This window comes from Sporolactobacillus laevolacticus DSM 442 (assembly GCF_000497245.1).
Lineage (GTDB): Bacteria > Bacillota > Bacilli > Bacillales > Sporolactobacillaceae > Sporolactobacillus > Sporolactobacillus laevolacticus.
The window spans coordinates 1-57,671 of record NZ_AWTC01000010.1 but is presented as its reverse complement, the minus strand read 5'-3'; the positions used below and the strand labels follow the sequence as shown (position 1 = coordinate 57,671).

The 57,671-nt window shown below is 43.1% G+C and carries 59 protein-coding genes, 1 other RNA gene, 1 pseudogene and 3 riboswitches (1 of these 64 running past the window's edge); of the genes and pseudogenes, 54 read left to right on the top strand and 7 right to left on the bottom strand.

Annotated features, from left to right (window positions below; all coding sequences use genetic code 11):
- From P343_RS29790 to P343_RS29685, 23 genes are all read left to right on the top strand, one after another.
- A protein-coding gene (locus tag P343_RS29790) for a urocanate hydratase (protein ID WP_201767680.1) crosses the window boundary here: on the top strand, positions 1 to 803 show its final stretch. Its footprint begins 874 nt before the window's first position; only the last 803 of its 1,677 coding nucleotides appear in the window; the start codon falls outside the window, past its left edge; its stop codon occupies positions 801 to 803.
- Entirely contained in the window at positions 796 to 1,914 is a 1,119-nt protein-coding gene (locus P343_RS29785; RefSeq protein ID WP_023510508.1) for a DUF917 domain-containing protein, read from the top strand. Before P343_RS29790 ends, P343_RS29785 begins: the two co-directional genes overlap by 8 nt.
- Before the next feature lie 244 nt (positions 1,915 to 2,158).
- The gene (locus tag P343_RS29780; protein ID WP_023510507.1) at positions 2,159 to 2,905 is read left to right on the top strand and encodes an IclR family transcriptional regulator; all 747 of its coding nucleotides are present in this window, start codon (positions 2,159 to 2,161) and stop codon (positions 2,903 to 2,905) included.
- Positions 2,906 to 3,148: 243 nt separating this feature from the next.
- A complete protein-coding gene (locus P343_RS29775) occupies positions 3,149 to 3,781 on the top strand; it encodes an ABC transporter permease (RefSeq protein ID WP_023510506.1) in 633 nt (210 codons plus the stop codon).
- A 31-nt stretch (positions 3,782 to 3,812) separates the two neighbouring features.
- Positions 3,813 to 4,751, top strand: coding sequence for a glycine betaine ABC transporter substrate-binding protein (locus tag P343_RS29770; RefSeq protein ID WP_023510505.1), 939 nt, complete (start codon positions 3,813 to 3,815; stop codon positions 4,749 to 4,751).
- Positions 4,752 to 4,852: 101 nt separating this feature from the next.
- On the top strand, positions 4,853 to 5,875 hold the full coding sequence (locus tag P343_RS29765) for an ABC transporter ATP-binding protein (RefSeq protein ID WP_023510504.1): 1,023 nt from the start codon (positions 4,853 to 4,855) through the stop codon (positions 5,873 to 5,875).
- Positions 5,868 to 6,539, top strand: a complete 672-nt coding sequence (locus P343_RS29760; protein WP_023510503.1) for an ABC transporter permease — start codon at positions 5,868 to 5,870, stop codon at positions 6,537 to 6,539. The genes P343_RS29765 and P343_RS29760 overlap by 8 nt, the downstream gene beginning before the upstream one ends.
- Before the next feature lie 48 nt (positions 6,540 to 6,587).
- Complete coding sequence (locus P343_RS29755; RefSeq protein ID WP_023510502.1) at positions 6,588 to 7,943, top strand: family 4 glycosyl hydrolase; 1,356 nt, start codon at positions 6,588 to 6,590, stop codon at positions 7,941 to 7,943.
- Positions 7,940 to 8,884: a nucleoside hydrolase gene (locus P343_RS29750; protein ID WP_023510501.1), complete on the top strand. Its 945-nt coding sequence runs from the start codon at positions 7,940 to 7,942 to the stop codon at positions 8,882 to 8,884. The genes P343_RS29755 and P343_RS29750 overlap by 4 nt, the downstream gene beginning before the upstream one ends.
- 61 nt (positions 8,885 to 8,945) lie before the next feature.
- Positions 8,946 to 9,551 carry a hypothetical protein gene (locus P343_RS36425; protein ID WP_023510500.1) on the top strand — a complete coding sequence of 202 codons (606 nt, stop codon included), beginning with the start codon at positions 8,946 to 8,948 and terminating at the stop codon, positions 9,549 to 9,551.
- Positions 9,552 to 9,941: 390 nt separating this feature from the next.
- A complete protein-coding gene (gene treP / locus P343_RS29740; RefSeq protein WP_023510499.1) occupies positions 9,942 to 11,366 on the top strand; it encodes a PTS system trehalose-specific EIIBC component in 1,425 nt (474 codons plus the stop codon).
- A 47-nt stretch (positions 11,367 to 11,413) separates the two neighbouring features.
- Positions 11,414 to 13,105 carry an alpha,alpha-phosphotrehalase gene (gene treC / locus P343_RS29735; protein ID WP_023510498.1) on the top strand — a complete coding sequence of 564 codons (1,692 nt, stop codon included), beginning with the start codon at positions 11,414 to 11,416 and terminating at the stop codon, positions 13,103 to 13,105.
- A gap of 225 nt (positions 13,106 to 13,330) precedes the next feature.
- Positions 13,331 to 14,050 carry a trehalose operon repressor gene (gene treR / locus P343_RS29730; protein WP_023510497.1) on the top strand — a complete coding sequence of 240 codons (720 nt, stop codon included), beginning with the start codon at positions 13,331 to 13,333 and terminating at the stop codon, positions 14,048 to 14,050.
- Positions 14,051 to 14,067: 17 nt separating this feature from the next.
- Complete coding sequence (locus P343_RS29725) at positions 14,068 to 14,940, top strand: Cof-type HAD-IIB family hydrolase (protein WP_023510496.1); 873 nt, start codon at positions 14,068 to 14,070, stop codon at positions 14,938 to 14,940.
- Positions 14,937 to 15,119 carry a hypothetical protein gene (locus P343_RS29720; RefSeq protein WP_023510495.1) on the top strand — a complete coding sequence of 61 codons (183 nt, stop codon included), beginning with the start codon at positions 14,937 to 14,939 and terminating at the stop codon, positions 15,117 to 15,119. Before P343_RS29725 ends, P343_RS29720 begins: the two co-directional genes overlap by 4 nt.
- A gap of 90 nt (positions 15,120 to 15,209) precedes the next feature.
- Positions 15,210 to 15,677 carry an SsrA-binding protein SmpB gene (gene smpB, locus P343_RS29715; protein ID WP_023510494.1) on the top strand — a complete coding sequence of 156 codons (468 nt, stop codon included), beginning with the start codon at positions 15,210 to 15,212 and terminating at the stop codon, positions 15,675 to 15,677.
- Between the two features lie 96 nt (positions 15,678 to 15,773).
- Positions 15,774 to 16,131, top strand: a transfer-messenger RNA (tmRNA) gene (gene ssrA / locus P343_RS36760).
- A gap of 510 nt (positions 16,132 to 16,641) precedes the next feature.
- The gene (locus P343_RS29710; RefSeq protein ID WP_023510493.1) at positions 16,642 to 16,821 is read left to right on the top strand and encodes an SHOCT domain-containing protein; all 180 of its coding nucleotides are present in this window, start codon (positions 16,642 to 16,644) and stop codon (positions 16,819 to 16,821) included.
- Between the two features lie 38 nt (positions 16,822 to 16,859).
- The gene (locus P343_RS29705; RefSeq protein WP_023510492.1) at positions 16,860 to 17,114 is read left to right on the top strand and encodes an SHOCT domain-containing protein; all 255 of its coding nucleotides are present in this window, start codon (positions 16,860 to 16,862) and stop codon (positions 17,112 to 17,114) included.
- A gap of 65 nt (positions 17,115 to 17,179) precedes the next feature.
- Positions 17,180 to 17,866, top strand: a complete 687-nt coding sequence (locus tag P343_RS29700) for a response regulator transcription factor (RefSeq protein ID WP_023510491.1) — start codon at positions 17,180 to 17,182, stop codon at positions 17,864 to 17,866.
- Positions 17,863 to 19,224: a sensor histidine kinase gene (locus P343_RS29695; protein ID WP_023510490.1), complete on the top strand. Its 1,362-nt coding sequence runs from the start codon at positions 17,863 to 17,865 to the stop codon at positions 19,222 to 19,224. Before P343_RS29700 ends, P343_RS29695 begins: the two co-directional genes overlap by 4 nt.
- Positions 19,225 to 19,289: 65 nt before the next feature.
- Positions 19,290 to 20,027, top strand: a complete 738-nt coding sequence (locus P343_RS36755; RefSeq protein ID WP_023510489.1) for a plastocyanin/azurin family copper-binding protein — start codon at positions 19,290 to 19,292, stop codon at positions 20,025 to 20,027.
- Positions 20,028 to 20,812: 785 nt separating this feature from the next.
- The gene (locus P343_RS29685) at positions 20,813 to 21,142 is read left to right on the top strand and encodes a hypothetical protein (RefSeq protein ID WP_023510488.1); all 330 of its coding nucleotides are present in this window, start codon (positions 20,813 to 20,815) and stop codon (positions 21,140 to 21,142) included.
- Between the two features lie 369 nt (positions 21,143 to 21,511).
- Here the strand turns inward: P343_RS29685 and P343_RS37785 are convergent, their stop codons facing one another.
- Positions 21,512 to 21,622, bottom strand: coding sequence for a MerR family DNA-binding transcriptional regulator (locus tag P343_RS37785; protein WP_084297786.1), 111 nt, complete (start codon positions 21,620 to 21,622; stop codon positions 21,512 to 21,514).
- A 348-nt stretch (positions 21,623 to 21,970) separates the two neighbouring features.
- On the opposite strand from P343_RS37785, the gene P343_RS29680 reads away from it, so the two are divergent.
- The 6 genes from P343_RS29680 (at position 21,971) to P343_RS29655 (ending at position 27,051) form a co-directional block, all read left to right on the top strand.
- Positions 21,971 to 22,954 (top strand): aldo/keto reductase, encoded by a 984-nt coding sequence (locus tag P343_RS29680; protein ID WP_023510487.1) that lies wholly within the window; start codon positions 21,971 to 21,973, stop codon positions 22,952 to 22,954.
- 152 nt (positions 22,955 to 23,106) lie between these two features.
- Entirely contained in the window at positions 23,107 to 23,850 is a 744-nt protein-coding gene (locus P343_RS29675) for an SDR family oxidoreductase (protein WP_023510486.1), read from the top strand.
- A 70-nt stretch (positions 23,851 to 23,920) separates the two neighbouring features.
- Complete coding sequence (locus P343_RS29670; RefSeq protein WP_023510485.1) at positions 23,921 to 24,247, top strand: carboxymuconolactone decarboxylase family protein; 327 nt, start codon at positions 23,921 to 23,923, stop codon at positions 24,245 to 24,247.
- Between the two features lie 256 nt (positions 24,248 to 24,503).
- The gene (locus P343_RS36420) at positions 24,504 to 25,115 is read left to right on the top strand and encodes a TetR/AcrR family transcriptional regulator (protein WP_023510484.1); all 612 of its coding nucleotides are present in this window, start codon (positions 24,504 to 24,506) and stop codon (positions 25,113 to 25,115) included.
- A gap of 60 nt (positions 25,116 to 25,175) precedes the next feature.
- Entirely contained in the window at positions 25,176 to 26,663 is a 1,488-nt protein-coding gene (locus P343_RS29660) for a DHA2 family efflux MFS transporter permease subunit (RefSeq protein WP_023510483.1), read from the top strand.
- Between the two features lie 22 nt (positions 26,664 to 26,685).
- Positions 26,686 to 27,051, top strand: a complete 366-nt coding sequence (locus tag P343_RS29655) for a hypothetical protein (protein WP_023510482.1) — start codon at positions 26,686 to 26,688, stop codon at positions 27,049 to 27,051.
- Between the two features lie 133 nt (positions 27,052 to 27,184).
- Here the strand turns inward: P343_RS29655 and P343_RS29650 are convergent, their stop codons facing one another.
- Both P343_RS29650 and P343_RS29645 read right to left on the bottom strand, forming a co-directional pair.
- A complete protein-coding gene (locus tag P343_RS29650) occupies positions 27,185 to 27,553 on the bottom strand; it encodes a glycosyltransferase family protein (RefSeq protein WP_023510481.1) in 369 nt (122 codons plus the stop codon).
- A gap of 79 nt (positions 27,554 to 27,632) precedes the next feature.
- The gene (locus tag P343_RS29645) at positions 27,633 to 28,985 is read right to left on the bottom strand and encodes a YeiH family protein (RefSeq protein WP_023510480.1); all 1,353 of its coding nucleotides are present in this window, start codon (positions 28,983 to 28,985) and stop codon (positions 27,633 to 27,635) included.
- A gap of 237 nt (positions 28,986 to 29,222) precedes the next feature.
- A riboswitch (SAM riboswitch) is annotated at positions 29,223 to 29,331 on the bottom strand.
- Positions 29,332 to 29,491: 160 nt separating this feature from the next.
- Positions 29,492 to 29,609, top strand: a riboswitch (SAM riboswitch).
- 93 nt (positions 29,610 to 29,702) lie between these two features.
- Here P343_RS29645 and P343_RS29640 point away from each other — a divergent pair.
- The 14 genes from P343_RS29640 (at position 29,703) to hemL (ending at position 43,557) form a co-directional block, all read left to right on the top strand.
- Positions 29,703 to 31,322 carry a nitrite/sulfite reductase gene (locus tag P343_RS29640; RefSeq protein ID WP_023510479.1) on the top strand — a complete coding sequence of 540 codons (1,620 nt, stop codon included), beginning with the start codon at positions 29,703 to 29,705 and terminating at the stop codon, positions 31,320 to 31,322.
- Positions 31,323 to 31,342: 20 nt separating this feature from the next.
- The gene (locus P343_RS29635) at positions 31,343 to 31,561 is read left to right on the top strand and encodes a DUF3906 family protein (protein WP_023510478.1); all 219 of its coding nucleotides are present in this window, start codon (positions 31,343 to 31,345) and stop codon (positions 31,559 to 31,561) included.
- Between the two features lie 11 nt (positions 31,562 to 31,572).
- Complete coding sequence (gene cobA, locus P343_RS29630) at positions 31,573 to 32,346, top strand: uroporphyrinogen-III C-methyltransferase (RefSeq protein WP_023510477.1); 774 nt, start codon at positions 31,573 to 31,575, stop codon at positions 32,344 to 32,346.
- A complete protein-coding gene (locus P343_RS29625) occupies positions 32,346 to 33,095 on the top strand; it encodes a sirohydrochlorin chelatase (protein ID WP_023510476.1) in 750 nt (249 codons plus the stop codon). Before cobA ends, P343_RS29625 begins: the two co-directional genes overlap by 1 nt.
- On the top strand, positions 33,070 to 33,690 hold the full coding sequence (locus tag P343_RS29620) for a precorrin-2 dehydrogenase/sirohydrochlorin ferrochelatase family protein (protein ID WP_023510475.1): 621 nt from the start codon (positions 33,070 to 33,072) through the stop codon (positions 33,688 to 33,690). Before P343_RS29625 ends, P343_RS29620 begins: the two co-directional genes overlap by 26 nt.
- A 301-nt stretch (positions 33,691 to 33,991) precedes the next feature.
- Positions 33,992 to 34,136: riboswitch (FMN riboswitch) on the top strand.
- A gap of 192 nt (positions 34,137 to 34,328) precedes the next feature.
- Positions 34,329 to 35,441 (top strand): bifunctional diaminohydroxyphosphoribosylaminopyrimidine deaminase/5-amino-6-(5-phosphoribosylamino)uracil reductase RibD, encoded by a 1,113-nt coding sequence (gene ribD, locus P343_RS29615; protein WP_023510474.1) that lies wholly within the window; start codon positions 34,329 to 34,331, stop codon positions 35,439 to 35,441.
- Positions 35,423 to 36,079 (top strand): riboflavin synthase, encoded by a 657-nt coding sequence (ribE, locus tag P343_RS29610; protein ID WP_023510473.1) that lies wholly within the window; start codon positions 35,423 to 35,425, stop codon positions 36,077 to 36,079. Before ribD ends, ribE begins: the two co-directional genes overlap by 19 nt.
- Positions 36,080 to 36,096: 17 nt before the next feature.
- The gene (locus P343_RS29605; RefSeq protein ID WP_023510472.1) at positions 36,097 to 37,290 is read left to right on the top strand and encodes a bifunctional 3,4-dihydroxy-2-butanone-4-phosphate synthase/GTP cyclohydrolase II; all 1,194 of its coding nucleotides are present in this window, start codon (positions 36,097 to 36,099) and stop codon (positions 37,288 to 37,290) included.
- Positions 37,291 to 37,397: 107 nt separating this feature from the next.
- Positions 37,398 to 37,868 carry a 6,7-dimethyl-8-ribityllumazine synthase gene (gene ribH / locus P343_RS29600; RefSeq protein WP_023510471.1) on the top strand — a complete coding sequence of 157 codons (471 nt, stop codon included), beginning with the start codon at positions 37,398 to 37,400 and terminating at the stop codon, positions 37,866 to 37,868.
- 256 nt (positions 37,869 to 38,124) lie between these two features.
- Entirely contained in the window at positions 38,125 to 39,492 is a 1,368-nt protein-coding gene (gene hemA / locus P343_RS29595) for a glutamyl-tRNA reductase (protein WP_023510470.1), read from the top strand.
- Between the two features lie 55 nt (positions 39,493 to 39,547).
- Positions 39,548 to 40,483: a hydroxymethylbilane synthase gene (hemC, locus tag P343_RS29590; protein ID WP_031264010.1), complete on the top strand. Its 936-nt coding sequence runs from the start codon at positions 39,548 to 39,550 to the stop codon at positions 40,481 to 40,483.
- Complete coding sequence (locus P343_RS29585; RefSeq protein WP_023510468.1) at positions 40,473 to 41,291, top strand: uroporphyrinogen-III synthase; 819 nt, start codon at positions 40,473 to 40,475, stop codon at positions 41,289 to 41,291. Before hemC ends, P343_RS29585 begins: the two co-directional genes overlap by 11 nt.
- The gene (hemB, locus tag P343_RS29580) at positions 41,275 to 42,264 is read left to right on the top strand and encodes a porphobilinogen synthase (protein WP_023510467.1); all 990 of its coding nucleotides are present in this window, start codon (positions 41,275 to 41,277) and stop codon (positions 42,262 to 42,264) included. The genes P343_RS29585 and hemB overlap by 17 nt, the downstream gene beginning before the upstream one ends.
- Entirely contained in the window at positions 42,265 to 43,557 is a 1,293-nt protein-coding gene (gene hemL / locus P343_RS29575; RefSeq protein ID WP_023510466.1) for a glutamate-1-semialdehyde 2,1-aminomutase, read from the top strand.
- 218 nt (positions 43,558 to 43,775) lie between these two features.
- Here the strand turns inward: hemL and hemE are convergent, their stop codons facing one another.
- Together hemE and P343_RS29565 are read right to left on the bottom strand one after the other, a co-directional pair.
- Positions 43,776 to 44,798 carry a uroporphyrinogen decarboxylase gene (gene hemE / locus P343_RS29570; protein WP_023510465.1) on the bottom strand — a complete coding sequence of 341 codons (1,023 nt, stop codon included), beginning with the start codon at positions 44,796 to 44,798 and terminating at the stop codon, positions 43,776 to 43,778.
- 194 nt (positions 44,799 to 44,992) lie between these two features.
- On the bottom strand, positions 44,993 to 46,606 hold the full coding sequence (locus tag P343_RS29565) for a multicopper oxidase family protein (RefSeq protein ID WP_023510464.1): 1,614 nt from the start codon (positions 46,604 to 46,606) through the stop codon (positions 44,993 to 44,995).
- Between the two features lie 225 nt (positions 46,607 to 46,831).
- On the opposite strand from P343_RS29565, the gene P343_RS29560 reads away from it, so the two are divergent.
- The 5 genes from P343_RS29560 (at position 46,832) to P343_RS36415 (ending at position 51,207) form a co-directional block, all read left to right on the top strand.
- Positions 46,832 to 47,536, top strand: coding sequence for a response regulator transcription factor (locus P343_RS29560; protein WP_023510463.1), 705 nt, complete (start codon positions 46,832 to 46,834; stop codon positions 47,534 to 47,536).
- Entirely contained in the window at positions 47,533 to 48,948 is a 1,416-nt protein-coding gene (locus P343_RS29555; protein WP_023510462.1) for a sensor histidine kinase, read from the top strand. The genes P343_RS29560 and P343_RS29555 overlap by 4 nt, the downstream gene beginning before the upstream one ends.
- Positions 48,949 to 49,261: 313 nt before the next feature.
- Positions 49,262 to 49,450: a hypothetical protein gene (locus P343_RS29545; RefSeq protein WP_023510460.1), complete on the top strand. Its 189-nt coding sequence runs from the start codon at positions 49,262 to 49,264 to the stop codon at positions 49,448 to 49,450.
- Positions 49,451 to 49,474: 24 nt separating this feature from the next.
- Positions 49,475 to 49,756: a hypothetical protein gene (locus P343_RS29540; RefSeq protein ID WP_023510459.1), complete on the top strand. Its 282-nt coding sequence runs from the start codon at positions 49,475 to 49,477 to the stop codon at positions 49,754 to 49,756.
- Positions 49,757 to 50,040: 284 nt separating this feature from the next.
- The gene (locus P343_RS36415; RefSeq protein WP_023510458.1) at positions 50,041 to 51,207 is read left to right on the top strand and encodes a murein hydrolase activator EnvC family protein; all 1,167 of its coding nucleotides are present in this window, start codon (positions 50,041 to 50,043) and stop codon (positions 51,205 to 51,207) included.
- 130 nt (positions 51,208 to 51,337) lie between these two features.
- Here P343_RS36415 and P343_RS29530 read toward each other — a convergent pair whose 3' ends face one another.
- On the bottom strand, positions 51,338 to 52,018 hold the full coding sequence (locus tag P343_RS29530) for an NADPH-dependent F420 reductase (protein WP_269077909.1): 681 nt from the start codon (positions 52,016 to 52,018) through the stop codon (positions 51,338 to 51,340).
- A gap of 140 nt (positions 52,019 to 52,158) precedes the next feature.
- Between P343_RS29530 and P343_RS29525 the strand changes: the two genes are divergently transcribed.
- The 4 genes from P343_RS29525 to P343_RS29510 all read left to right on the top strand — a co-directional run bounded on the left by P343_RS29525 (position 52,159) and on the right by P343_RS29510 (position 54,953).
- Complete coding sequence (locus P343_RS29525) at positions 52,159 to 52,956, top strand: TrmB family transcriptional regulator (RefSeq protein ID WP_023510456.1); 798 nt, start codon at positions 52,159 to 52,161, stop codon at positions 52,954 to 52,956.
- Between the two features lie 46 nt (positions 52,957 to 53,002).
- Positions 53,003 to 53,830, top strand: coding sequence for a pyrroline-5-carboxylate reductase family protein (locus P343_RS29520; RefSeq protein ID WP_023510455.1), 828 nt, complete (start codon positions 53,003 to 53,005; stop codon positions 53,828 to 53,830).
- A 77-nt stretch (positions 53,831 to 53,907) separates the two neighbouring features.
- Entirely contained in the window at positions 53,908 to 54,222 is a 315-nt protein-coding gene (gene ppnP / locus P343_RS29515; protein ID WP_023510454.1) for a pyrimidine/purine nucleoside phosphorylase, read from the top strand.
- 134 nt (positions 54,223 to 54,356) lie between these two features.
- Positions 54,357 to 54,953, top strand: coding sequence for a DJ-1/PfpI family protein (locus P343_RS29510; RefSeq protein ID WP_023510453.1), 597 nt, complete (start codon positions 54,357 to 54,359; stop codon positions 54,951 to 54,953).
- 155 nt (positions 54,954 to 55,108) lie between these two features.
- Here the strand turns inward: P343_RS29510 and P343_RS29505 are convergent, their stop codons facing one another.
- Positions 55,109 to 55,810 carry an aspartate/glutamate racemase family protein gene (locus P343_RS29505; RefSeq protein WP_023510452.1) on the bottom strand — a complete coding sequence of 234 codons (702 nt, stop codon included), beginning with the start codon at positions 55,808 to 55,810 and terminating at the stop codon, positions 55,109 to 55,111.
- Between the two features lie 110 nt (positions 55,811 to 55,920).
- Between P343_RS29505 and pdxR the strand changes: the two genes are divergently transcribed.
- Positions 55,921 to 57,327: a MocR-like pyridoxine biosynthesis transcription factor PdxR gene (gene pdxR, locus P343_RS29500; RefSeq protein WP_023510451.1), complete on the top strand. Its 1,407-nt coding sequence runs from the start codon at positions 55,921 to 55,923 to the stop codon at positions 57,325 to 57,327.
- 123 nt (positions 57,328 to 57,450) lie between these two features.
- Positions 57,451 to 57,585: pseudogene (locus P343_RS37880) on the top strand (VOC family protein); the annotation flags it as partial.
- Positions 57,586 to 57,671 lie beyond the last annotated feature (86 nt).

Below are 57,671 nucleotides of genomic sequence, written 5' to 3'. Positions count from 1 at the left end.
CAGGGCAATCAATCGCTGCTGAAGTGAGCGCGATGCTTCAATTTAAAAGAAAAGGTTCCATTGTCTTTGACAATGGAAACAACATTCGTACCCAGGCTTTCAAATATGGTGTTAATGATGCCTTTGACATTGATATTTTTACTGAAGCTTTCCTGCGGCCATTGTTTTCACGAGCGATCGGACCTTTTCGCTGGATTGCATTATCGGGAGAAGCAGAAGACATTAATCTGATTGACAAATATATTTTGAAAGAGTTTGCGGAAAATGAAATTGTGGTCAATTGGATTCGGCTTGCTCATAAGTACGTCCCGTTTCAAGGCCTGCCGGCAAGAATCGGCTGGCTCGGTCATGGGGAACGAACACGTTTGGCATTGGCTGTGAATCAGATGGTCGCGGATGGTTTATTAAAGGGACCGATTGCTTTCACTCGTGACCATTTGGATGCTGGCGCGATGACCCATCCTAATATTATGACGGAACGCATGAAAGATGGCAGCGACGCCGTGACAGACTGGCCGTTATTAAATGCAATGACGAATTGCTCATCAATGGCTGATTTAGTCGCCATTCATTCTGGCGGCGGTGGATACACGGGTTACATGCAAAGCGCCGGAGTCACGCTGGTAGCCGATGGAACCGAAGCAGCCGGTAAAAGGCTTAAATGTACTTTGGACAATGACACGACGCTCGGTGTACTTCGTTATGCAGATGCAGGCTACGAGGAAGCATTGGACGAGGTTCATCAGAAAGGGATTCATCGTATTGAAACCAATAATTATCAGGGGGTAGAGAAACATGCGTGAATTAACAAGAAGAGATGTCCTTGCAGCATGCAAAGGAGGCGCTGTATTTGCGAGCGGCGGAGGAGGATTTTATGAACATGGCATTGAAATGGGCAATGCCGCGCTAACATTAGATCGAGTGAAGCTTGTTTCGGTTGATGAGCTGCCCGATGATGCAATTATTCTAACATGTACAGCAATCGGCGCACCTGCTGGAACAACAGACTGGCAAATGCTTGGGAAGGATTACATTAAGGCGGTTCAGCTCGTCATCGAAAAATATGATGGAAAAATTGTCGGCGTGATGACACCGCAGAACGGAAAGTCGAGTTCGACAAATGGATGGCTGCCTTCAGCGGCGCTTGGTTTGGTCGTTGTGGATGCGACTGGAGATATCCGCGCACATCCTACAGGAAAAATGGGTGCGCTTGGAGTTGCAAATGACATCAACTATCACACCATTCAAGCAGTAGCCGGCGGGAAACCGGAAAAGGGCAACTATATGGAATTAGTTGTTGAAGGTACATCCGCAAAAACGTCAAAAATATTGAGAATTGCTTCTGATCTCTCCGGTGGATTTATCGCAGCAGCACGCCATCCGCTGACTGCTGGTTATATTAAGAAGAATGCCGCTATTGGGGGCATCACTTTAGCAATTGAACTGGGGAATGCGATTATTAATGCCGAACCTGAAGGGCCGGAAGCAGTATTTAAGGCTATTGCAAGACAAACAAAAGGCGAATTTATTGGTAGGGGAAAAGTCAATAGAAAAAACGTCAAATATACGGATGAAGCCTTTGATATCGGCACTATCGAAGTCGCAGCAGAGAACGAAAAACTGATTCTTCACGTCATGAATGAATTTATGGCGATCGAGAATGGACATGGGGAGCGTTTGTCTACTTTTCCGGATGTGATCGCAGCTTTTTCTACACAAACGGGCAAACCGTTAAGTACAAACGAAATTGAGGAGGGCGCAGATGTCGCTGTCTTCAAGATTGATAAGTCGAATGTTCCACTCAGCTCAAGTGTAAAAGACCCAACAGTTTATCCGGAAGTGGAAGAAGCATTAGGCATCCAGTTGTACGATGTCGCATTTGGTAAGGCAAAGCAAACAGCAAATCCTAGCTAAAGATGATCAGCAATATTCATTAGTAGGTTATTTAGAAGAATGCTATGTTGGTATTTGCTAAATAAGGAACATTAGTTCTATAATCAATATGTATAGAACTAATGTTCGGGGGCGAGGAAACATATCAATTTTTCGCCAGGCAATGTACATGATTCAACAACTAAGTGCGTTGTCTATGAATCCAATTAATGAATTCAGCATAATGAAAAGTATGCTAAGTACATTTATGAAATGAGGAGTATCAATGAAAGGCACGCAATCTCTAGAGCGAGCATTGGACATTCTATTTGCGCTTGGAGATGATGGCGAAACGCAAACGATCGCAGAAATCGCTCAAAGAATATCAATTCCGGAAAGCAGTGTTTATCGATTGATTCAGACATTAGAAAGAAATGGCCTTGTCGAAAGAAAAGGGCAGGGACAAATTGGGCTCGGTTTAAGGATTCTTGAATTGGCAAAGAGTTTGAACAGTCAATTCAGAAATCGATTGAAATCTAGTGCCGCGCCATTAATGGAACAGCTTAGTGAAGAAACAAAAGAAACAGTTGTTTTGTTTGTACGGACAGGAACAAATGTGATCTGTGTAAAAAGTGTCGCGGGTCAACATCTCGTTCGATTTGTGGTAGAGGACGGTAAGACGTTCCCCATTCAAAACGGAGCATCCGGGAAAGCGATTCTGGCGTTTGAGACGAGTAAAATTATTAACCAGGTTATTCATACCATTGAAACGGACTTAGTCGATGATTTTCTAGAGGAGTTACAGGTGATTCGCGAAAAAGGGTTCAGCGAAACGTCTAGTGAGGTCGATCCGGGAATTATCGGTATCGCCGCGCCTATATTCGATCAGGCGAACCATGTCATTGCGAGTGTTACCGTTGCCGGACCGGGAGATCGGATAAAGGATGAAAAGTTATCAGCAATAGTTCCGCATGTCATCAAGACGGCAAAGAGGATTTCTTCAAGTCTATCCTTTTCTACAACATTAAGTTAAGGACAGCCCAGGCTTCATTATTCTAATCATGAATGAGTTAAAGGATAAGAGATTTTTAATTTACAAAAATTAAAGCGAGCATCTAGAAATACACTTAATTTTTGAAGGAGGAGATACATAAAATGAACTTCTGGACCTGTTTGCGAACTTATGAATTTAATTTTTGGGGATTCAGACGATGTTTCATCTTACTCAGAGAATAGCGATCGTCAAAAAATTTAGTACAAAAGGGGGTGATTTTCATTGATACATCTTATGCTTGATTATTTGTCAAAGAACTTCAACGTGTATCTGAATGCGTTGTTGACGCATATTGGGATCAGCCTGATCGTTATGCTGATCGGTATTGTGATCGCTATTCCTTTTGGTGTGGTTTGTGCAAAGTATGTGAAACTATCTGAATCCATTCTTGGTCTTTTTAACTTGCTGCGTCTTATTCCAAGTCTTGCTGTTCTGATCGTATTAATGCCTGTTCTTGGTACCGGTCTTGTTCCAGCAGTGATCGCTTTAACTTTTCTTGCGTTTCCGGCTATTCTTATCAATACGTGTATCGGTTTTACAGGGATCAATCCTTCCGTGATCGAGGCTGCGAAAGGAATGGGAATGAGTAAGCAGAGAATTTTATTTACCATTGAATTTCCACTTGCGTTTCCAATGATCATCACAGGGATCCGGACAGCTGCGGTTGAAGTGATTGCAAGCGCAACATTGGCTGCTTATATTGGTTCCGGTGGCCTTGGCGATTTAATCATTATCGGACTGAGTTTGCCCAGCACCGCGATTTTACTTGTCGGAGGGCTGTCCGTCGCCATTCTTTCGATAATTACAGATGTGATCTTATCAATCACTCAAAAGAGATTAACGAAATTTATATGACAAAACATAGTGAAAAAAAGGGAGAGTAATTATGTCAAAGAATATCTTTAAATCATTGTTGAGTTTTTCATTGCTAATCGTTGTCGTATTCGCTTCACTCGCAGTGGCGTCAGGCTGCTCCAAGCAAGGTCAAGGTTCGTCACCTAAAGTCGTGGTTGGTTCCAAAGATTTCACAGAGTCTCTTGTTTTGGCTGAAATATACGCAAAAGCCCTCGAAGATAATGGTTACTCAGTAGACAGAAAGTTTAATATCGGCGGACAAGGTCCTCATGCCGCACTTGTTAAAGGCGATATTGATTTTTATCCCGAATATACCGGAACCGGATTGACCGTCATCTTAAAGGAGCCGGCGCTGTTTGATGCCAAGCAGGTCTATGACAAGGTCTCCTCGGAATACCAGAAAAAATTTCATCTGACTTGGCTGAAACAAGCGAATATCAACGATTCGCAAGGTCTCGTTATTACAAAGAAAGCCTCGGATAAGTACGGAATCAAGACCATTTCCCAGCTTCAGGCAAACGCAAGCAAGATTAGGTATGCATCCAACGGATCGTTTGATCAGCGTGAAGATGGGCTCGTCGGGCTGAACAAGAAATATGGCAAGTTTAATTTTAAATCCGAAAAGGTTTATAATGACGGAATCAAATATCAGGTCCTGAAAAATAATCAGGCAGACCTTGCAGTCGCTTATACAACAGAAGGCTCACTCGTTGATCCGCAATTTGTCGTGCTTAAGGATGATAAGAATTTTTGGCCTCCTTATTACGTAGCACCGGTAATTAAAGACAGCGTCCTGAAAAAAAATCCAAAGATCGGTAAGATCCTTAATGCAGTATCAGCAAAACTTGACAACCCAACAATCATTAAGCTGAATGCCTCGGTAGATATCGATAAAAAGGAATATAAGGATGTTGCTGATAATTTCTATAAAACAATTAAGAAATCTGTAAACAAAGCAGCGGGAAAATAATTAACAAAATTAACTTATTAAGCGGAAACCTCTGTCCATCGGCATGAGGTTTTCCTGTATTTTTTACCGACCGATATCAGTTCATGAAAGGAGTTCAAATCGTGACCAATATAGCTCTTGAACTAGTAAATATTACAAAGAAATTTGCGCATGCTGAAACGAATTCTGTTACTGGTGTCAGCCTTACCATTAACGAAGGAGACTTTGTGACCATATTAGGAACATCTGGATCTGGGAAAACAACGCTGTTAAAAATGGTGAATCGGATCTACGAAAGTACTTCAGGCGACATTTTCTTTTATGGTGAAAATATTAAAAAATTGAAGGTTGAAGATTACCGCAGGAAGATCGGCTATGTCATTCAGCAAATTGGTCTGTTTCCGCATATGACTGTCGAGCAAAATATCGCGACTGTTCCGAAGATTCTTCATTGGAATAAAGAGAAAATAAATGCCCGAGTAGATGAACTGCTTAAGCTTGTCGGTCTGGGGGATGAACACTATAAAAAGAGATATCCCAAGCAATTATCAGGCGGTCAGCAGCAGAGAATCGGTTTGGCTCGCGCGATGGCGGCTGATCCGCAGCTGATGCTCATGGACGAGCCATTCGGGGCGATTGATGCGATCACCAGACAGAACCTCCAAGATGAGTTGATTAATATCCAGAAAAAACTTAATAAAACCATTCTGTTCGTCACTCATGATATAAATGAAGCTTTTAAACTTGGCGACAAGATCATCATTATGGATAAGGGCGAAGTCCAGCAATTTGACACGCCTTATAATATTTTGTTCCATCCTGCCAATGATTTTGTCAAGCAATTAATCGAAACAGAGAACATTATTAATCGACTTAAAGTGCTTAGAGTCGAAAATTTTGTTCAACCACTGACTCAACCTACCAAACTTGCAGATGGAGTCATCCATAATGATAAATTTCTCGATGACGTTCTGGCAAAATTCTTTGAAACCGGAAAGAAGCGGCTTGTTGTCATCGATGATCAAGAGGAACCGATTGGCGAAATTTCTTGGGATCAGTTCATTCAACTGAAAAAAATACAAGATAATGTTGTTCGGCTTGATGTTCAAAAGAAGAACATCAGGAGAGTGAATGATCATGACTAATTCAATTGCCGATTTTTTTAACTATTTTGGGGAATATCATGATGATTTGTTGATCATGGTTGCCCAACATCTTCAGATTGTGCTCACAGTTTTGGCCATCTCAATCATCATTGCCGTGCCGCTCAGTCTTGTTCTGTACCAATCGCAACTCCTTTCATCGATTGTGCTGGCTATTTTGGGTGCTTTGTACGCGATTCCCAGTCTTGCTTTTTTCGCAATTCTCATTCCCATTTGCGGATTAGGCATGCCTACTGCAGTGACCGTACTTGTTGTCTATGTGCAATTCATTTTGGTTCGTAATACGCTCGCCGGTTTTAAATCGGTGGATGCCTCAATTCTTGAGGCTGGCCGAGGAATGGGATTAAGTAAGTTGCAGCTTTTTGTTAAAGTGCAATTACCTCTCGCGCTTCCTTCACTACTTGGTGGGCTTCGCCTGGCTGTGATCGCAACAATTGGCATGACCACCATTGCCGCTTCTATAGGTGCGGGCGGCCTAGGTACGCTTTTGTTTGATGGCCTTCGCATGGATTATGCAGTCAAAATTGTATGGGGGACTGTACTCGCGTTCCTATTATCATGGGCGGCAAACAGGATTCTGCTCATTTTTGAACGACGATCGCTCAAAAAATCACGTGGTGAATTAAAAACGGCCATTAGAAATTAAGATGTTAGAACATAAAAAAGACTAGGTTGATGTTCCGAGGTGAGCGAAATGGTTAATAGCACGAATCAACTAAAATTTGTGTTTATTGGCGCGGGAAGTTCTTTCTTTACAATGAGACTTGTTGGCGACATTCTTGGTGAACAGAGTATCGAGGGCGGACAGCTCGTGCTTGTTGATTTGAATGACAGCTTGCTGGAAGAGACGAAAAATGCTGTCACTAAATTGGTTCGATTTGCAAAGGGAAATTTTGAAGTATCTTTGCAAAAGGATTATAAAGAAGCTTTGGACGGGGCGAATTTTGTTTTTCTAACCTTTGCGACAGGCGGATATGAGCGATGGAAGAAGGATATTGAAGTCTGCACAAAACATGGTGTGCTACAATCTGTCGGAGATACCATTGGTCCAGGAGGAATCATTCGCACGCTGCGTACGATTCCTGTTGTCCTAGATATTGCCGCTGAAATGGAGAAAAGATGTCCAGACGCCTGGATTATCAATTATTCAAATCCGGAAGGCGCCGTTTGTCTCGCCATTCAAAAATATACGAAGATCAAATCGTTCGGGCTTTGCCATGGGACTCCCGACACGGCAAGCTGGATCGCCAAAGAGGTATTTCACGTTGATTCGGAAAAACTGGAGTATCGGGCGGCGGGCATCAATCACCTGACATGGTTTACTGACCTTACCATTGATGGCACCAATGTCTATCCGCAATTATTAGAAAAACTGATTCAATCCGGAATGGACAAAGAAGAGCCGATTTCTACTCAACTGTTTCGCACCTACGGGCTCTATCCGGCTCCCGGTGACCGCCATGTTGGTGAATTTTTTCCCTTCTTCCTTAAAGAAAGAGTGCTAAATGATCAAGATTATGAATGGAAGAACAATGATTTCACCGTAGTTGATGGTTGGCGAAGCAACTTGCGTCAATTGTTTGATGAGGTTCGCTTGAAGAATTCAGGTTACGAGAAATTTCTAGAGGGATCAGGCGAGACGGCAACACATTTTATCAGATCACTAGTGACCGGTGAAACCGCGACGGAAATGGTCAATACGATTAACAAAGGATACATTGAGAATATTTCAGATGGAGTCATTGTTGAATTACCGACGTTCATTGACAGGTTCGGTCTGCATCCGCAAAAAATAGGAAGATTACCGGACGGCATCGCCTATAAGTGTGACACCTTAGGACGTGAATACCTGCTTGCAGTAGAGGCTGCGGTGACTAATGATTATTCCAAAGCACTTCAGGCCATGTATCTTGATCCGCTTGTTTCCAATTGCGACTATCCTGAGCTCTTGTTATTGGATTTAATCAAAGAAAATAGGGATGTTCTGCATCAAGCGTGGAGCAGCTGCACATCTGATTTGGAAAGCTTAGGAGGCAGGGCGTATCTGTGAAAAAAATTCCGCTTATTATGGATGTTGACACTGGGACTGATGATGCGATTGCGATTATTTGTGCTTTGATGAGCGTGGATATCTTGAATATTAAGGCGTTCACAACAGTCGCTGGAAATGTCGGTGTTGATCTCACGAGCAGAAACACACTTAATCTCGTTCGTGCGCTTGGTTTTGATATTCCTGTCGCGGTAGGCGCGAGGAAACCGTTGAAAAAAGCATTACATACTGCGATCAGCCATGGATCAACAGGCCTTGGTGATGTACATCTCCCAAGATCAAAGAATCTATTTTATCCGAAAGATGCCGTAGATACGATTTATCAATACGCAAGTTCTCTGAACGGAGAGCTTGAGCTTTTAGCAGTCGGACCACTTACCAATCTTGCCGAAGCTATCCTGCGGCATCCGGATTTAATAAAACTGATCAAAAGAATAACCATCATGGGTGGGGCACTCAGGGGCGGCAATATGACGCAAACCTCCGAATTCAATTGTTATGTCGATCCAGATGCAAGCAAAATCGTGTTTGAGTCAGGGATTCCTCTTGTGATGATTGGACTTGATGTAACCTTGAAGCCACAGCTCCCGCTCTTCGTATATGAACAGGTGAAAGCGTGCGAGAACAAGTTTGCGCGCATCGCAACGCAAATTTTCGATTTTATGCTGCGCCGAAACGAGCAATATTGCTTCGATCCGCCGAATCTCCATGACGCAATTGCCTTGGCGAGCATACTTCTTCCGAATTTGATCACTTTTAAGAACTATCATATTGAAATTGAAACAGAAGGTACAATTACGAGGGGAATGACCGTCGCTGACTTTAATCATGTTCTGGGGGAAGAACCCAATGTTCAAGCTGCGGTGGATATTGATTGCGACGTGTTTTGGGAGTGGCTAATAAACAAATTTCGAGATGCTGATCAATCTTCAGCTCGCTGATCCACCGAATTCAATTGGGAAGAACATGAAGTAACTTGGTGTGGAAGGGGGATATCTCCAAATGAAAAATGTGCTTTTCAATATTCGAAAACCTAACTCAAGCAATAGAAACAAGAAATATCTCTGTTTGTTAAAATGCATTGTTCTTGGAATTTTAATGGGAACAGCTGCAAAATACTTTGATAATACGCCTATTATTGGAGAGGTGGGAACAAATTTTGGAATATGGATTTTTCTGGCTGCTCTCATCGCATGCTATAGCTTAGGTCCAATATTAGCAGGTATAAACGTATTTTTCTTTTTCTTGTCAATGTTATTCGCTTATTATACGTACACATATTTTTTATATCATTTTTTACCAATATCATATATTCAAATATGGATTTGCCTAACTGTAATAGGATTTTTTTCAGCAATAATTACTTGGTATGGTAAGGGACTAGGTTGGTTTCCTGCATTTATTTCTTCCATACCAATTTTGTTTATAATCACTGAAGGTATACCTTTTATTTATACTGGAAATTTTGCGCTATTATTTGATTTTATATTTGCCATAGTTTTATACATTTGTTTCACCGGTTCTTGGACACAAGCATTGAGACTGTTCTGTTGTAACCTAATCGAGGTACTCATTCTTGTTTTCTGTAAAATTATAAATATATTTTAGTGAGCAGGAAGTAACCTTTTATCCATTGAGTGAAAATTATAAAAATAAGAACATAGCTGGTAAAAATTTTCTCATGAAAGATCCACAAACATGATACGTTCTGCACAATTTAAAAGAAATACGTTTCGTTTCAAAATACGGACAAACATTCATCTATACAAATCATCAAAAACATTATATTTGACTATACAAATTTAAATGAAAGCGCTATAATAAAAACATGAAATTCAAGGTTCAGTTCAGTCGAAGATTCTTGATTGGTGCAACGGCCGTGCACTAGTGAGGCGATTCGGATTGTGCCTATTTATTATTTAATGTAACCGTTTACGAATAGAAAGAAATAAAGATCACGCACTTATAGGATAAATTGAAAAAATGGGAGTGACTTGAATGGCAGCGATTAGTGAAGAATCTGTAAAACAGATCATTGATACGATCGGCGGTCCTGAGAACATTAATGCGGCGACACATTGCGTTACCCGGCTTCGCCTGATTTTGAAAGACGAAAGCAAAGTAGATAAAGAAAAACTCGATAAAATTGATTTGGTCAAAGGCTTTTTTTCAGCAAATGGTCAATTTCAAATTGTTATTGGAAATGGAACCGTTGACAAGGTGTATGATGTGTTTGTACGCCTGACTGGGATCGGTGAATCAACGAAACAAGATGTGAAAGATGCAGCGGCTGAAAAAATGAATCCGCTTCAAAAAGGGATCAAGACATTAGCGGACATCTTTATTCCGATTCTTCCTGCCATCGTTACCGCCGGTCTGTTGATGGGGATTAATAACGTACTTGCTAATCCAGGTATTTTCTTTGCCAAATCAGTTGTTCAAGCTTATCCGCAATGGAAAGATTTCGCTGATATTATTCTGGTCATTGCCAATACATCATTCGTTTTCTTGCCGGCTTTAATTGGCTGGTCGGCTGTAAAAAAATTCGGCGGCAATCCGTTGCTTGGTATTGTTCTAGGTTTGGTACTTGTTCATCCGTCATTGCTCAATGCATACAGCCTTGCTGAAGCACAAACGAAAGGTACTGTGCCGATTTGGGATCTGTTTGGCTTGCATATTGACAAAGTAGGCTATCAAGGGCAGGTTCTCCCCGTTCTCGTTGCCTCCTATGTCCTTGCAAAATTAGAAATTTTCCTGAAGAAGCATGTTTACGATTCCATTCAATTGCTTGTTGTTGCGCCAGTAGCATTGCTCGTAACAGGATTGCTTGCTTTCACGCTAATCGGACCTGTAACCCTTCAACTGGCAAACTGGATTACAGCAGGTATCGTCGGATTGTTCCATTATGTTCCGATTCTCGGTGGCTTGGTGTACGGCTTTTTCTATGGCGTGTTGGTTATTACCGGAATGCATCAAATCTTCCTTGCCGTTGACCTGCAGCTGATCGGAAGTACCGGTTCAACATTTCTTTGGCCGATGCTTGCACTGTCCAATATTGCTCAGGGTGCGGCAGCCTTTGCTGTATTCCTCATGGCTCGCAATGCCAAATTGAAAGGTTTGGCAATGACTTCATCAATTTCCGCATGGCTGGGCATTACGGAACCGGCAATGTTCGGGGTAAACCTGAGATTCCGTTATCCGTTCCTTGCGGCGATTATCAGTTCGGGGATTGCCGGGGCATTCATTACTTTGTGCGGAGTTAAAGCAACGTCAATCGGCATCGGTGGTCTGCCGGGCTTCCTGTCGATCATTCCGAAATATTGGGGACCGTTCTTTATCGGCATGCTTATTGTACTGATCCTGCCGTTTGTTCTAACCTACGTTTTTTCTAAGTTCAGCAAGAAATCTTTTGATGAAGACTAACAAAAATAGAGATGGGTGCAAAGTATAAAAGATTGGGTGTGAATGCAATGCAAGAGGATTGGTGGAAAAATGCGACCGTTTATCAGATCTATCCGAAAAGTTTCTATGATACGAATGGAGACGGGATCGGGGATATTAACGGTATTATCGCGAAACTTGATTATCTAAAAAAATTGGGTGTAGATGTACTTTGGCTGACACCGTTATACCGTTCGCCGCAAAAGGACAACGGTTACGACATCAGTGACTACTATAACGTACAGCCTGAATATGGCACGTTAGAAGATTTGGAACGGTTGTTTTCAGAAGCGCATCAGCGCGATCTGAAAATTGTGATGGACATCGTGGTCAATCATACATCAACCGAGCATCGATGGTTTAAGGAAGCGCAGAGCAGTGTGGATAGTCCTTACCGTGACTATTACATCTGGCGGGATCCTGGAAAGGATGGAGGCGCACCGAATAACTGGCAGTCGAAGTTTGGGGGTTCCGCATGGAAATATGATGAAAAAAGCGGACAATATTATCTGCACCTGTATGATGTCAGCCAGGCGGATCTTAACTGGGAGAACGAAGCGGTTCGAGAAGATGTCTATAAAATGATGAATCACTGGCTGGATAAAGGTGTTGATGGTTTTCGGCTGGATGTCATTAATGTGATCTCAAAGGATCAGCGCTTTCCGGATGATCATGATCCGAATTCACCAGGGGACGGTCGCCCTTTTTACACCGATGGTCCGCGCGTTCATGAATTTTTGCATGAAATGAATCAACGCGTATTTAGCAAAAGGGCAGGAACGCTTACCGTAGGTGAAATGTCTTCTACGACCATTGACAACTGTGTTCGCTACACCAATCCGAAGTACAAGGAATTAAGCATGGTGTTTAATTTTCACCATCTGAAAGTCGACTATCCGAATGGACAGAAATGGGCGCTTGGCAAGCTGGATCTTGTTGCGTTAAAACACGTTCTAGCTCATTGGCAGAAAGGAATGCATGATGGCGGTGGATGGAACGCATTGTTCTGGTGTAATCATGATCAGCCAAGAATTGTTTCCAGGTTTGGTGATGAAGGCGACTACCGGGTCGAATCAGCGAAAATGTTGGCAACCACACTTCATCTGCTTCAGGGAACGCCCTATGTGTATCAAGGTGAAGAAATCGGTATGACCAATCCTAATTTCGACAGTGTTGAAGAATACCGTGACGTTGAATCACTGAACGCTTATGAAATGATGAAGCAAGAAGGAAAGTCCGTTGACGAAATATTGGCGATTCTGCGGCAAAAATCACGTGATAACAGCCGCACACCGGTACAGTGGAATTCCGAGTCAGATGGTGGATTCTCAAAAGGAAAGCCATGGATTTCCGTCGCGAGAAATTATCGTGAAATTAATGTCGCCGCTGCACTTGAAGATTCAGATTCTATTTTTTATCATTATCAGAAATTGATCGGTCTGCGGAAAAAGCTTGATGTGATCGTAAATGGCGATTTCCAGTTGCTCGCCCCGAACGATCCCGAAATCTTTGCCTATCTGCGTAGTGGAAACAATGAACAATTATTGGTTGTGAGCAATTTTTACTCACGAACGGTGCATTTTTCTGTGTCGGATGAATTAGATGTCTCAACAGTACACAGTGAATTGCTGATCAGCAACTACAAGGATTCACCGGTTCTTCTGAATAGCTTGATTCTTCGTCCGTACGAATCAGTTGTGTACCGTATCACGAAGAAATGAGGAAGTTCATCAATTTGCCCGTTTTGTTAAGGTTTTCATAACTGTGTTTTGGTATACTAATAGTGAAATAAAGGATAAGAGGGCGGAACAATCGCCCTTTTATTTTGCTATTAGAATGATGCAGAAACCGGCTAATGATGATCAGTGAGAAAATGTCTGATTAGGAGCCGAAACAACCCCACCTGCGGTAGCTTTTACGCGCGACGATGAAGGGGAGCGGTGAATATGGGGAAGAGTAAATTTGTTGCTATATATACTGATCTCTGTGAAAAAATCCACAATCAATTGATCGCTGCCGGCGATCTTTTGCCTACAGAAAACGAACTTTGTGAACAGTATCAGGCATCACGGGAAACGATTCGAAAAGCGCTCGCAATGCTTTCGCGCAATGGGTATATCCAGAAGATTCAGGGCAAGGGATCCATCGTCTTGGACCTCAGTCGCCAAAACTTTCCGGTATCCGGACTGACGAGTTTCCGGGAACTTGCGGGGCATTCAAAAGACAAATGGCAGACAACCGTACATCAACTTGTTTTGATTAAACCTGATGACCATCTAAAGATGCTGATGAACCTACAGAAAAGTCAGCCTGTCTGGAAAGTGATCCGTTCACGTTCAGTAAATGGTGAGGCAGTGATCTTAGATAAGGATTACTTGATTCAGAGCATTGTTCCGATGCTGACTGCGGACATTTGCGAGCATTCTTTGTATGATTATCTTGAGAATGAACTGAAATTGAAGATCGGATTCGCAAAGAAAGAAATTACAGTTGAGCACGCAAATGAAGAAGACAAACGCCTTTTGGCGATGAATCACGATACACATATCGTCGTGGTACGCAGTCTTGTGTACTTGGAGAGTGCTGAGTTTTTCCAGTATACAGAATCAAGACACCGTGCAGACAAATTCAAGTTTGTTGATTTCGCTCGTCGTGAACATCAATAAACCGTGGGAGGAAACTCATGATAAAATTACTGGCAATGGATATGGATGGAACGTTGCTGAATAATCATCGAGAAATCAGTTGGGAAAATTTAAAAGCTTTACGCTACGCTCGGTCGAAAGGCGTAACCTTAGCGATTGCATCGGGGCGCGCGTTCTTTGATATTGAGAGCAAAATGAAAGAGGTCGATATGGAAACGCATCTGATTGGGACAAACGGTGCAACGATTCATTCGGCGGACGGCAAATTGCTTGGTGCTGATTTTCTCAATCGCGGCGAAGCACTGCAGATTATTAATGAGCTTGTTGAACAAAACTATTACATTGGGGCTTATTCAGAACATCACATCTATGTTCCTGAGCAGGGGACTGAATGGTTGCGTGCAGAACTGAAGAGCCTTAATATTCACGAAGACCGTTCGGTCGGCTTTCAAGGAGCGACGCGGGACGACTTTTACCGATTCGTCGAAGATTGGAGCATCTTTGAAAAAAGAAGCAATGAATTTTCCAAGATCATTGTCTTTTCCTACGACGACGAGAAGCTACAGAAGGCACGATCTGTTTATGAGGCAAAGCGCCAGTACAACATTGTCTCGAGCGGCACGGGCAACTTCGAAATTATGCCTCCGAATGTCTCCAAAGGAAATGCGCTTGACCATCTTGCGAACTATTTGGGCATTCCGATCAGCCAGGTTATGGCTATTGGCGACAATTACAATGATCTTTCTATGTTTGAGGTAGCCGGTGTATCGGTGGCTATGGGGAACGCTGATGACGCAATCAAAGCAGTATGCGACCGCGTGACAACCAATTGTGAGGATGATGGCGTCGCACACGCGATTTATGAAGAACTCGGTTATCCAGATGGAGCGAAGGGGGCGGGCAACCCATGAAAAAGTTCTATTATTATGTTAGCCTTTTCGTTCTCAGCTACGTGATTCAATGGTTTTGGTACACGCAGATTATGACCAAGTCAAATAAGACGCCGCTCGACATGCTGCTCAGTTCCGTTGTTTTCATAGCCATTCTATTTTTTCTGGATCTTGGCGGAAAAATAAGGAAACGAAATTAAGAACCAACGATTAACCAGTAAAGCGCTTGCCCGTGTGCGCTTGATTGACCTATAATGGAACAATGAATGAACGTCTGGCAGGTGTTAAGTATGGGAAAAGGTGAGAGCCGTGTACTCGCGCAAAATCGAAAGGCGAGTCACGATTATTTTATTGAAGAGACGGTGGAGGCCGGCATTGTGCTTCAAGGTACGGAAATCAAGTCGATTCGCCGAGGCAAGGTCAATATTCAGGATGCGTTCGCTCGAGTCGAAAATGGCGAAGCATTCGTTTACAATATGCACATTAGTCAGTATGAGCAAGGTAACCGATACAATCACGATCCGCTCAGAACGCGTAAATTGTTGATGCATCAGAAAGAAATTAATAAGTTAGGACCTGAAGCTGATAAGACCGGTTACGCGCTGATTCCGCTGAAGGTCTATATTAAGAATGGATTTGCGAAGGTGCTTGTTGGTCTCGGACGTGGCAAGAAAATGTTTGACAAGCGTGAATCAATGAAGAAGCAGACGGCGCAGCGTGAAATCGCCAGAGCCTTTCGTGATCACCAGAAAATGTAAGTTGAAAAGATTGTTTCTATTTGCTATAATGACCATACTGTGATGTTGGCAGTAACAGTTATGGCCATGATTCGCTTGACCCGTTGTCTTTTGAACGGGGACGTTACGGATTCGACAGGGGTAGGTCGGGTTTAAGCGGCGAGCCGAGGGGGTCGGCCTCGTAAAAACGCCAAAGCCATAACTGGCAAAACAAACAACAACCTCGCTCTAGCTGCCTAAGTAGCTTTTGCGGTCCCTCCCTCCATCGCCCATGTGGTAGGATCAGGGACTCACTCTAGTGGGATACGCCGGACGTCCGCATCCTGAGGGCCAGGGAAGAGAACAATCGGGATAGCCTCGCGAAAGCCTGTCGGTGGGCCGACGCCGAGGCGAAATGCTAATATGCCGACTACGCTCGTAGAAACTTAAATCACGATGCTTCTGGACGTGGGTTCGACTCCCACCGTCTCCATTTGGAGAATTTTATAGTATTTTACGAATCCTCGAAAATCGTTAATCTGATGCGGTTTTCGGGGATTTTTCGTTACTTATTATTTTATAATTTTTTATAGAATTTTAGAACCTGACTGGCTAAAAACTAGAACGAGAGTTTTTAGCCTTCTTCTTCAACGGAACGACAGAACATTTGGTAAACAGTTCATTAAGAACCGAGATCGTTGCCTGGAAATCTCTCTGCTCATGCTCGTCCAGGATGTGCGAATAAATACGAAGTGTCGAAGTGTCGGTCCAATGTGTGCTTGACCAAGTCCGTGGTCATGTAATTGATATTAATTTTCTTATAGATCATAATTGATTCAATCGTATGTTAGAGACCATGAAACGTGATCTCTGTACAGCCAAATTTTATACAAACACGTCGGAGTTGCCAAGTTTTAAATTGAAATTTAATGAATTTAATCATAATTGTGCCACATTTCTCGGCAATAATGACTGTAGAAACATTCCAAAGGAGGCCTTTTAATTGATGTTTCTTGTAGTTATTCTAATTTTGGTAGGCGGATACTTCCTTTTTCGTCAGACAGGTAGCAATAGGTTCAGTCAGGCTAAAACGTCAAATGCAGAAGAGATTTTGAAACAACGTTTTGTCTCAGGAGAGATTGACGAAGATACCTACAATCGGATGCTGAAAACAATCCGGACATGAATACCCAAAAATATAAATGATAGTAAAGGAGAATGTTTATGATGTATGCCAGAGGATTTGACGGTTTTGGAGGATGCTTTGGATATGGCACCGGGCTTGTCGGACCGTGGATTATAATGGGCATAGGCGTATTGTTATTGGCTGCAGTCACCATCGCTGCAATGGTTCTGTTCAAAAAAGCATCGCATAAAAAAATGGATGAGGGAGCGCTCGACATTTTGAAACTCCGTTATGCAAAGGGAGAAATGAGCGAAGAAGAGTACTTAAGGATGAAGAAGGTATTGGGTAAATAAACAGGTGCGAGTTTGATTGGACAGGCGAAGCCGTCGGATACTAAAATGGAGACGAGTTGAGTGGAATGGATTATCAGGTGATGGTTGTGGAAGATCAAAAAGAAATACGGGATGTCGTAGCAAAATATCTTGTGAATGAAGGCTACATTCCTTCTCTCGCGAAAGACGGATTCGAAGCACTTGAGATCTTCGGAAGCCAAACCATCCACCTCGTCCTGCTTGATATAATGATGCCTGGAATCGACGGCTTTGAGGTGCTGAGGGAAATCCGCAAGGTATCCGACGTTCCTGTTATTATGCTTACAGCGAAGCAAGAGGAAATCGACAGGATTCAGGGGTTTGACATTGGCGCAGATGATTATGTAGTTAAACCATTCAGCCTGAAAGAGCTCATGAAACGCGTCGCGGTAATTATGAAGCGGGTTTACCATGAAACCGGTGAAATGGTTTATCATTATGAAACATTAAACCTGCATACCGGTGGCATGAAGCTCTATAAGGGAGACGAAGAGATTCCTGTCACTTCCGCCGAATACGCGCTGCTTCTTACTATGTTCCGACATCAGGGTCAGGTATTAACCCGAGAACAGCTCATTGAGTTGGCATATGGAATCGATTATAAGGGATACGACCGCAACATCGACAGTTATATCAAGCGCCTCCGTCAGAAGATCGAGAAGGACCCCAAAAATCCTGAAATCCTGGTCACAAAATATGGTGCGGGTTACATTTTCGGGGGTGCAATACAATGACCATACGGCGGCAGTGGCTAATTATGTTAACCCTTACGGCCATTCTTGCGATCGTTGTCAATACGATAATCTTAAGCTCTCTCATCAACCAGTATTTTCAGACCTATACGACCGGTGAATACAATAAAAGCCTGTCACAGATCAAGAGTTTTTCAAAAATGGCACTTTCTCAAAATAACATGACCACACAACAGATTGAGGCACAGCTTGCGTCATATCTGAACGATCCGGTTACTCGAATTACTCTCTATAACGCGGATGGCTCGGTCATTGTCAATGTTGGTATTGACATGAGCAACATGAACAACATGATGAGTGGTATGATGCGGGGCAGGGAGGTGGGCACATTTTCCCAGGAGGTCGACCGCACGGAACTAAGGGACTCCGGTATTTCTATCGGAACGGTAAACGTTACGCACTACAGTTCCATCGGCGATTCGCTGACTTCCGTGATGTTTCGATCCGCGCTGATCCGAAACAGCCTGCTCTCTTTCGTTATTGTGCTGGCTCTGTTGGTTATGATCGGGCTCTTTGTGAGCCGAAGACTGAGCCGGGATCTAAGAGGTACTTCATTTATGGCGCTGAATATCGATTTAGGAAATCAGGCGGACATACCGTTCTCAAAAATCCGGGAGGTCCGCATTATCCAGCAAAGCCTGAAGGAATTGAAATCACGGTTAAAGCTGAAACAAATGGGGCGCAAACGCCTGATTGATGAAATGGTTCATCAGACTCGGACGCCGCTCACGATATTGAAGACACATCTGGAAGGGTTTCAGGACGGCGTGATTGATGTGACATCGGAGGAAATAAAAACCTGTGAAATGCAGATCGAGAACGTTTCCTCAATCATTTCTAATATGAGTCATTTGTTGGATACCGAAAAAGAAGTATCTCCGCTCAGCATTGAAGAATTCGACTTCAGCCATTTGTTACGGCGGATTCTGGCCGGGTTGAAGCTTCAATTCGATCAGAAGCAAGTCGCACTTTCCTTGATGAGCCACGAGAAAATAACGGTCAAGACCGATCTATATAAGCTAAGCCAGAGCATTTACAACATCCTGACCAACGCCTACAAATTCACCCAGCCCGGCAGAAAAGTAGAGATTTTCCTCCAAACGGATGAGAAGATGCTCTCCATCGAGATCAAGGATACTGGTGCGGGTATATCGCTCGAAGAACAGAAGCATTTGTTTGAAGCCTATTACAAGGGGAGCAACGCACAGGCGGTTCCCGGAGAAGGATTGGGATTGTATGTTGTAAAGCAGAATCTGGAGCAGATCGGGGGAACGATTCGTGTTGAATCAGCACTCGGTCAGGGAAGCAATTTTATCATTAGAATTCCGATGACTCTTTAAAAAAGCATACAAATTCGATAAGAAAATCATTTTGCTTCGTAGATTTTTATAAGGAGGCATTGATCATGAAAGTTGGAATAACAATCGCTGCATTATCCGTTGCTGGTATTTTTGCAATAGGATTAATCATTTTTGGCGCTATTAATACAGTTTCCTCTGTATCCATGCAAAATAAAGCACGAACCCATTCATTCGAAACTGCTCAAACCAGTTCAACCGCAACAGCACAAACAGATGGCAGTGACAGTAATACCTATTCGAGCAGGTTTGGTTATGGTATGATGAGTGGCGGATACGATATGATGGGCGGGGCGGATTATAGCTACGGCAATCAAGCCAGTGTCACCGAATCTACCGTTCTGAATGATATGTCTATCGCGCGGCATAATTCGCAGGTTGACGAAAAAACGAATACCATTACTTATTTGGGCAGTAGTGTGAAACTTGTCATTGAAGGCAGTCCCGAACAGGCCGATGACAAATTTGTCATAGACGGCCTTGTCAATCCGAAGCTGATCATTACCAAAGGCGCTGATGTAACGACGGAATTTGTAAACGAGGACGCAGACATGCCGCATGCCTTTGAAATCACCAATGCAGCACCGCCCTATGGCTATATGTCCATGATGGATGGAGGCGTCTATCCCGGAAGTGTCTTACGTACATTGCCTAAAGCCTCAAACGGCCATTACGCAATGGCCACGACCACATTTCAGGCAAGTCAGCCGGGTACGTTCTACTATATCTGTCAGTATCCCGGCCATGCGCAAAAGGGCATGTACGGTAAACTGATTATTAAATAGCTAAGTAACAAACTAGATCGACTAAAGTCCGTTGAGCACGTGTAACGTGTGAAATATAAAACCCCCGCTATGAACTGACGCCCTGAAGTTGGACAATAGAAACCCAACTTCAGGGGGTTTTACTATGTTGCACCTAAGTTCATTACGATTATTTATATTGCAAAGAATGTTGGATATTGGGAAATATCTTGGTATGGTATAACATTTGATCTGTTATAGCTTTGGTATTCACTAGTAAAAAGGCATGAATCTTGGTATCAATACAGAATTCATGCCTTTAAGAGAATTACATGTTAATGTCCAACCCATTATCTTGTTCCACAAAAGAGTCCGTTTTGGATTCCGTATAAATTCCGGATCAAGTAGTTCCAAAATGCCGATAAATATTTGATCTGCCAACAACTGTGAGCTTTTTTAAACATGGATACCGTCTCCATTTGGAGAATTTTATATCTTGTAAGAAACCTCAAAAACGTTGATCCCGAGCGGCTTTTGAGGCCTTTTATTGTTATTTTATTTATAGTTTTGCTAGCTAAATACTGGCGGGATCCGAGTTGCCGCCGAATTTTATTATCGTTCCGCTGTTGCCGTTTTGAAGGCATTAAAGAATGAAAAAGCATAAGACAGCCGCAAATGGTTATGGCTCTAGGCACATCAGAGAGACATAGGTCAAAAACAGTTATTTAATTATCGTTGATAAAGAACATACCTATAAATAACATTCAATGTGAGATGCAGGAATATTCCTCTTTCTAAAGAAATATAATTAGGGTGAGGTGTTATGAATGTTGGAAATAGTTGATATACCAAGATTTAATTTTATTGAGCCTGTTCATGGTAAAAATGCGGAACACTTTTACTTTGTCACTACGGATGTTAATGAAGCGGTTGAACATTACCTTCATAAGATTAAAGAAAATAATTCTATTTATATGACCATTAGTTCAATAGATGGCAATGTCTGTGTGGCTAAATCTTTTGGGCTAAACAAAGATAAAACAGGTCCGAATATTATTCGAATGCAAGATCAAGGAGTAAACAATAGAGGCAGACAATTAAGAGCTTATACAAAAGAATTTATAAAAACCGTTAAAAAAAGAATAGAAGAGAATTAAAGCATTCAGTTGGTTTATAATTTACTAATGGTGAAACATCGATGTCCAAAACAAGAAGAATAGGACTTTAGTTGAGATGCGATAAAGAGTATAAGGAGTTTCTGGAGGAGGGCACGCAAACCCTGAAATGCAGGGATTGCGTGCTTTTTGCTTTGGAGAGAATTCATCAGTGTTTGTTTTTTTCAAAAGATGTTGTTCTCACTTCTGGTCAGGCATCAGCGCATTTTCAATTTCAATGATTGTTCAACATTGATTTTGGGCAAGCCTCTTTTGTTTCATACATCCAATTATTTTCTTGAAATAATTTTATTTAGTACGGTAGATAATCCTGCTTAGTAGTCCTGAGTGTATATTTTTTCAGCTTGTTTATTAGGCATTAACGTATCTGGTTTTTGGTAGTAATCCATGATCATCATAATACCGAATGCTGTAGGTTGATACGTTCACTTTCTTCGAAACCTCTTGAATGGTGTACGTCAAAATTCTTCCTCCCTTAGAAAAGCTTAAGTTAGTACGTACTAACCTTAACTGGATATTATTAAAAAGGATATTATCACGAAGGCTGATAGAGCACAAGGATTAGCGATTTTTTTAAAAGGATAACCAATCCTTCCTTATAGCATTACTAACCTTAGGTTTTATTTCATTAATTGAAAAGCACTGAAGATATTTCTGGTCGAAAATAATTGGCGAATTTCTTGGTATAGCAATAAAAATCGAACCTCAAACCAAGGCGACAAAAAAATGATCCATGTCGCTTGCGTTCTAGCTACTCGAAGGGGATATACTGCATTTGGTTAAGTGATTAACAAAAAGGAGTGCGTGAATATGGAATATCGTACGGTTGGTAAAACCGGAATTAAAGTTTCTAACTTAGCCTTCGGCACCATGTCGTTCGGCAGTACCGCGGATGAAGCGACTTCCAAAGCCATGTTTGATCGATGTCGTGAAGTAGGAATTAACTTCTTTGACTCAGCTGACGTTTATGCCGGCGGCCATTCAGAAGAAATCTTAGGCAGCTTAATTAAAGATTCTCGTGACGAAGTGGTTATTACGTCGAAGGTTTTCTGGCCGACCAGTCAGGATATCAATGCGCGGGGCCTTTCTCGACGGCATATTATGCGTGGTGTTGAAGCGAGTTTGCGACGATTGCAAACGGACTATATTGATTTCTACATTGTTCACGATTTTGATAACAATACCCCTATTGAAGAAACATTGCGAGCATTGGATGACCTCCAGCACCAGGGCAAGATTCTTCATGCTGGGGTCAGCAACTGGGCAGCCTGGCAAATCATGAAAGCTCAGAGCATCGCAGCTAAAGAATTACTCGGGCGGTTCGAAATAATCGAACCGATGTATAGTCTGGTTAAACGGCAGGCGGAAGTGGAAATTCTGCCAATGGCGCAAGCGGAACAAATGGGGGTTATCGCTTATAGTCCGCTTGGCGGCGGCTTATTGACGGGTAAGTACGGAGTTGATAAGCGACCGACCAGCGGCAGGTTAGTTGATGAAGCGCGCTATTCAGATCGGTATGCCGATGAAGAAAACTATGAGGCTGCTGATCGATTTACCGCATATGCCAAGGAACACAATGTAGCGCCAGCAACCTTAGCTGTTGCCTGGGTCAAGGCTAATCCATCTGTTACCGCACCAATCATTGGAGCTCGGAATCTCGAACAATTAGAAGATTCACTCGCGGCCGCTGATTTTAACATGACAAAAGAAATGTATGCTGAGATAGCGAGTCTATCGCGAACACCGGCGCCGGCAACGGATCGAACAGAAGTATTAACTGGTAAATGGTCATAAGTCGATGCCGGATATCTCAAGGATGTCGCAGATGTAATCATGAAATTGATCCAAAAACCGGAATTGCATGTACGAGGAAGTATTGGGGTTAACCAGCCGAATACGGATGGCGACAAACCGAGAATGTACTAATTATTTAAGGAGGAAATTAAATGACATCATTGAAAGATAAAGTTGTAATTATTGCAGGTGCTTCAAGCGGCATTGGTGAGGCTACCGCTCGTCGTTTAGCCAATGAAGGGGCTAAACTGGTGATCGGTGCCCGCCGGAAAGAACGGTTGAAGCAATTAGTTAATTCCTTGCCGGAAGCTGAGATCTTTTATCAAGTTGCGGACGTTACCAATCCGGAAGATATGGAAAATCTGGTCAAATTGGCGATCGACAAGTTTGGTCGCATTGACGTCATGTTTAATAATGCGGGGGTTATGCCGACTGCCAACTTGAGTGAGGTTCGCCGTCATGAATGGCAGCAAATGCTGGACATCAACATTATGGGCGTTCTGAATGGCATCGCCGCTGTTTTGCCAATCATGAAACAGCAACAATCGGGGCACATTATTGCGACTGATTCTGTAGCCGGACATGTTGTTTATCCGGGATCTGCTGTCTATTGCGGGACCAAGTTTGCGGTTCGGGCAATTATGGAGGGGCTGCGCCAAGAAGAAAGAGAAAACAATATTCGGACGACCATTGTTTCGCCAGGTGCAGTGGATACCGAACTGTATACAACGATTAATGATCCCGAAGCCAGTGAATGGGTGAAGAATAATCAACGAACACCTGGGTTGGGACTTACTTCAGAACAAATTGCTGATGCTGTAGCCTATGCCATCGGCACTCCGAAGAATGTTGCAATCAATGAGTTATTAATTCGTCCAACGAAGCAGTCCATATAAAAACATTGAAGGCTTGCGCTCGTTCAGAAATTAAGTGAGTTTATATTTTGCTATGAAGGGATGTTTTAAAATGGCATTTAAAAAACAAACAGCCGGACATGAATTACTAGGAGATTTTGCTCCAAAATTTGCAGAACTTAATGATGATGTACTCTTTGGCCAGGTCTGGTCACGGGAAAAAGAATTGTCGCCACGTGATCGCAGTTTGATTACGGTGACATCTTTGATTACTTCCGGCATGTTTGAACAATTGAAATACCATATGGGCAAGGCTAAGGAGAACGGTGTTACCAAGGAAGAAATTGCAGAAGTCATTACGCATTTGTCCTTTTATGCCGGATGGCCAAAAGCCTGGTCAGCTTTTAATCTGGCTAAGGAAATTTACGCTGAGGACTAAGGATACATTTGATCTTAATGCTAAAAAAACTTAGGATAACTCCTTAAAAAGCATACCTTGAAAACCAAGGTATGCTTTTTATTAGATAATTGTCAAATGAATCTAGTGCTAAAAAATACGTAGGTTCGTTGATTGGCGAATGATTGCTTAAGCATACTTGAAAAAAATTGAGAAATCATGTTGCTATTAATCAAATTGTGTGTTAATTTTTAACTAAACGATCGTTTAGTTAATGTTTGGAAGGGAGGTCAATTTAATGAGCATTAAAATGACAATTCGCGATCTTCAGGCAATGGAGCGCCGTAAACAAATTCTTGATGTTTCAAAGAAACTGTTTTTGGAAAAGGGATACCATGCAACATCAATGCGTATGATCAACAAAACAGTAGGACTATCAGAAGCATTAACTTATCATTATTTTCCCAACGGTAAATTAGAGATATTTAAAGCGGTGGTCGAAGCCGGACACGAGAAAACAATCAAACAGATACAGCAAGTGATTCAAACATTCCGGGATGATCTGCCTTTGAAGGATGCTTTAATTACTTACGGGAAAACCGTTCATTCGCTGTTTGCTGCAGATGACAGTATTATTCCGCTCGTTATTCGCGAACATCATTTGCTCGACAAATCTGAGTACACGTTCATTAACGAAACGACTCAGCAACTGATCGATACATTTATTTCCTATTTGACGAGTTTGAAAGTGAAACCAAAATTAAAAGTGTTTGATCTGCGGTTAGGGATTTTGCAGTACACCTATAACTTCACGACAAGTTCACTATTTGGCGAATCCCTATTTAATGATAATTATGATGAATACGTGGAAAAGATTGCTGACTTGACCATTAAATTATGGTGTGAATAACAGGATTTTTTATTTGATTATTTAACTAAGCAAACGTTTAGTTAGTTATGGAGGCGGAATATGAAATCAAAGAATATGCGAAAGTGGTTCGTTCTATTTGTTCTCGCTCTGAGTACTCTGGCAGTTGGCATTGATTCAACAGTGCTGAACCTGGCTTTGCCGACATTGGCATCAAAATTAAATGCAACGAACACCCAATTACAATGGTTTGTTGATTCCTACAACTTAGTTTTTGCTGCTGTGTTATTACCGGCCGGCATGTTAGGCGATCGTTTCGGACGTAAAAAAATGCTTATCCTTTCCTTGGTTATTTTCGGCGTGTCATCCCTGCTTTGCGCTTATGCCGCATCACCCACTCTGCTGATTGTTTATCGGTGTACGCTTGCCCTAGGCGCAGCAATGCTGATCCCAACATCCATGTCCATTATTTCTGTGCTGTTCACCAAAACAGAACAACCTAAAGCGACGGCGATCTGGGTGATCGCAAATACGCTGAGTATGCCGATTGGGCCAATTTTGGGTGGTTGGCTACTGAATCATTTTTGGTGGGGTTCGGTTTTCCTGATCAATGTGCCGATTGTTCTTATTGCGTTAATTTCTGTCATGTTTTTAATGAAAGAATCGAAGCAATTACACCAGCAAACATTCGATTTACTTGGCATTGCCGCATCAAGCCTTGGGCTGACCAGTATAACCTATGGGGTTATCCTTGCGGGTGAAAAAACGTGGTCAAATGCTAATGTTTGGTTTGCGATTGCTTTTGAAGTGATTTTACTCGTGGTGTTCGTCGTTTGGGAACTTAAGTACAAAAAGCCGTTAATCGATTTATCATTATTCAAATCACGCTCATTTTCATTGAGTACTCTTTTTATGATGGTGATCAGCTACATTATGTTCGGTTATCTTTACATCCTTCCTCAGTATTTTCAAAACATTGAAGGTAGTGATACCCAACAAGCGGGTTTCAAATTGCTGCCGCTAATCCTTGGAATTACTTTAGGTTCGATTATTGTCAGCAGAATTAAAATCAATCAAAAGTTGATTTTAAGCCTCGGTTTTATCTTGCTGATTGTTTCAGGTTTTATGGGTTGGCGAACTGTGATCGGCACGTCCTATGGTTGGGTAGCCGTATGGACAGCATTAGCCGGCGTCGGCATTGGAGTTATCTTGCCGGCTACAATGAGCACAGCGCTTGCGGATCTTTCCTCTGATCAAAGCGGTATTGGTTCATCCGTTATTAAAGCCATTCAGCAGATTGGCAGCACATTTGGAGTCGCAACACTCGGGACTGTGCTAACGTCTGCTTATCAGACACATATTCATGTCGAAGGTATGCCCGTTCAACTGATTTCACTGGCTAAAAAAAGTGTCGCTTCAGGTATTGCGGTCGCACATAAGATGCAATCTGCAGCGTTAGTACACGCTGTGCGGTCCGGCTTTATGCTTGGCATGAATCACGTTTTGCTTATTTGTTGTGCGGTCGCATCGTGCACGTTAATTGTTGTTTGGCTGTTCTTGAAAAATCCCAAAACGAAGCAAGTTAATTAATTTATTGAGAGGAGGTAACAATTTGAAAAATAAAAAACTACTGATTATCGGCTGCATTATATTGATTGTAACAATCATGAAATTTCCTATTATGGGCTTGGATCCAAGTGTGAAAATGTCGATCTCAAGTTTGCTAGGACCGCTGCTCCTTGCATCCATCATTTATTTGGTACCCTTGTATTTTGTAGCAAAGAATAAAGGCTGGGCAAAGGCAGTTTTTGTGGTTATTCTGCTCTTGACATTATTCATGGGCGGAAGCTCAGGAATAGGATTTGCGAATACAACACATTCAATGGTTTTGAAGACTTCCATGTTTGCTCTTCTAATCGCGCAAGTGCTTGCTACAATTATTTGGTTCGCTGCAGCGTTTATATTGAAGAAAGAATGAATTTGGACTTCATGAGTAATAAACAAAGAACCAAGAACCTTTGATGAACATAGGTTCCGGGTTCTTTTTAGTAGAAATTGGTTTACACAATTCTTGTAGTGCTGCGAACATTATCTTCAACACGGCTTTAGGATTAAAGAATACCCCATTTTCGTTCATACTCGACGAAAAGCTGATAATCACTGGCAAGAAAACCTTGCTCAGCCAGAGCATTGACCACAAGATGAACATCAAAACGATCTGTTTCCAGAATGACTCTGTCCCTTTTTCCCGTGACTACCCATTGTTCATGTACGGACTGAAGAATCTCGATCATTTGGGCAATATGTTCAAGGCGTTCGGACAAAAATGCCCCCAATTCCCTAATGGACTTGCTGTCTAGATTATTCTTCTGGCGATGCCATTTTTTTAGACTGATCACAGAATCCGATTGATGGTACTGAGGATAGAAATTAAAAGTGACCGTAACTCTTTGCTTACACGTTAGTTGATCTTTTTTCAATCGTTACACCTCCTTAATTGGTAAGCACTTGTAGTGAAATGGATGATTTCCCCACAGTGCTTGGATTTGATCCGGAAACTTAAAGCGACGCCCAAAAGTTGTGGAGGATCAGAACAGAGAGAACATAGCCGAGAATAATATTGACCACTGCCCCCGTACTGAAGGCAGCGAACGGTCGCCAACCGAAGGAGGTCAGTTCCTTGAAGCGTGTGGTCAATCCGATCGAAAGGAATGTAAACGTGAACGCCCATGTTCTGAATTCTTTGATCGGAGCAATCACGTCTGTGCTGATCACTGCCCGGCCTGAGACAGAAGTTGCCGCGATCACTACCGTAAGCAGAATCGATGCAGCGAAGAAGCCAATGATAAATTTAGGAAAACGATGCCAGATTTCGGACGCATCTGCCTTGGTTCCCGTCTGTTTCTTTTCCCAGAAGGTAATTGAAATGAATGCGAGAATGAAGGCCCAGACGCCGATAAAGATATCACGGCCAATGACTTTCATCAGCGTGAAGGAGTTCAGCGCGTGATCACCGAATGCACTTGCTGCAGTTACACCAGCTGCATCGGCGAATTCGGAAGTACCAATCCATGCGCCAGCTGGACCAGCTGGAATGCCAAGCCATTTGATGAGCAAAGAGAGCAGGAAGATCGTAGCGACAGCCCAGATGACAACGATTGAAATGGAAATTGAGACATGTTCCTTTTTCGCCTTGATTGCACCGCCGACTGCGATCGCTGCGGAAACGCCGCAGACGGAACCACCAACGCCAAGCGTTGCGGCGAAGTACTTGTCAAGCCCGAACCAGCGAGTGCCTGCAAAGTAGATCACAAGAAAAGTAATGACTGCAATAAGTGTAGCCTGAAGGAAAGCGACCGGTCCTGCTTGAATGATCAATGTAAAGGGAAGGGTTGCGCCTAATAGGACGATGCCGACCTTTACATAAAGCTCAGTGCGAAGTGCGGATGAGAACCAGCCGGACAGAGGAATAAGGTTTCCAACAATTAATCCGACAGCCAGGGCAACGAGTGGCGCCTCAAGGTTATACTGCTGTGCCCATCCCCAGGAGCTGAAAAGATTGACTGCGACGCTGATAATAAAAAGCAGCGTGAATCCTGCAGCGAATTTTCCGATTTTGATATGAAGAAAGGATGCGGTGATGGAGAACAGGATAAGAAAAGTCAGGAAAAGCAAAATTATGGAGCCGAGATGGGCAGAAAGGATACTCCCCAAGGTCGGAAAATCCGTCCATTTCGTAATCTGCGCGGTCAACACCTTTATTGAACTTCCGGCTGTCCAAAACAAAATCCCTGCCAAAACAAGAAATAAGCCGACCCATACTGCCAACCAATCTTCTTTACGGACAAGTTCAAGCCATCCGCTTTTTCTTACCGTGTTCGGATTGTTTTCAGACGTCAAATCAATAGACATGTATAATTCCTCCTTAAATGAATGGTCACAACCGAGATAAAGTCAAATAATAAAGTTACTAAAATGTTTAATGGCTCCTATCAACTTTAGCCTTCGAAAACACATCTAATTACTGGGTTAAATGCAGCAGTTCATCTTGCACTGTTCCATGTTACCCATCTCACTTTCTTTATTTATCCATTAAAAAAAGCCTCATTCCGAAAGAAAGGGGCTTGGCACTGGAACAGTGTCATTCAATCCTTATCTTTCAGGAAAGTCCTGTTGGATTTGGCACCTGTACTTTACTGAACGTAAAGTGGTTGCCGGACTTCATCGGGCCAATTCCCTCCGTCTCTCGCGATAAGAGTCAATTAAATTGGATTTATCCTACCATGATGATCGGAATAAAACAACCAGGAATAGAAAATATCTATTGACTTATAAGAACCAGGTTTTTTATATCCGATAAAACAGATCAGAAATATTGACAATAATGTGAAAGCATCCTAAGATTAATGAAAACCAAATAACTATCCAGAGTGATTGAGGGACTGGCCCGATGACATCCGGCAACCTGCAGAATTTGTGAAATGACTGTAAGGTGCTAATTCCAGCAAAATGGACCACCATTTTGAAAGATAGGAATATGATGAGCGAAGCCTTTCCTATATTCAGAATGGAGAAGGCTTTTTTTCATGCCATTAGAAAAATGAACAATTCAGGAGGAGGACGATTATTTTGAGTTACGTGAAAGTATGGGCGGATAATGATCAATTAAACAAAAACGAAATCAATAAGCTGAAAAAAGATGGCTTATCGATTTTTGAAGACATTCCTAAGTACGCAAAAAACGGGTTTGAATCGATTCCGAAAGATCAGTACATGTATTTTAAATATGCCGGTCTCACCGTGCAAAAGCCCCAGGACAAGGGTTTGTTCATGATGCGTGTAAAAATTCCGACCGGCATCTTAAATTATGAGCAGGCGGTGGCCCTGGCGGAGATCGGCGCTGAATATGAAAAAGGCACTCTGGATATTACAACGAGGCAGTCGATCCAGTATCACTGGGTGCCGCTTGAACATTTGCCTGAAATCTTTGATCGTCTAAAAAAGGTTGATCTGACAACGAGTGAAGCGGAGGGCGATGCACCGAGAAATGTTGTCGGAAACCCATTGGCAGGGATCGATCCAGATGAACTCTTTGACACAAGACCGACCGTGAATGAAATCTATCGTTTTTTTCAGGACAATCCGGATTTTTCCAATCTGCCGAGAAAGTACAAAATATCGATCAACGCTAATATTTATAATGCCGGTCATGCGGAAATCAATGATCTCGCGTTTACACCGGCTACGAAAGTCATTGATGGGAAAAAAGTTCTGGGTTTTCATGTCAAAGTTGGTGGCGGTCTTGCCGCGAAACCTTACCTCGCCGAACAATTGAATGTCTTCGTTACTCCCGAACATGTCACAAAAGTTGCTGAAGCGGTCACAACGCTTTACAGAGATTTCGGATATAGAAAGAGCAGAGCCCGAGCCAGGCTGAAATATCTGGTGGCCGACTGGGGCATCGAAAAGTTTGAAGAGAAGGTTTTAGAATTAACCGGACCACTCCCCACCGCGGGTAAGGATGAAATCGTTGGATGGAACGGCGGTTTCTTTTTTGGCGCGCATCCTCAGAAACAGGTGGGCCTTAATTATGTTGGAATCAGTGTTCCGGTGGGGCGGATCGATTCAGACGACTTTTTGGAGATTGCCGAACTTGCGAAGCATTACGGTGACGGGGAATTGAGGACTGTAAATTCTCAAAATCTGATTATCCCTAATATTCCCGATCATGAATTAGAAAGATTGCTATCCGAAGATATTTTCAAAAAGTTCCCGATCCATCCGACACCTTTTACCGGGTATGCAATGGCCTGCACAGGAAATGAATTCTGCAATCTCGCACTGACGAACACCAAAGATAAAATGAAAGAAATCGCTGCCCGATTGGACAAGGAGGTAAGTCTAGATGTGCCAGTACGGATCTATATGGTGGGCTGCACCAATTCCTGTGGCCAGCGCCATATTGCCGATATAGGCATTCAGGGACTGAAACTGAAGACAAAAGATAATGAACTTGTCGATGCGTATGAACTCTTCGTCGGGGGGTCGCTCGCCGGCGAAGGACATTTTAATGAACGGTTAAAAGGGAGAATTGCGGCATCATTAATTTCTGATGTGCTCAAAGATTTCCTGCTGTATTTCAAAAAAGAAAAAGAAAATGGCGAAACGTTCTTTGCTTTTAAAAACAGGCAGGGAACGGAAAAGCTTCAGTCTGTTCTTGATGATCTTTTAAAAGCTTACAACAATTGACAAGGAATGAGGAGAAGACGATGGACTTATATCGTTTCATTGTTTCCACGGAAGAAGAAGAGATTCCGGTTGTCGCGGCTGCAGAGAGTGAGGAGGCGGCATTCCGGATTGCGGACCGGGAAATCCAACATAACTTTTTAAAAAAACCAAAAATCACAGATATCGCCTTGATTGAGAAAAAGACCATTAGAAAGACCGGAGCCGGCTATCTGATCCAGGCTCGGAAATCTTATGAATGAAGGTGCGCTGCATGGGAAAGGTTTATCTCGTAGGAGCTGGCCCGGGGGATCCTGGTCTAATAACAGTCAAAGGGCTAAGGCTTCTTCAGACTGCGGATGTGATCCTCTACGACAGATTGGTCAACAAAGATCTTCTTCGTGAGGCCAAGCATTCCGCAAAGCTGGTTTATTGTGGGAAGCAGCCCCACATGCATGCGTTGAATCAAGATAGGATCAATCGTCTGCTCGTGAAGTATGCAGGTTTGTATGCGACTGTTGTACGACTGAAAGGCGGAGATCCCTTTATCTTCGGGCGTGGCGGAGAAGAAGCAGTTGAACTTGCAAAAGAAAACATCGAATTCGAAATTATACCTGGGATTACCGCAGGAATCGCCGCGCCTGCATACGCAGGTATTCCGGTCACACACCGTGATTATGCCGGTTCGGTTGCTTTTGTAACGGGCCATTGCAAGGCAGGAAGTAAGGAAAATACAGACTGGTCGAAGTTTGCTGCTGCAGAAACGCTGGCCATCTATATGGGTGTGTCAACCCTTCCGCATCTTGTAGCTGGATTGATTGCTGGCGGTCGCAGTCCGTCCACACCGGCGGCTATTATCGAGTGGGGAACGACGGAACATCAGCGGACCGTGACCGCGCCATTAATTGATCTTTGTGAGGTATCCGAAAGCGCGCAGATTCATAATCCGTCCATGATTGTAGTCGGAGAGGTTGTGAAGCTTAGGGAGCAGCTGAAATGGTTTGAACGTCAAGAGGTGCAGCAAAGAACACTCAGGGAGGTATTCTGATGCTGGCTATTTTGTATGTCAGCCATGGATCGCGTGTCGCCGAGGGTGTCCGTCAAGCAAATCATTTTCTGAAACAGTGTATGGATCAAATCAATGTGCCGATTCAGCAGATTTGTTATTTGGAGCTGGTGAGACCAGACATTCAGGAAGGGATAAGCCGTTGCATCAAACACGGCGCTGATTGCGTGATTGTTCAACCGATTCTTCTTTTGTCGGCAGGTCATGACAAACGAGATATTCCTGATGAAATTGAGAAAGCACGGGCAGTCTATCCGAATGTCCGTTTTATTTACGGACGTCCTTTCGGGGTGGACGACAGTATTATCGATATTCTAGTAGAGCGTATCCACGAAAAGCATAGCGGTTCAGTACAAAATGACAGCATCCTAATTGTCGGCAGGGGTTCAAGCGATCTGGAGACGCCACGCGCTTTTTCAAGGATTTGTGCCATGCTGGCAAAACGAGGCATCTCTCCTGTTTCCGTATGCTACATGGCGGCCGCAAAACCTTTGTTGAAGGAAGGCCTTGAACTTGCGGTGGAGCAGGGACCAGGCAAAGTCTATATTGTACCGTATCTATTATTTTCCGGGATTCTGATGAGGACGATAAGAAAATCCATAGAAACAAGTGTCAACCGGTTTTCCTTTGTGCTGTGCAAGCCGCTTGGTTACCATCCCTCGCTGATTCATCTTCTTAGAAAAAGAATCCGGGAGTCTATTGACTATGACCGATTATCCGCTCAATCTTAATCTGGCGGGCAAAACTGCTTTAGTCGTTGGTGGAGGACATGTGGCAACCCGCAAAATCCGATCATTAATTGATTGCGGTGCGCAAGTCACGGTCATTTGTGAAAAAGCTTCTGATCAGGTGCAGGAATGGGCTGAACAAGGTGTAATCCTTTGGAAAAAACGGCAATGGAAAAGGACAGACTCGGAGGACGTTCTCCTAATCATCGCAGCAACAGATAGCGAGAAAGTCAACGCTGAAATCACTGAATCTGTACAACCGAATCAACTGATCTGTGTAGCAGGTGATGCATCACTTGGCAACTTTTCCGTACCCGCCGTGATCCGGCGCGGTCGCTTGACCATAACTGTGGCAACAGACGGAGCAAGTCCTTATTATGCTAAAAAGCTGCGCGACGAAATCGAACATGACTTGAGTGGAAATGTTGAAGAATATCTGGATTTTTTATTTTTATTCAGGCAGCAGATACTAAAAAAAAATCTGAGCAGTAATCTTAGAAAAACCTGTCTGAAAAATGTGCTCCAGTCAAAATATCTTCATCGAAACGAGCAGATCGAACTCCTTAAGAATCTTGATGAGTGGATTAAAAATCAATAGCTGAGAACTAACGATCATGAGTAGTAACCTCGGAAACATTCTCCATTAGCAATAATAGAGAAAAGACCATTGAATCTTTGATATATAAGGTTGAGGCACTTTGTTTTGAGCCGGAAATTGGTGTTTTTCAATAGTTCGAAAAACGATAGTTATAAGAAATAACCAATTCTATTTTATAAAAGGAAGCGTCCTTAAGTAATTGATTATCCGGTACTTATGGTTTGAAAGTACGGAATCCAAATGTCTCCTGCTACTTGATTTGCAAGTTGTGTGCTATACTAGAGACAATTTCATAGTAAGTATTATCCTTCGGGGTCGGGTGAAAGTCCCAACCGGCGGTGATTCGTTTATAAACGTAAGCCCGCGACCCGGTTGCCTTTTTGGCAAACGGTTGATTCAGTGAGAAGCTGAAGCCGACAGTACAGTCTGGATGGGAGAAGGATGAAAAAAGTGTACGTCTGAATGAGCACTGATTTAATTTTCAGTAAACAAGGTGTCTGTTTACTCGTTAAATTCGTGGAGATGTAACGCTTTCTTTGTTCTGCATTTAATTTATTTATGGTTATAGATAACCCCTCGAAGAATAAATCTTCGAGGGGTTCGTTTTTTCTTTAAACATTTTTATGGAGGTGTGAAGCTTGCAAGATAAGGATTATATGGAACTGGCGATTCACCTTGCTCAAATGACGAGAGGTCAGACAAGCCCAAATCCAGCGGTTGGTGCGGTTGTTGTCAATCACGGCAGCGTCGTCGGTGTGGGTGCACATCTGAAAGCGGGAGAGGCGCACGCAGAAGTGAATGCCCTTCGCATGGCAGGGGACCGGGCAGAAGGCGGGGTTATGTATGTCACACTTGAACCTTGTTCTCATTTTGGAAGAACGCCACCATGTGCTGATCTGATCATTAAAAAAAAGCTGAAAAGAGTAGTTATTGCCTCTCGTGATCCAAATCCGCTTGTTTCCGGGAAAGGTATAGAGCGGATGAGACAGGCTGGAATTACAGTGGATACAGGAGTCATGAAGAAAGAGGCGGACGCACTCAATCCCTTCTTTTTCCATTATATCCGTACAGGTGCGCCGTTTGTCACGCTGAAAATAGCGAGCACTCTGGATGGGAAAACAGCTACATCAATAGGGGAGAGCAAGTGGATTACAAATGACCAGTCCCGACATGACGTCCATGCGTTGCGAGAACAGCATGATGCGATTTTGGTCGGCATTGGAACCGTTTTGGCTGATGATCCACAACTGACCGTCCGGTTAAATGATGAGGCACACCAGCCGATTCGCGTCGTGCTCGACACGCATCTGCGTATTCCTGAAGAAGCCAGATTAGTGACAGACAGCGCCGCACCGACATGGATTGTGACAGGAAATACCATTGATGAGAAGAAGGCTGAACGGCTCAATCATGGACATATAGATATTTTTCAACTACCGGAAGAGAAAATTGATGTCAGGAAACTTCTGGCTTTGTTGGGTGAGAAAGGGATAACTTCTCTATTGGTTGAAGGAGGAGCGACCGTTCACGGTAGTTTTGTTAAGAGCAGGTCGTTTGATCGTTTGATTGCTTACCTGGCGCCGAAATTAATTGGCGGGACAGAGGCAATTCCGGCAGTTGGAGGATCCGGAATCGAACATCTTGCTGAGGCGGCTAAGTTGTCCATAGAACGTGTAGAAAATATAGGTGGCGATCTCAAGATTACCGCGATACCGGAGAAGGAGTGTTCATCGTGTTTACAGGATTGGTAGAAGAAATTGGACGTGTCTCTTCAGTCACGAAGCGTCCGAATGCAGTCCAGTTGTCGATCAGGGCGAAACACATTCTTGAAGACGTGTCTGTCGGTGATAGTATTGCTGTCAATGGCGTTTGCGTTACAGTGAGCAGATTTTCTAGCGCAGCTTTTACAGTCGATGTGATGCCGGAGACGATCAAATCGACAACGCTTAAAGATCTGAAGCTGAACGATCCGGTGAATCTTGAACGTGCAATGCAGGCGTCTGGCCGTTATGGAGGACATTTTATGACCGGTCATGTGGATAGTGTCGGCAGAATTGTCCGGATTGTGGCTAAAGGGAACGCCCACTATCTCAACATACAAATAGCGTCAGGTCTTCTGCCTCATATTGTGGTAAAAGGATCGGTTGCGATTGACGGTACGAGTTTGACTGTGTTTGGGGCGGAATCGCGGATGTTGACTGTTTCACTGATTCCGCATACATCGGGCCAAACGATTTTAGGCGATAAAAAAATCGGAGACCTGGTTAATATCGAATGCGATGTGCTTCAAAGATATGTTCAGAATCAGCAGGAAACAGAGAAAAAACCACGGCCCGTAAAAAAGGATTTGACCTATGAAACACTTCAAGCAAACGGGTTTATCAATTAATTATGGAGGTGTAAGACATGTTGTCTTCTATTGAGGAAGCTGTACAGGACTTAAAAAATGGAAAAGTAGTGATTGTTTGTGATGATGAGAGCAGGGAAAACGAAGGGGACCTGATTGCACTGGCTGAGCATGCGACACCTGAGGTTATCAACTTTATGGTAACGCATGGTAAAGGGTTGCTATGCACGCCGATTGGATTTTCATTAGCTCAGTCGCTCGGATTTGAACCGATGGTTGAAAAAAACACCGATAATCATGAAACAGCGTTTACTGCTAGTGTTGACCACCGATCCGTAAAGACAGGTATTAGCGCTTTTGAAAGATCGGCGACGATTCAGGCGATCATTTCGGATGATGCTAAGCCGGAAGACTTTCACCGTCCTGGTCATGTTTTTCCACTAATCGCTCGTAAAGGCGGTGTGCTTGAACGAAACGGTCATACTGAAGCAGCAATTGATCTTGCTGAGCTGGCAGGAGCTAAACCGGCAGCTATAATATGTGAAATTCTACGCGAAGACGGCAGGATGGCACGCCTCCCCGAACTTGAGAAAATGGCTGAAAAATTTGATCTGAAAATTATCACGGTGAAAGATTTGATCGATTATCGGAGAAAGCACCAGGTTGAACGTATTGTGGACGTTGATCTGCCTACAGAATACGGACACTTTCGTGCAATTGGCTATAAGGGAACGCTTGATGGGAAAGAACATATAGCCATCGTTAAGGGTCAGATCGCTGGAAATGAGCCGACACTTGTTCGTCTGCATTCGGAATGTCTGACAGGTGATGTGTTCGGCTCTGAACGTTGTGATTGTGGTCCGCAGCTCCATGCTGCCCTGCACGCGATTGAGCAGCACGGAAAAGGTGTTGTCATTTATTTGCGTCAGGAAGGGCGAGGAATCGGTCTGCTGAACAAATTAAAAGCTTATAAACTACAGGAAGCCGGTGATGACACGATCGAAGCGAATGAACATCTTGGTTTTCCAGCGGACATGCGTGACTATGGCTCAGCTGCAGAAATATTAGCCGATCTCGGAATCACCAATGTGCAGCTTTTGACGAATAATCCACTCAAAATTGACGGACTGAAACAGTACGGAATAAGCCAAATTGAACGGATACCTCTCGAAATAGCGGCTAATGAGACGAACAAACGCTATCTACGTACGAAAGCAGAAAAAATGGGCCATCTGCTTCATATGTCATTCTGATGATCCAAAAGTAGGCTCAGCATCGTTCGTTCACAAAGGATAGGATTCCTATCCGCTGTCTCTTGAACTAAAAAACAATTTATGAAATGAAAAAGGAGATTCATTTAATGGGACAAACATTTGAAGGTCATTTAATTGGTAAAGGATTAAAAGTTGGAATCGTTGTTAGCCGCTTTAATGAATTTATTACGAATAAACTGTTATCAGGTGCGCAGGATGCACTGAGACGTCATGGTGTTAGCGAAGCGGATATTGATATTGCTTGGGTTCCCGGAGCATTCGAAATCCCGCTTATCGCTAAAAAAATGGCGGCAGCAGGACGTTACGACACGGTACTTGCTCTTGGCGCGGTCATTCGAGGAGCTACGTCACACTATGATTATGTCTGCAACGAAGTTTCCAAGGGTATTGCCCATGCCGGACTCGAAACCGGCGTTCCTGTCATGTTTGGTATTGTTACAACAGAAAACATTGAGCAGGCAGTTGAACGCGCGGGTACAAAAGCAGGCAATAAAGGATGGGATGCAGCTGTCGGTGGTATCGAAATGGCTAATTTGAACCGTCTTATCGAGCAATGATTAATTTTCCCTTGTCATTTGCTATCCTTTTCCTGTCCTTTTCATTATTGGTTGAATCATAACTGGAAATACGGTTTGAGAAAGTTTGAACATTTTGTGACAATGAGTGATAAATGTCACTTTAATAACGCAAATACTTTGATTTTGCCTCTCTGATTTGTTACTTTTGAGAGGTTAAATGGACTTGGTTAAGTTACGTCCATATTGTTCGATGAAGCTTCACCATTGAACAAATGAGATCGGAGGAAGTCGTTTCATGCACATTCTGACAATTGGAGTCAATCATCGAAACACTCCGGTGAAAATCAGAGAAAAACTGACCTTTCAACCATCAGCTTTAGAACAAGCACTAACTGAATTAAGAGAAACGAAAAGCATTTTTGAAGATGTGATCCTGTCTACGTGTAACCGGACAGAACTCTATATCGTTTGCGATCAGTTGCACACTGGCCGATATTATAGTAAGAAGTTTTTTGTCGATTGGTTTAAGATGCCCCCCGAGACTCTATTACCCTATCTGGTGATCAAAGAAGACCAGGAAGCGATCCGTCATTTATTTCGGGTTGCTTGTGGATTAGACTCAATGATCCTTGGTGAGACGCAGATTCTCGGTCAGGTAAAGACGAGTTTTCTAACCGCCCAGCAATCGGGAACGACCGGAACATTCTTCAATGAACTGTTCAAAGAGGCGATAACCTTAGCCAAACGTGCACAGGATGAAACACAAATCAATGATCACCCGGTATCGGTGAGTTATGCAGCTGTGAAGCTGCTTGACGACACTTTTGGACCGCTTGAAGATAAATCAGTACTGATGATTGGTGCGGGCGATATGAGCAGGCTGGCGCTAAAGCATCTAGCCGGCAGCGGAATCCGTAATTTGACGGTGATGAACCGAACGAAGGATAAAGCTGACCTCCTAGCGCAGCAATTTGAAGGACAGGCGGCAGAACTCGATGCATTGGATGCGTGGATTGAGAGAAGTGACATTGTCTTCACATCAACCTCAGCTCCTGAATTTCTGATCACCGAAGCAAAACTTTTGCCGCTTCTTGCAAGGCGTGGAAAGCGTCCGCTGATTCTGGTCGATGTCGGTGTTCCGCGAAATATTGATCCTGAACTAGCCCGGCTAGAGGGGGTTCATCTGTTTGATATTGATGATCTGGAGAGAATTATCGACAGCAATCAGGAAGCACGCAGAAACGCAGCTTTTCAGATTGAGCGCTTGATTGATCAGCAGCAAGCCAAATACACAGAATGGCTGCACACACTTGGCGTTGTTCCTGTGATTTCGGCACTGCGGAAAAAAGCACTCTCAATTCATTCGGAGACGATGAAACGTATTGAAAATAAGCTGCCCGAGATGACAGAACAGGAACGCAAGGTCATCAGTAAGCAGGCGAAAAGTATGATCAACCAATTGCTTCGTGATCCGATCAATAATATTAAGGAACTCGCTTGCTGTGAGCATGGCAAACACGCGATTGATCATTTTGCAGAAATTTTTAATATCGCAGATGGCGTGGAACGTTCAGAAAAATCTGAACAGGTGCGGGAGTTAAAGGTGCTCCCAGATGGAGAGCTTGAAGAAGACGTTCATCAACGGACGATCCACGGCGGCTGAACGTTTGCCTGATGATTTAGAGAACTGCCTGTCAAGAAAGAAATGGGGCTACGAAATGAGAACAATTCAAGTTGGATCAAGGAAGAGCAAGCTCGCTTTGATTCAGAGCGGTATGGTCATCAAGAGTCTTTCGAGCAAGTCTGATCACTTTTCCTTCGATATAAAGCATATTGTCACGAAAGGTGACCGGATTCTAGATGTGACGTTATCCAAGATTGGCGGGAAAGGATTATTTGTGAAAGAAATTGAGCGAGCTTTGTTAGACGGATCAATTGATTTTGCAGTTCACAGCATGAAAGATATGCCCGCTGAATTACCGCAGGGTCTAGAGATTGCATCAATTCCTAAGCGTGAAGATCCGCATGATGTACTAATTTCCCGTGAATACAAAAAGCTTGAGGAACTTTCACCAGGGGCTGTCGTCGGAACAAGCAGCCTACGCCGTGCCGCACAAATTCTGAATATCCGGCCAGATCTTACCATCCGTTCGCTGCGCGGAAATGTGGATTCGCGGATTGCACGGCTGAAATCCGGCGACTTTGACGCTATCGTTCTTGCTGCGGCAGGAATGAAGCGGTTAGGTGTGGAGGAAAAAGGCGAAAATCTCCCATTCGATCTTATGCTTCCGGCCGTTGGACAAGGCGCACTGGCGATTGAGTGCAGGTCGTCGGATATCGAACTGAAAGCATTGCTTGAAACAATTAATAACGAAGAAACAGCGGTCACCGTTCGTGCGGAGCGTTCTTTTCTGAAACGGTTAAATGGCGGCTGCCAGGTTCCGATCGCCGCATTCTGTGACCGGCGGAAGGACGGCATGCTGGCTATGAGCGGTCTCGTTGCTTCAGCGGATGGGACAAAGCTGTTAAAGACCAGCCGTTTAGGCGATCAGCCTGAAGCACTCGGAATTATGGCGGCAGAAGATTTGCTGGTTCAAGGAGCAGGAAAGATTTTGTCGGACCTTGGAACGGAAAGTGATACTGATGCAAGATGAAAACTTGCCGGCACTCTTAAAGGGAAAGCAGGTGCTGGTTACTCGTGCGCAGCATCAGTCCGCTGCCATGTGCGCCAGAATTCACGCATATGGCGGGGAGGCTGTTCATGTTCCGCTTATCGATTATCGCCAGACGCCGCTTACTTTAGAAGAGCAGAAAAACTGGCTTAAGTCCGTTAAGCAGGCGGACTGGGTGATTTTGACGAGCCAGAATAGTGTAGATTATTTTATACGCGTTTTGGATCACGTCGAACAGCTACGCGGAGTCAGACTGGCAGTTGTCGGTAAAAAAACCGCTGAACAGCTCAAGACCCATGGACTCCAGGCTGACTTTATACCTGAGACGTTTACTGTGCAAGGTTTGTTGAAAGCTTTTAATGATGGACGATTACAAGCCAGCCGAGTAGCCGTTCCGCTAGGATCATTATCAGACACGACATGGCTTGAAAGACTTAGATATTTGGGAATCAAGGTAACAAGTTGTGTCCTCTATCAGACTGTAGCGAACCGCTCCGCTCAACCTCGACTTCAGAATATTATCGAATCGGGGCATTTATCCGCGATCACGTTTACAAGCCCATCCGCAGTTCGTTTTTTTACTGAACTTTTGACAGAGGGCGTATGGCGCGGCGCAATGAAAAGATGTACGATTGCAGTGATTGGATCGACCACTGCGCAGGCACTTAAAACACTCGGCAATTCCCCAGACGTTATTCCGGCTCGATTTACAGCTGTCGATATGATTGACGCGCTGGCAAACTACTATTCTAATAAAGAAGGAAGTCATTGCAATGAACAGCAATCTTGAATTTGATCGTCACCGCCGGCTTAGGCGAACTCCTGCTATCAGAAATATGGTGCGGGAAACATTTCTGCGGCCATCAGATTTCATCTATCCTATTTTTGTGACTGAAGAGGGGAGCAACATCAAATCCGAAATTCCTTCAATGCCAGGTGTGTATCAGTACTCGCTTGACCGCCTTGATGAGGAATTGAAGGAAGTGACCTCTCTCGGGATTCCGTCCATCATGTTCTTTGGTATTCCAAAAAAGAAGGATGCCTTCGGTTCAGGTGCGTATGATGAACAGGGTATTGTACAGCAGGCGATTCGCCAGACAAAGGAAAAGTATCCGGACTTGGTCGTCATTGCGGATACGTGCATGTGCGAATACACGGATCACGGGCATTGCGGTATTATTCATGATGGTGATGTGGATAATGATGAAAGCCTTACCTATCTTGCCAAAACTGCTGTGTCACAGGCTGAAGCTGGTGCGGATATCATTGCCCCTTCAAATATGATGGACGGGTTTGTTGCTGCGATCCGTCAAGCTCTTGATGAAGCCGGCTTCACGCAGATTCCGATTATGTCTTATGCAGTAAAATATGCATCGGCTTTCTTCGGCCCGTTCCGCGATGCTGCTGAGAGTGCACCGAAATTTGGCAATCGGAAAACATATCAGATGGATCCTGCCAACCGTCGCGAGGCGCTTAGGGAAGCAGAATCTGATGTTCGAGAAGGCGCCGACTTTATTATTGTTAAACCAGCGCTTCCGTATCTTGATGTACTGCGAGATGTGCGCAATCAAGTGAATCTGCCGCTTGTCGCTTACAATGTGAGCGGGGAATATGCGATGGTAAAGGCCGCAGCCCTGAATGGCTGGATCGATGAGAGAGCAGTTGTTCTTGAGTCGCTGACCGCGATGAAACGTGCCGGTGCCGATATGATTATTACCTATCATGCCAAAGACGCTGTTCGCTGGCTCCAGGAAGAAGGGTGAATGATGGATTTCAGCAAATCCATTGCTGCATACAAAGAAGCAAAGCCCTTGATGCCGGGCGGGGTCAACAGCCCGGTCCGTTCGTTTCCGTCGGTTGACTTAGATCCGATTTACATGGACCATGGCAAGGGATCGAAGGTCTATGATCTCGATGGAAATGAATATATTGATTATGTGCTGAGTTGGGGACCGCTGATTCTCGGGCATTCCGATGAGAAGGTCGTAGAATATGTAAAGCAAACGGCAGCGAAAGGGCTCAGTTTCGGCGCACCGCATGTGTTGGAGTCTAAATTGGCGGAGCTCGTTATTAACCGTGTACCATCAATAGAAATGGTTCGAATGGTTAATTCCGGAACAGAAGCCACGATGAGCGCGATACGTCTCGCTCGCGGGTACACTGGTCGAGACAAAATTCTGAAATTTGAAGGCAGTTACCATGGCAGTGCTGATTCGCTGCTGATCAAAGCAGGTTCAGGAGTAGCGACACTCGGATTGCCGGATAGTCCTGGTGTTCCCGCCCAACTGGCAAAGGATACACTAACCGTTCCCTATAATGATGCTGAAAGCGTCGCAGAAGTTTTCAAACAGTTTGGAAAGGATATCGCTTGTGTCATTGTCGAGCCTGTGGCAGGCAATATGGGCGTCGTTCCACCGATCCCAGGTTTTCTGGAATCTCTAAGAGCAATTACGAATGAATATGGTTCGCTGCTCATTTTTGATGAAGTAATGACCGGGTTCCGTGTTGCCTATCATTGTGCGCAAGGTTACTTTGGTGTTACGCCTGACCTAACTACGCTGGGGAAAGTGATTGGCGGCGGACTTCCGGTTGGCGCATATGGCGGCAAACGTGAAATTATGAAACAGGTTGCGCCGGAGGGACCAGTCTATCAAGCCGGAACACTTTCAGGAAATCCTCTAGCCATGGCTGCCGGTTACATGACCCTGTCACAGCTGAAACCGGAAGATTATGTCGCGTTCCGTGAAAAAGCAGATCGTTTGGCTGATGGGTACCGATCAGCGGCAGCAAAGTATGGTATTCCTTTAACCGTGAACCAGGCAGGCGCCATGATGGGTATTTTCTTCACGGATCAGAAGGTTATTAATTATAAAAGATCGAAGTCATCCAATCTGGATCATTTTAAAAAATATTTTACAGCGATGATCGAACAAGGGATCTCGCTTCCGCCTTCGCAGTTTGAAGGGGTTTTTCTCTCAACGAAGCATTCAATGGATGATATTGAAAAAACGATCAAGGCTGCCGAATACGCGTTTCGTGAAATTGCTGAATCTTGACGCTTAAAAAGATGAATTACTACTTAAAAAGAAAAACTGGAAAAGGTTGCCCTGATCCAGTGAACGATTAAATCCGGACAAATTTACGGTCCGGATTTTTTATACTATAGGAAAGTATTTAATTTTAAGGATTATAGTATAAGTGCAACTATGACTTCGCCTTAGTCATAGGCTTGGCAAAGCCAAGTTTTCTAATGCTTATTTTCTTGTTCATGATCTTAAACTTTTGGATAATGATGAACGAATTTTGTCAGTTCCCGCAAATTCTCTTCACTGACTTCCGGGAAAACGCCATGACCGAGATTGAAAATATAGCCCGGTCGATTACTTAGTTGGTCTAATAAAGTTTTTGCGCGTTCCTTAAGAATCGGCAGCGGGGCAAGCAGCAGCGAAGGATCAAGATTTCCTTGAATCGCCTTTGAGATTTGCAGCCTGTCCAGATCGTCTGCAGAGGTACGCCAATCGATGGATAGTACATCAACAGGGAGCTTATTCCATTCATTTAGAAGATGGCCTGCTCCCGCAGCAAAATACAGGCTTACCGCTCCGGTTTTTTTCAGTTCAGTAAAGATTTTTGCCATTGTTGGCGCAATGTAGATTTGATAATCTTTTTCGCCTAGCGCGCCTACCCAGGAATCAAAAATTTGCACGGCCTGAGCGCCTGCCCGGATTTGCGCCTGTAAATAGTTCAGCGTCATATCCGCCAAGTCGTCCATGAGTGCCGCCCAGTCTTCCGGATGGGTATACATAAATGCCTTTGTCTTATGATAATTCTTGGACGGTCCGCCTTCAATCAGATAACTGGCTAAAGTAAATGGCGCACCGGCAAAACCGATTAACGGAACATTCAACTGCTGATGCAGCAACTCAACTGTATCCAAAACAAAAGGAAGATCGCGAGCAGGATCCAGTTGCTTCCATTGAGCAAAGTCAGCTCCGGATCGGATCGGTTGATTTAATACAGGTCCAACACCCTCAACAATTTCAACCTCTATTCCTCTTGCCTTTAGCGGCGTCATGATATCGGCAAAGAGGATGGCTGCGTCAACTCCGAGTTTCTCAACCGGAAGCCGGGTAACCTGTGCACATAGTTCCGGATGGTGGCTGATCTCAAAAAAAGAATAACGTTCGCGAATGGCTCTATATTCAGCCTGATAGCGACCTGCCTGTCTCATGAACCATACGGGTGTGTAAGGGACAGCCTCTTTTCGGCACGCTTTCAGAAATACATCATTAAACAATTAACTCATCCTTTTCAAAGTAACCTATGGAAACATTTTATCATGAAAACAATTGTCTTTCTGATTTAACGGACTTCCCATATTCTTTCAGGGGGATTCCACCCTAATAGTTTACGTGAAAAATTTCTTTATTTCATCTCTGAATACGTTTTTTCAACAAAATAATGATGCTTACAGGTTTTTTTGCTCTATATTTATTCTGGCTTATTATCGTTTGCAGAGTCTGGCACATAATTTGACTGAAAATCTGTATAATTCACCTCGGTAACCATGCCTGCGTTTGCGTGATGCAGATCGTGGCAGTGGAACATCCAATTGCCTGGATTATCGGCCTTGAAAGCGACTTCGTATGTTTCGCCCGGTTTCACATTCAGTGTATCTTTGTAGATTGGAGAACCGCTGACCAGTTTGCCATTCTTGCTTAACACCTGGAAAAAGTGACCATGCAGATGCATTGGATGATTATTCATATGATCACGATTGACCAGCTTGACCTTTACGCGATCACCTGTTTTAACCTTGATCGGATCTGTATTCGGGAAACTCTTCCCATTAATTGTATAGATCATCCCATTACTATTCATTCCAGCATTGAGATTCATGGTATAAGTGACGTCGTATTTTTGATTCAAGGTAAACTGTGGTTTTGCTTTAGCCCCGTAATCAGTAAAATCAATCGCTGGTAATTGTGTACTTGCATTAGGCTGACCGCTTGTAGCTTTGCTGCCTTCATAGTTAATTAAAGCCTTCATCTCGTTAGTACCTTTTGCTGTTCCATGATCTTCGATATACCATTTTCCTGGATTGTCAGCAGTGAAGGAAACATCATAGCGTTCACCTGGCGCGATGGAAATCACCCGATTTTTAACGGTCTGCGGATTATTAATAGGTTGACCATCAGTCGCGATCACTTTAATGTTGTGACCATGAATATGAATGTTGTGGGGGAGATAGCCGGCATTGATGAAACGCAGCCGAACCTTATCCCCCTTTTTGACATTCAGAGGTTTGACCAATTTGCCGCTTTTTCCATTAATGGTATACAAGTCATACATGCTCATATTGTCGACCATCATATTCCCAGGCATGTTCATACCACCATCATGGTTATTTGATGAGTTTTCAGTTGAACTACCATGGCCCATGCCGTCCATGTTCATACCGTCCATACCGGAGTCTCCGCTTTTCTTTTTACTTGTCCCCGGAGTCATTGCCTTGATTTGCCCATTAATCTGATTTTTATCTGTCACCCATTCATCCAGCATCAAGGTGTAATCTTTGTCGTATTTTTCTTTGGAGTCTTCAACAATGAATGCCCCATATAACCCTCGGTCCACCTGATTCACTGAATCTTGGTGCGAGTGATACCAGTAAGTGCCTGCTTTATCAGCAACGAATTCATAAGTAAAGCTCTTTCCCGGTGCCACGGCGTCCTGTGTTACGCCCGGAATTCCGTCCATTTTATTTGGAACCGGATAACCGTGCCAGTGAATTGAAATAGGTGCAGGCAACTCATTCTTTAAAGTGACGTGAATCTTATCGCCTTTTTGCACACGTATTTCCGGTCCTGGTGCGGAACCATTAAACGTCCAAACCGGGACAATAACACCGTTGCTCAATTTTTGTGTGCCCTTTTGGGCAACAAGCGTAATATTCGGACTTCTTAATATTTTGGGTGCTTGTGAAGCAGCTGATTCATTGCCATTCATATTGGTCTTTTTTTGATTGTTGTCCGCTGTTGTTGCGGAACAAGCAGTGATCATGAGTAAAGTAAAAGCTGCAAGTGCGACGAAAAGAAATCTTTTCATAGAGCACACTCCTCCATTCGATTGAAATTAGTGTAAAAGAAAAATGTGAAGAAACTGTGAAGAAATAACAATCTAACGAAAACTACACAATTCGAGATTAGTCTATAAATACAGGAGATAATGAGTGGACAGAACAGAAGACCATACGAATTTTCGTATATAGAGTTATTGAGCGAAAACAGCAAAAAAATAAAGTTTACTGTAAGATAAGAAAAGGTGATCATGATGAAAAAATTGCAAATTCTAATCGTAGATGATGACTGGAAAATGCGCAATTTGCTACGTATCTATTTCTCAAAAGAAGGCTTTGATACAGTTGAGGCAGCAGATGGCAATGAAGCGTTGCTGAAGATTAAAAATTACTCTTTCGATTTGATCATTCTTGACGTGATGATGCCTGAAATGGATGGATGGCAGGTCTGCCGATCGATACGAGAAGTGAAATCGGTCCCAATTCTGATGTTGACTGCTTTAGGTGAGACAAAAGAAAAAGTCCAGGGACTTGAACTTGGCGCGGACGATTACTTAACCAAACCATTTGATCCTGCCGAACTGGTTGCCCGTGTTCATGCACTAATCCGTCGATCTACAGTTACAGCCGGCCAGTTGGATAAAAATAAACTGATTTTTCCGGAACTGATTATCGACAGAGACGGCAGGCAGGTCATGATTCAGGATCGGCCACTTGAACTTACCCAAAAGGAGTTCGATCTGTTTGACACGCTCGCAATGAATAACGGACGTGTTCTATCTAGAGAGCAACTGATTGAAAAGATATGGGGCTTTGACTTTGAGGGCGACGCACGAGTGGTCGACATACATGTGAAAAATATCAGAGAAAAGCTGAAAAAGGCTGGGTTGCACTATTCACCAATTCAGACGGCATGGGGGATTGGCTATAAATTCAATTCTGAGGATGGAAAGTCATGACAATGAATCGAATCGGGCTGAAACTGGGTGTCGCCATCATGGTGCTGATCATCGTAATCCTGCTTTCGCTTGGGCTAGCTGTCGACCGTTTATTCACAACCTTTTATGATGCGCAAATGAAAGAAGATACTCACGAAATCGCTGCTCATTTTACCACTATGGCTGCATCCGGGGAGGATTCATCCCAATCGATGATCCGAACTTTTGCCGAGTTTTCAAATGTAAAGGTCTATTGGTTATATGCTGATGGAAGAGTTCTGACCCTTGAAGGCAAGAAAGAGCAGCCAAGTCCTTCATTTGTAAGAAAGTCAGAAAATCGGCGGTTGCTTTCCGGTCATGCCATTGAATTCCGATTTCAAGACGGTCAGCATAATCGGTATTATGTCGTCGGAAAACCGGTAAAGCGTGACAAAAGCACTCGGTCCGCGATTTACATTGCTTCTTCAATGAAACAAATAGATAACTCTTTGTATCGTTTGCGTGGCTTGCTGATCCTGTCTGGATTAGGCGCTTTTCTGCTCGCTTTAGGCATGATCTTGATCATGAGCAAGTTGCTGTCCCGTCCGCTACTTCAAATGCAGCATATGACTGGGAAAATGGCAAAAGGAGACTGGGACGCGCGGCTTAAGATCGGGGGCCGTGATGAGATCGGTATGCTTGGACGTTCCATAAATGATCTGGCGGCCAGCCTTCAACGCTATCGAGATACGAGACAAGCTTTTTTCTCAAATATTTCACATGAACTGCGAACGCCGGTGACTTACCTTCAGGGCTATACTAAAGTTTTGGCAGACGGAATGGTTCAATCCGACAAAGAAAAAGAACAGTACTTATCGATCATTTATCAAGAATCCGTACGTCTCGAACGTCTAATTAACGATCTGTTCGACCTTTCAAAGATGGAGGAGGGGCAGATAAAGCTCACTATGGAATCACTGGATCTGAAAGGACCCATGAAAGCGGCACTTCAGAAAGTGAAACTGAAGGCGGAAAACAAGCATTTGAGTCTTCAAGTAGATGTCCATGAACACGTCCCATGTATTCATGGAGACCGTCAACGCATGGAACAGGTGCTGCTCAATTTACTGGAAAATGCGATTCGATTTACAGAGAACGGGACGATTCTTGTTCAATTGAAGAAACAAAATAATGCTGGGGTTGTCATTGTGGCGGACACCGGAATTGGCATTCCCAATGAGGAACTTCCTTTCATTTTTGAACGGTTTTATCGTGTTGAAAAATCGCGGGCGCGCAAATACGGCGGGACCGGCTTAGGTTTGTCCATCGTTAAAAAGTATGTCGAAATACAAGGCGGAACGGTTCATGTTGAGAGTACAGCAGGCGTTGGAACTACTTTTACATTGACATTTCCCTTTGAAGAAAAGCATGAGAAGGGCGGGATGATTTCATGAAAAAATTGGACTGGATTTTTTCACTATTTTTGATAATCATGGGACTAACCTGCCTGTTCTTCTCTGCTAATGCTTTTGGGCATGAGAGTTTTCTCTCTTTTGGAAGGGCATTTTTTCAAGTATGCATGTGGATGGCCTGCCCGGTGATGCTTCTTGCTATTCTTTATTTGTGGTTTTATCTCGGAAAAAAAAGTAAATGAGCTTCAAGCTTTTATGATTTTCATAACTAATTTTAATCTACATGGTTTCCACACAGATTCCACACAATTCTTGTCTACAATCCTTAGTAAAGGAAGAGAGGAGGAACAAACCTATGGATTTAAGTTGGCTAGCGCTGCTCGCCTGTCCGCTTATGATGCTTCCAATGATGTTATTGATGATGAAAGGCGGGCATTCGCAAAAGGATCGCTCGGATCACCAAAAAGTTTCGAATGAACTAAGCGCATTGAAGGAACAGAATGATCTCCTACGCGAAGAACTTCAGCAGCTTAAAAGTAAATAGGACAAAGATAAGGAGGAATGATTCATGAATTGCTGCGGAAACCATGATCATAACAATCAGATAAATAAGAATCATAATCACGAAAATGAAAACCATAATGCCCATGGAAAACATCAGCCCAACCATAATTTTATGATGGCTGTATGTCTTATTATCCCAATAGCCGTGATTGTCGGTCTGTTCTTCACAGGCGGATTTTCAGGATCAAACAGCTTGCTCATACTTGCTGCCGTACTCATTTGCCCGTTAATGCATCTACTCATGATGCCGGCTATGATGAAAAAGGGTAATGGACGTCATCATTGATCTGCAAAAAAGTAAAGATTCTAATGACTGCTTTTTATAGAGACGAAAACTCGATTGGGTTTTTCGTCTCTATTTCATAAGTATTTCACTATTAATACACATAAAAAAACAGCAAGAGATGAGAACCGATTCATCCAAATATAACCACAAATTTTGAAACATCATTGTTATCCTAATGTGTCGAAAATTGTCATATAAGATTGATATGATGTTAACAAATCTGCGGGGGTCTTTCACCTTAATACTCAAAAAAAGAGAAGATGCATAAAAGGGGAAAGATAATAGTGAATAAAAGGTATTTACGTTCAGCAATGGTTTTTGGCATGGCAGTCTTACTGACGACAGGTTACACGGAAAACTACGCTAATGCTGCGTTGGTTAAACAAGCAGGGGTCAAACGCGATCAGAATTCATCCTCTGTAAAACAGTTGTCAAAGAATAATAGCCGGCAGGATGTCACCATTAAAAAAATTAAAGCATCTGGAAGGCAGATTGAAAAAATACAGAAACGTGCAGCTGAAAGACAATCGGCAATTACAAACAGCCAAATCAAATCAGAACTAATGAAGGATCGGATTAAAAGGCTCAGGGCACAGATCAAGGTTAGAGATGGATTATTAAAAAAACGTATTCGTTCTATATACATAAATGGCGGGACAATCAATTATCTTGATGTTCTTCTGGGTGCGGAGAGCTTCAGAAACTTTCTGGATCGATTGTTTGCTTTGAAAACGATCACTGAGACGGATAATAAAATTTTGACTGCTCAGGAAAATGATAAGAAAGAACAAGTCACTAAAGAAAAGGCACTTCAGGACGAACTGAAGCTGATGAAGCGCAATCTGGCAGATTTGAAAAATTTGGAATCGGATCTTCTTAAGGAAAAGAAGAACCAGCAAAGTGAATTAACGCTGCTCAGAAAAGAAGCGTCGAAAATTAAAGAACAGATCATGGGTGAAAAGGAAGAGAGGGAAGTGGCACTAGATCAAAAGCGTGCACTAAAGAGTAATGCAGCGTCACCGGAATATAAAAAGCTGTCTTTCAGCAAGTCAATAGTTATTAATCCGGCTCAAGGGTATATTTCATCTGGATTTGGTTACCGCTCATTTGACAATAGCTTCCATCCAGGAATTGATATAGCGAACAATGAGGGAACGCCGGTCATGGCAGCAGCTGACGGAGTGGTGTTCAGAGCGTATCGATCCTCAAGTTATGGAAATACGGTGATGGTGTCCCATCAAATTGAAGGAAAATTATATACGTCTGTCTATGCTCATCTGAACGCTTACAATGTATCTGCCGGCGAACGCGTGACTCAAGGACAAGAGATTGGCGGGATGGGGAATACGGGCGAATCATTCGGCTCTCACTTGCACTTTGAACTCTATGAAGGTCCATGGACTCCGGCGCCTCATAAAGGCGCGGTGAATCCGGGAAACTTTATTCGATAATGACGTGATCCCGTACAGTGATGATGAACATGAAAAAAATTTATAAATAAAAAGGTGAACATCTCAGATATTAATCTGAAGTGTTCACCTTTTTTAGAGCGTACTTATATTTGATTGGAATACTCAAACATCATTCTTTTGCTTGGTTTAATAATTGAATCAAATCGCTTCGATTGACGCGTGCGCAATAGGCCGGTGTGCCATTCTGAAAACGAAATCCTTCATGCAAGGGACCTGCATCATAGACATCAAAACCAATAGATTCAATTAGTTCGGTGACGATTTTCTTTGCCGTGGCATCATCACCGGCAATGGGAAGCGTCCTGCGTTCTGGATCTCCTTTTGGCTTTGCTGTAGTTTTGATGTCTGCTGCATAGATTGAATTAAACGCTTTAACAACATGAGCGTTCGGAAAGTGCTCAGCCGTGAGTTCGCTCGTTGTCGTCGATCCATTATCTAGAGCGGCAATCTGTCCGTCCCGCTGAGGGTAATAGTTCATCGTATCGATGATGGTCTTTCCATCTAGATCAAAGTCGGGAAGTTGAGAAAGTGCGTACAATGGCACGGTCACGACCACAATGTCGCCTTCACGTGCCGCCTGTTCTGCAGTAGCTGCTTCGGCCTGTGGTCCCAGCTTCTTTACAAGTTCAGTCAGTGTTTCAGGTCCGCGTGAATTTGACATTACAACGGAATAGCCTGCTTGAATGGCGCTTGCCGCAACAACTTGTCCGATATTTCCACTGCCGATAAATCCAATTTTCATGGTCAATGACTCTCTCCCTTCTTTATTCAGCTTCAGTGTAGCATTCACTATTGTTCACGTCTAACAACATGACTTGATGGTTTGGATCGTCACTTTAAATTTTTTTCATATACCCCACTTGAGTAGTTATTGCTGAGTTCTTACCCCCATAGTAGTATATAGCTATTAAATGAGAAGGGGGTGCAAGGGTGAACGATATTATCTTTAAGCTGACTCAGGTTGGATTTTCCTCTTACGAAGCGAAGGCGTATTATGCTCTATTACAGAAGCACCCAGCAATTGGTTATGAGGTGAGTAAAATTGCTAAAATTCCAACGGCAAAAATATATGAAACCTTAACAAGCCTGAAAAATAAGGGGATGGTTATTTCCAGCGCTTCAGAACCTGTATATTATTATCCCAAAGATCCTAAAGCCCTTTTAAGTTCAATAAAAAATGAATTTATAACAACGGTTGACGATTTAGAAGGGCAGTTAACTCAGGTTCAGCCGATACCGAACATCGACATAACATGGAACTTGTCAGGCTATGAGATAGTGATCGATAAGATGATCGATGTGATGAAAAATGTTTCCGAACTGCTTCTCCTTTCCCTATGGCCAGAGGAAGCTGCCCTATTAGAAGAGCACGTGATTACGGCAAAAAATCGAGGAATTAGAGTTATTGGTGGAGTATTTGGAGACTGTGACTTAGTTGACTGCGGAATGATAAATCTTAAATCCTGTGGCTTAACTTCAAAAAAACGTCTCGGAAAGAGACTAACCGTTGTAGCGGGTGATACAACGGAAGTCGTGATCAGCGAAATAAATGGAAATAAAGAGACAACCGGAATATGGACCAATGCGCCAAGCGTTGTTCTTACAGCCAAAGAGTATATGAAACACGATATTTGGGGCAAAGTCCTAGTGGATGCCTTAGGTTATGAAAAATTTAGAAGTTTGTGTGAGAGCAATGAAATGTTAGCCTATCTCATCCAAAATCGTTAGGCGTACAAAGGTTTATAACCAAATGAGAAAGAAGGTGGAATCAGAGATGAATTATTTATATGACCTAAAAAATAGTAAGATCGGTATCGTCGGATGCGGCCATTTAGGACAAGCGATTACGGAATCGCTAATTAATCACGGCTTTTCTAAGCATAACATTTTTATTTCATACAGAGGAAATCCAGCAACATATAAACACCTTGAAAAACTTGGACTTGCCAGCTGTATTTCAGAGAATGAGCAAATATTTACTGAGGTAGACCTTATTTTTATTACCGTCAGACCGCAGGATGTTATTCACTTGAAGAATATACCAGTATCAAAAAATATACGAATTATCTCTTGTGTGGCTGGATTAACGACCCAAATGTTAAAAAAGATCTTCAATAGAGAAACTTTTAGAATGATGGTTAGCGGTCCGGATACCCTTGTTTCAGAAAAAGGAGTTGCTGCAATCTATCCTTATAATCGTTTTGTTAGCAATCTTATAAGTCAAATGAGTTTGACACTATTTAAACTTTCGAATGAAAATGATCTAAACATGTTTACAGCAGGTGTTTGCCTGCCGGCGGCATTATTGCAAGAAGACAATGACAAAAATATACATGACGCTGTAAATGAACTGGAAAAGGACTACGCGTGGTTTTTAGAACTTTATACGTGGTCAAAAGGAGTTATACCCGTTTTGGCTACAGAAAGAGAAAGAGAAAAAAATGAATATATAGCGAAAATGGTCACAGAAGGCGGCGTTACAGAAGCAATTATTAATAGCCTAAAGGATGGCGAGTTATTTATCACAGCATTAAGAAGAGGAATGAATCGGAGTCAGGAAATATCTAAGGAGATTGGCCACTTGATCAATCTCACTATGTAGCTTTCTGCAAATTAATCAATCAATAGAAACTTAGGGAAGTTCATTAACTTTAAAAAATGAAAAAGAGGCGATCTAAAGTGGATACACTTGCAAATGTGTCTGTTGTAAAAAAAGCGAATGTATATTTTGATGGGAAAGTAACCAGTCGAACAGTGATCTCTGCAAATGAAGAAAGGATAACTCTGGGAGTGATGATGCCTGGACGCTATGAATTTGAAACTGCAGACAAAGAACACATGGAACTGTTAGCCGGAAAACTTGAAGTGCTGCTTCCTAAAAGCGAAGCGTGGATGACTATTGAAGAAGGGGAAACCTTTGATATACCCGCTCACACCAAATTTCAAATTACTGCAGTAGAGCTATCCGATTATTGCTGTTCCTATATCAAGTGAGTTATTCTTTGTTGAAGAGCAAGCAGGAGTATTTTCCAAATTCAGGGGCACCTTCAACGATAGAAGATTTTGTAGTCTCGTTTCTAGTAAGAAATGATATTATTAAATGAACGATAATAAAAGGTGATGAATACATGACGTCTCAACGCACGGTTGGTATCCTATTGTTCAATGAAGTAGAAGTTTTGGACTTTGCAGGACCATTTGAAGTTTTTTCTCTCACAACGTTGACTGACTCTAAAAGCAAACCGTTTGTTGTCAAGACCATTTCTGAAAATGGTGAAATAATTAAAGCGCGAAATGGTTTAATGGTTAAACCGGATTATAGCTTTGAATCACATCCGTCATTAGACATCGTTATTATTCCAGGCGGTTATGGTGCTGAAGAAATTGAAATTAATAACCCTAATGTCATTCAGTGGATAAAAAAGCAAAGTTCAAAAGCAGAATTTATGACTTCTGTTTGTACGGGAGCATTTCTTCTAGCCGAGGCAGGGATTCTCGATGGAAAACGTGCAACAACCCATTGGATGGATTTAGATCGATTAGAGCAACAATTTCCTTCAGTCTCGGTTCAACGTAATGTCAAATTTGTTGATGAAGGCTCCGTCATCACTTCTGGCGGAATATCAGCAGGCATTAACATGTCCTTTCATTTGATCTCTCGACTCTACAGTAATGATGTTTCAAAGCAAACGGCTAAGCGAATGGAATATGATATAGAATTATGATCTGAAATTTAGTTCACGACTTAGTAACGCGTTGATCAACTTTTAATAATTAATCCTCACACTGAGACAAATAAGGACTGGCAGTATAAATTGCCAGTCCTTATTTGTTAGTGGAATAATTTGTAATAAGATTTATGAATGGATCTTGTATTAAATTAACTATTGACCTTGTCCAATGCAAAAGAGGCGACTTCTGTTGCGTGAATGTAGGTTGTATCAAATACCGGAACCTGGCAATCCTGCTGTTTGATTAGCAGCGGAATCTCGGTGCATCCGAGAACGATACCTTCCGCCCCTTTAGAGAGGAGTTTATCAATGATCTGTAAATACTTTTCTTTTGAGGCCTGTGAATAGTTACCCTGACAGAGTTCCCCAAAAATAACATCATGAATCACCGTACGATCATCCTCTTCCGGAATGATTGTTGAAATACCGTACTTCATCAACCGGTCTTTATAAAAGTCTTGCTCCATGGTAAATTTTGTCCCCAGCAAGCCGACTTTCGTTAATCCTTGTTTCTGGATCGATTTTGCCGTTGCATCGGCAATGTGAATCAGCGGAATGGAAACGGCATCTTGTACTTCCGGTGCCATCTTATGCATCGTATTTGTGCAAATGACAAGAACATCCGCACCTGCTTTTTCAAGGGTGACAGCTGCTTGAATCATAACCTCAGTTGCTTTTCTCCATTCTCCTGCTCTTTGAAGCGCTGCAATCTCTTCAAAATCGAATGAGTGCATTATGCATTTTGCCGAATGCAAGCCACCCAGTTCTTCTTGTACCCTTGTGTTAATGTAGCGGTAGTATTCTGCCGTTGACTCCCAGCTTAATCCACCGATCAGACCGATTGTTTTCATTAAGAAAACCTCCTCTTGATTTTTATAAATCGTAGCATGGTATACTGGTCTATAACAGGTACAGTAATTGAAAACTTTTATAGTACCAGTTTTTGAATCGGGTGATGGGAATGCTGTATATCAATCTCAATCGAAAAAGTACGACATCACTGACTCAGCAAATCTATGAGCAGATTCGTGGAGACATCTTGAATCGGGAGTTAAAAGAAGGGGAGCGTCTGGATTCTTCTAGAGGCCTTTCTTCTACAATTGGTGTCTCACGAAATGTTGTATTGGAAGCCTATGATCGACTGATTGCTGAGGGCTACGTAGAGGTCAGACCCAGATCAGGCACATTTGTCGCCAAAGGATCTTCTTTACCGCTGCACGAAAACAACGTACATCGTGATCAAAGGATGTTTCGGACAGATTCTGAGCCAAAGCTCATTGATTTTCGGGGTGGTAATCCGGCGATTGACCAGTTTCCAAGGAAAAAATGGGGTCAGCTGACCAAGGAAGTTTGCGGAGAAGCGCCAGACCGTATTTTTGGCTATGGGGAGCCGGGCGGAATTGAAGAACTCAGAATCACACTAGCCAAGTATCTTCAAAGGGTAAGAGGCGTTCATTGTGATCCGGAGCAGATCATGATTACACAAGGCGCTACTCAGGCGTTGCGCCTTATAACGGAATTGCTGATCAAAGATGGGATTAGTATCGCTGTCGAAGATCCTGTAACAGATGAAATGCGCAATATTTTTATTAATGCAGGAGCCGATCTTTTTCCCGTACCCGTTGATGAAAATGGAATATTGCCGGAACACCTTCCTAAGGGGAAAAAACTTGGTTTTGTATTTGTCATTCCATCGCATCAGTTCCCGATGGGAGGCATTTTATCGATTCAAAGAAGAGTACAGCTTATCGAATATGCGAGAAAAATGAATAACTACATTGTTGAGGATGACTATGATAGTGAATTTACCTACGAAGGTGCACCGGTTCCCTCGATCCAAGGGCTTGATCCGGAGCGGGTGATCTATGTTGGCACGTTCAGTAAAATTCTGTCTCCGGCGCTCAGGGTAGGCTACGCGGTGCTTCCAGCTCATCTGGTTGAAGCGTTCCGTAATTTAAAGTGGTTCCACGACCGTCATACCGCTTCGATTGATCAGTTAGTCCTATCCCGATTTATCGAAGAAGGCTATCTGGATCGCCATGTTCGCAAAATGAAAAAGATCTATAGGAAAAAAAGAGAAATACTCGAGAAGTGTGTTTTGTCTTCTTTTAAAGAGGCTAAGACTATCGGAAAGGCAGCAGGGATGCACCTTGTTGTTGACATTCCAGGTGCTACCTTTACGGACGACATCGTTAACAAAATCAAGGAGAAGGGTGTACACATTTATCCTGTCGAGCAGTATGCCCTGAAAAAAGGCATGCACAAGCAGCAAATCATTATGGGTTATGGCGGTCTGACCAAGGAAGAGATAATAGAAGGGGTAGAAGAGCTAAAAAGGTGTTTGGACATGAACAAATACCGTCAGTGATGCTTAAAAAAATCTACTCCTATTCGTTCAAGCGATACAGCACCATAGGGTTGAGTCCATGACCCCTTCCTTACCATGGAAGTGCTCATACAATTACTGATGTTCAATAGGGAGGACCATCTAATGTCACGGGGACTTATTCATCATATTGAAATTAATGTTTCTAAACTAGAAGCATCCATAAACTTCTGGGGATGGTTTTTAGAAGAATTAGGGTACCGTCCTTTTCAAGAGTGGAATCAGGGCAAGAGCTGGAGGAGGCCACTGAAAAACTCATGTTTTTTTTGGTAGGTCGAGACTATTGACACAAAAAAGGTCGCTGATCGTCTGTATTTTGACGATCG

Excerpts from the sequence above, each read along its gene's own strand:
- P343_RS29635 (WP_023510478.1), top strand. The coding sequence starts at position 31,343 with ATGGACTTATATCGTTTCATTGTTTCCACGGAAGAAGAAGAGATTCCG.
- P343_RS29705 (WP_023510492.1), top strand. The coding sequence starts at position 16,860 with ATGATGTATGCCAGAGGATTTGACGGTTTTGGAGGATGCTTTGGATAT.
- P343_RS36755 (WP_023510489.1), top strand. The coding sequence starts at position 19,290 with ATGAAAGTTGGAATAACAATCGCTGCATTATCCGTTGCTGGTATTTTT.
- P343_RS36420 (WP_023510484.1), top strand. The coding sequence starts at position 24,504 with ATGAGCATTAAAATGACAATTCGCGATCTTCAGGCAATGGAGCGCCGT.
- cobA (WP_023510477.1), top strand. The coding sequence starts at position 31,573 with ATGGGAAAGGTTTATCTCGTAGGAGCTGGCCCGGGGGATCCTGGTCTA.
- P343_RS36425 (WP_023510500.1), top strand. The coding sequence starts at position 8,946 with ATGAAAAATGTGCTTTTCAATATTCGAAAACCTAACTCAAGCAATAGA.
- smpB (WP_023510494.1), top strand. The coding sequence starts at position 15,210 with ATGGGAAAAGGTGAGAGCCGTGTACTCGCGCAAAATCGAAAGGCGAGT.
- hemB (WP_023510467.1), top strand. The coding sequence starts at position 41,275 with ATGAACAGCAATCTTGAATTTGATCGTCACCGCCGGCTTAGGCGAACT.
- P343_RS29720 (WP_023510495.1), top strand. The coding sequence starts at position 14,937 with ATGAAAAAGTTCTATTATTATGTTAGCCTTTTCGTTCTCAGCTACGTG.
- P343_RS29505 (WP_023510452.1), bottom strand. The coding sequence starts at position 55,810 with ATGAAAACAATCGGTCTGATCGGTGGATTAAGCTGGGAGTCAACGGCA.
- P343_RS29645 (WP_023510480.1), bottom strand. The coding sequence starts at position 28,985 with ATGTCTATTGATTTGACGTCTGAAAACAATCCGAACACGGTAAGAAAA.
- P343_RS29680 (WP_023510487.1), top strand. The coding sequence starts at position 21,971 with ATGGAATATCGTACGGTTGGTAAAACCGGAATTAAAGTTTCTAACTTA.
- treC (WP_023510498.1), top strand. The coding sequence starts at position 11,414 with ATGCAAGAGGATTGGTGGAAAAATGCGACCGTTTATCAGATCTATCCG.
- P343_RS29585 (WP_023510468.1), top strand. The coding sequence starts at position 40,473 with ATGCAAGATGAAAACTTGCCGGCACTCTTAAAGGGAAAGCAGGTGCTG.
- P343_RS29620 (WP_023510475.1), top strand. The coding sequence starts at position 33,070 with ATGACCGATTATCCGCTCAATCTTAATCTGGCGGGCAAAACTGCTTTA.
- P343_RS29685 (WP_023510488.1), top strand. The coding sequence starts at position 20,813 with ATGTTGGAAATAGTTGATATACCAAGATTTAATTTTATTGAGCCTGTT.
- pdxR (WP_023510451.1), top strand. The coding sequence starts at position 55,921 with ATGCTGTATATCAATCTCAATCGAAAAAGTACGACATCACTGACTCAG.
- P343_RS29755 (WP_023510502.1), top strand. The coding sequence starts at position 6,588 with ATGGTTAATAGCACGAATCAACTAAAATTTGTGTTTATTGGCGCGGGA.
- P343_RS29785 (WP_023510508.1), top strand. The coding sequence starts at position 796 with ATGCGTGAATTAACAAGAAGAGATGTCCTTGCAGCATGCAAAGGAGGC.
- hemC (WP_031264010.1), top strand. The coding sequence starts at position 39,548 with ATGAGAACAATTCAAGTTGGATCAAGGAAGAGCAAGCTCGCTTTGATT.
- P343_RS29605 (WP_023510472.1), top strand. The coding sequence starts at position 36,097 with ATGTTGTCTTCTATTGAGGAAGCTGTACAGGACTTAAAAAATGGAAAA.
- P343_RS29700 (WP_023510491.1), top strand. The coding sequence starts at position 17,180 with ATGGATTATCAGGTGATGGTTGTGGAAGATCAAAAAGAAATACGGGAT.
- treP (WP_023510499.1), top strand. The coding sequence starts at position 9,942 with ATGGCAGCGATTAGTGAAGAATCTGTAAAACAGATCATTGATACGATC.
- P343_RS29780 (WP_023510507.1), top strand. The coding sequence starts at position 2,159 with ATGAAAGGCACGCAATCTCTAGAGCGAGCATTGGACATTCTATTTGCG.
- P343_RS29555 (WP_023510462.1), top strand. The coding sequence starts at position 47,533 with ATGACAATGAATCGAATCGGGCTGAAACTGGGTGTCGCCATCATGGTG.
- P343_RS29760 (WP_023510503.1), top strand. The coding sequence starts at position 5,868 with ATGACTAATTCAATTGCCGATTTTTTTAACTATTTTGGGGAATATCAT.
- P343_RS29670 (WP_023510485.1), top strand. The coding sequence starts at position 23,921 with ATGGCATTTAAAAAACAAACAGCCGGACATGAATTACTAGGAGATTTT.
- P343_RS29695 (WP_023510490.1), top strand. The coding sequence starts at position 17,863 with ATGACCATACGGCGGCAGTGGCTAATTATGTTAACCCTTACGGCCATT.
- treR (WP_023510497.1), top strand. The coding sequence starts at position 13,331 with ATGGGGAAGAGTAAATTTGTTGCTATATATACTGATCTCTGTGAAAAA.
- P343_RS29660 (WP_023510483.1), top strand. The coding sequence starts at position 25,176 with ATGAAATCAAAGAATATGCGAAAGTGGTTCGTTCTATTTGTTCTCGCT.
- P343_RS29560 (WP_023510463.1), top strand. The coding sequence starts at position 46,832 with ATGAAAAAATTGCAAATTCTAATCGTAGATGATGACTGGAAAATGCGC.
- P343_RS29520 (WP_023510455.1), top strand. The coding sequence starts at position 53,003 with ATGAATTATTTATATGACCTAAAAAATAGTAAGATCGGTATCGTCGGA.
- P343_RS29710 (WP_023510493.1), top strand. The coding sequence starts at position 16,642 with ATGTTTCTTGTAGTTATTCTAATTTTGGTAGGCGGATACTTCCTTTTT.
- P343_RS29540 (WP_023510459.1), top strand. The coding sequence starts at position 49,475 with ATGAATTGCTGCGGAAACCATGATCATAACAATCAGATAAATAAGAAT.
- P343_RS29565 (WP_023510464.1), bottom strand. The coding sequence starts at position 46,606 with ATGAAAAGATTTCTTTTCGTCGCACTTGCAGCTTTTACTTTACTCATG.
- P343_RS29545 (WP_023510460.1), top strand. The coding sequence starts at position 49,262 with ATGGATTTAAGTTGGCTAGCGCTGCTCGCCTGTCCGCTTATGATGCTT.
- hemA (WP_023510470.1), top strand. The coding sequence starts at position 38,125 with ATGCACATTCTGACAATTGGAGTCAATCATCGAAACACTCCGGTGAAA.
- hemL (WP_023510466.1), top strand. The coding sequence starts at position 42,265 with ATGATGGATTTCAGCAAATCCATTGCTGCATACAAAGAAGCAAAGCCC.
- P343_RS29625 (WP_023510476.1), top strand. The coding sequence starts at position 32,346 with ATGCTGGCTATTTTGTATGTCAGCCATGGATCGCGTGTCGCCGAGGGT.
- P343_RS29725 (WP_023510496.1), top strand. The coding sequence starts at position 14,068 with ATGATAAAATTACTGGCAATGGATATGGATGGAACGTTGCTGAATAAT.
- P343_RS29770 (WP_023510505.1), top strand. The coding sequence starts at position 3,813 with ATGTCAAAGAATATCTTTAAATCATTGTTGAGTTTTTCATTGCTAATC.
- P343_RS29510 (WP_023510453.1), top strand. The coding sequence starts at position 54,357 with ATGACGTCTCAACGCACGGTTGGTATCCTATTGTTCAATGAAGTAGAA.
- P343_RS29675 (WP_023510486.1), top strand. The coding sequence starts at position 23,107 with ATGACATCATTGAAAGATAAAGTTGTAATTATTGCAGGTGCTTCAAGC.
- ribH (WP_023510471.1), top strand. The coding sequence starts at position 37,398 with ATGGGACAAACATTTGAAGGTCATTTAATTGGTAAAGGATTAAAAGTT.